This window comes from Streptomyces sp. HD, from assembly GCF_028369295.1.
GTDB lineage: Bacteria > Actinomycetota > Actinomycetes > Streptomycetales > Streptomycetaceae > Streptomyces.
Window position 1 is genome coordinate 1 of the sequence record NZ_JAQMYP010000029.1, and the last position, 55,931, is coordinate 55,931.

The 55,931-nt window shown below is 70.8% G+C and carries 53 protein-coding genes and 1 tRNA gene (1 of these 54 running past the window's edge); 34 read left to right on the top strand and 20 right to left on the bottom strand.

Annotated features, from left to right (window positions below; genetic code table 11):
- Positions 1-418: DUF3662 domain-containing protein (locus POF73_RS26405; protein ID WP_272120227.1), on the bottom strand; the 418-nt coding region annotated here is incomplete at its 3' end.
- Between the two features lie 507 nt (positions 419-925).
- Here POF73_RS26405 and POF73_RS26410 point away from each other — a divergent pair.
- Positions 926-1,009 (top strand) — tRNA-Leu (locus POF73_RS26410).
- Positions 1,010-1,179: 170 nt separating this feature from the next.
- Here the strand turns inward: POF73_RS26410 and POF73_RS26415 are convergent.
- The gene (locus POF73_RS26415; protein ID WP_272120229.1) at positions 1,180-1,542 is read right to left on the bottom strand and encodes a DUF1304 domain-containing protein; all 363 of its coding nucleotides are present in this window, start codon (positions 1,540-1,542) and stop codon (positions 1,180-1,182) included.
- A gap of 237 nt (positions 1,543-1,779) precedes the next feature.
- On the opposite strand from POF73_RS26415, the gene POF73_RS26420 reads away from it, so the two are divergent.
- A complete protein-coding gene (locus POF73_RS26420) occupies positions 1,780-2,115 on the top strand; it encodes a hypothetical protein (RefSeq protein ID WP_272120231.1) in 336 nt (111 codons plus the stop codon).
- Between the two features lie 424 nt (positions 2,116-2,539).
- Here the strand turns inward: POF73_RS26420 and POF73_RS26425 are convergent, their stop codons facing one another.
- Positions 2,540-3,190 (bottom strand): FMN-dependent NADH-azoreductase, encoded by a 651-nt coding sequence (locus POF73_RS26425; protein WP_272120233.1) that lies wholly within the window; start codon positions 3,188-3,190, stop codon positions 2,540-2,542.
- Positions 3,191-3,308: 118 nt separating this feature from the next.
- Between POF73_RS26425 and POF73_RS26430 the strand changes: the two genes are divergently transcribed.
- From POF73_RS26430 to POF73_RS26445, 4 genes are all read left to right on the top strand, one after another.
- Entirely contained in the window at positions 3,309-3,674 is a 366-nt protein-coding gene (locus tag POF73_RS26430) for a winged helix-turn-helix transcriptional regulator (protein WP_272120235.1), read from the top strand.
- Between the two features lie 201 nt (positions 3,675-3,875).
- The gene (locus POF73_RS26435; protein WP_272120237.1) at positions 3,876-5,348 is read left to right on the top strand and encodes a DUF2252 domain-containing protein; all 1,473 of its coding nucleotides are present in this window, start codon (positions 3,876-3,878) and stop codon (positions 5,346-5,348) included.
- A gap of 300 nt (positions 5,349-5,648) precedes the next feature.
- Entirely contained in the window at positions 5,649-6,548 is a 900-nt protein-coding gene (locus tag POF73_RS26440; RefSeq protein ID WP_272120240.1) for a hypothetical protein, read from the top strand.
- Positions 6,549-6,728: 180 nt separating this feature from the next.
- Positions 6,729-7,058, top strand: coding sequence for a rhodanese-like domain-containing protein (locus POF73_RS26445; protein WP_272120450.1), 330 nt, complete (start codon positions 6,729-6,731; stop codon positions 7,056-7,058).
- A 199-nt stretch (positions 7,059-7,257) separates the two neighbouring features.
- Here the strand turns inward: POF73_RS26445 and POF73_RS26450 are convergent, their stop codons facing one another.
- Complete coding sequence (locus POF73_RS26450) at positions 7,258-8,391, bottom strand: acyl-CoA dehydrogenase family protein (protein ID WP_272120242.1); 1,134 nt, start codon at positions 8,389-8,391, stop codon at positions 7,258-7,260.
- Positions 8,392-8,628: 237 nt separating this feature from the next.
- Here POF73_RS26450 and POF73_RS26455 point away from each other — a divergent pair, with 237 nt between their 5' ends.
- The 3 genes from POF73_RS26455 to POF73_RS26465 are packed head-to-tail and all read left to right on the top strand — an operon-like array spanning position 8,629 to position 11,425.
- Entirely contained in the window at positions 8,629-9,462 is an 834-nt protein-coding gene (locus tag POF73_RS26455; protein WP_272120244.1) for a DUF5819 family protein, read from the top strand.
- Positions 9,459-10,685 (top strand): HTTM domain-containing protein, encoded by a 1,227-nt coding sequence (locus POF73_RS26460; protein WP_272120245.1) that lies wholly within the window; start codon positions 9,459-9,461, stop codon positions 10,683-10,685. The genes POF73_RS26455 and POF73_RS26460 overlap by 4 nt, the downstream gene beginning before the upstream one ends.
- Positions 10,682-11,425: a TrmH family RNA methyltransferase gene (locus POF73_RS26465; RefSeq protein ID WP_272120247.1), complete on the top strand. Its 744-nt coding sequence runs from the start codon at positions 10,682-10,684 to the stop codon at positions 11,423-11,425. The genes POF73_RS26460 and POF73_RS26465 overlap by 4 nt, the downstream gene beginning before the upstream one ends.
- Before the next feature lie 84 nt (positions 11,426-11,509).
- Here the strand turns inward: POF73_RS26465 and paaN are convergent, their stop codons facing one another.
- Positions 11,510-13,201, bottom strand: a complete 1,692-nt coding sequence (gene paaN, locus POF73_RS26470; RefSeq protein WP_272120249.1) for a phenylacetic acid degradation protein PaaN — start codon at positions 13,199-13,201, stop codon at positions 11,510-11,512.
- A 160-nt stretch (positions 13,202-13,361) separates the two neighbouring features.
- On the opposite strand from paaN, the gene POF73_RS26475 reads away from it, so the two are divergent.
- From POF73_RS26475 to POF73_RS26485, 3 genes are all read left to right on the top strand, one after another.
- Entirely contained in the window at positions 13,362-14,888 is a 1,527-nt protein-coding gene (locus POF73_RS26475; protein WP_272120251.1) for a 3-hydroxyacyl-CoA dehydrogenase, read from the top strand.
- A 16-nt stretch (positions 14,889-14,904) separates the two neighbouring features.
- A complete protein-coding gene (locus POF73_RS26480; RefSeq protein WP_272120253.1) occupies positions 14,905-15,495 on the top strand; it encodes a TetR/AcrR family transcriptional regulator in 591 nt (196 codons plus the stop codon).
- Between the two features lie 97 nt (positions 15,496-15,592).
- Positions 15,593-15,895 (top strand): hypothetical protein, encoded by a 303-nt coding sequence (locus tag POF73_RS26485; RefSeq protein WP_272120255.1) that lies wholly within the window; start codon positions 15,593-15,595, stop codon positions 15,893-15,895.
- Between the two features lie 15 nt (positions 15,896-15,910).
- Here POF73_RS26485 and POF73_RS26490 read toward each other — a convergent pair whose 3' ends face one another.
- Positions 15,911-16,396, bottom strand: a complete 486-nt coding sequence (locus tag POF73_RS26490) for an Lrp/AsnC family transcriptional regulator (protein WP_272120452.1) — start codon at positions 16,394-16,396, stop codon at positions 15,911-15,913.
- Between the two features lie 190 nt (positions 16,397-16,586).
- Between POF73_RS26490 and pdhA (POF73_RS26495) the strand changes: the two genes are divergently transcribed.
- From pdhA (POF73_RS26495) to POF73_RS26520, 6 genes are all read left to right on the top strand, one after another.
- Positions 16,587-17,723, top strand: coding sequence for a pyruvate dehydrogenase (acetyl-transferring) E1 component subunit alpha (pdhA, locus tag POF73_RS26495; protein WP_272120257.1), 1,137 nt, complete (start codon positions 16,587-16,589; stop codon positions 17,721-17,723).
- On the top strand, positions 17,720-18,724 hold the full coding sequence (locus POF73_RS26500; protein WP_272120259.1) for an alpha-ketoacid dehydrogenase subunit beta: 1,005 nt from the start codon (positions 17,720-17,722) through the stop codon (positions 18,722-18,724). The genes pdhA (POF73_RS26495) and POF73_RS26500 overlap by 4 nt, the downstream gene beginning before the upstream one ends.
- Positions 18,724-20,169, top strand: a complete 1,446-nt coding sequence (locus POF73_RS26505) for a dihydrolipoamide acetyltransferase family protein (protein WP_272120261.1) — start codon at positions 18,724-18,726, stop codon at positions 20,167-20,169. The genes POF73_RS26500 and POF73_RS26505 overlap by 1 nt, the downstream gene beginning before the upstream one ends.
- 64 nt (positions 20,170-20,233) lie before the next feature.
- A complete protein-coding gene (locus POF73_RS26510; protein ID WP_443049654.1) occupies positions 20,234-21,376 on the top strand; it encodes an NTP transferase domain-containing protein in 1,143 nt (380 codons plus the stop codon).
- Complete coding sequence (locus tag POF73_RS26515; RefSeq protein WP_272120263.1) at positions 21,373-22,764, top strand: molybdopterin molybdotransferase MoeA; 1,392 nt, start codon at positions 21,373-21,375, stop codon at positions 22,762-22,764. The genes POF73_RS26510 and POF73_RS26515 overlap by 4 nt, the downstream gene beginning before the upstream one ends.
- Positions 22,752-23,858, top strand: a complete 1,107-nt coding sequence (locus POF73_RS26520) for a potassium channel family protein (RefSeq protein WP_272120265.1) — start codon at positions 22,752-22,754, stop codon at positions 23,856-23,858. The genes POF73_RS26515 and POF73_RS26520 overlap by 13 nt, the downstream gene beginning before the upstream one ends.
- Positions 23,859-23,870: 12 nt before the next feature.
- Here POF73_RS26520 and POF73_RS26525 read toward each other — a convergent pair whose 3' ends face one another.
- Together POF73_RS26525 and POF73_RS26530 are read right to left on the bottom strand one after the other, a co-directional pair.
- Positions 23,871-24,719 (bottom strand): ABC transporter permease, encoded by an 849-nt coding sequence (locus tag POF73_RS26525; protein WP_272120267.1) that lies wholly within the window; start codon positions 24,717-24,719, stop codon positions 23,871-23,873.
- The gene (locus POF73_RS26530; protein WP_272120270.1) at positions 24,716-25,714 is read right to left on the bottom strand and encodes an ATP-binding cassette domain-containing protein; all 999 of its coding nucleotides are present in this window, start codon (positions 25,712-25,714) and stop codon (positions 24,716-24,718) included. Before POF73_RS26530 ends, POF73_RS26525 begins: the two co-directional genes overlap by 4 nt.
- A 274-nt stretch (positions 25,715-25,988) precedes the next feature.
- Between POF73_RS26530 and POF73_RS26535 the strand changes: the two genes are divergently transcribed.
- Entirely contained in the window at positions 25,989-26,969 is a 981-nt protein-coding gene (locus POF73_RS26535; protein ID WP_272120272.1) for an NAD(P)H-quinone oxidoreductase, read from the top strand.
- Between the two features lie 43 nt (positions 26,970-27,012).
- Here POF73_RS26535 and POF73_RS26540 read toward each other — a convergent pair whose 3' ends face one another.
- On the bottom strand, positions 27,013-28,038 hold the full coding sequence (locus POF73_RS26540) for a hypothetical protein (protein WP_272120274.1): 1,026 nt from the start codon (positions 28,036-28,038) through the stop codon (positions 27,013-27,015).
- Positions 28,039-28,117: 79 nt separating this feature from the next.
- On the opposite strand from POF73_RS26540, the gene POF73_RS26545 reads away from it, so the two are divergent.
- Positions 28,118-28,678 carry a PadR family transcriptional regulator gene (locus POF73_RS26545; RefSeq protein ID WP_272120276.1) on the top strand — a complete coding sequence of 187 codons (561 nt, stop codon included), beginning with the start codon at positions 28,118-28,120 and terminating at the stop codon, positions 28,676-28,678.
- 86 nt (positions 28,679-28,764) lie between these two features.
- Positions 28,765-29,307 (top strand): bacterial proteasome activator family protein, encoded by a 543-nt coding sequence (locus tag POF73_RS26550; RefSeq protein WP_272120279.1) that lies wholly within the window; start codon positions 28,765-28,767, stop codon positions 29,305-29,307.
- Between the two features lie 133 nt (positions 29,308-29,440).
- Here POF73_RS26550 and POF73_RS26555 read toward each other — a convergent pair whose 3' ends face one another.
- Positions 29,441-31,108: a Stk1 family PASTA domain-containing Ser/Thr kinase gene (locus POF73_RS26555; RefSeq protein WP_272120281.1), complete on the bottom strand. Its 1,668-nt coding sequence runs from the start codon at positions 31,106-31,108 to the stop codon at positions 29,441-29,443.
- A 352-nt stretch (positions 31,109-31,460) separates the two neighbouring features.
- Here POF73_RS26555 and POF73_RS26560 point away from each other — a divergent pair, with 352 nt between their 5' ends.
- The 4 genes from POF73_RS26560 to POF73_RS26575 all read left to right on the top strand — a co-directional run bounded on the left by POF73_RS26560 (position 31,461) and on the right by POF73_RS26575 (position 37,097).
- On the top strand, positions 31,461-33,017 hold the full coding sequence (locus POF73_RS26560; protein ID WP_272120283.1) for a protein kinase domain-containing protein: 1,557 nt from the start codon (positions 31,461-31,463) through the stop codon (positions 33,015-33,017).
- Between the two features lie 469 nt (positions 33,018-33,486).
- A complete protein-coding gene (gene pdhA / locus POF73_RS26565; RefSeq protein ID WP_272120285.1) occupies positions 33,487-34,665 on the top strand; it encodes a pyruvate dehydrogenase (acetyl-transferring) E1 component subunit alpha in 1,179 nt (392 codons plus the stop codon).
- Between the two features lies 1 nt (position 34,666).
- Positions 34,667-35,647: an alpha-ketoacid dehydrogenase subunit beta gene (locus POF73_RS26570; RefSeq protein WP_272120288.1), complete on the top strand. Its 981-nt coding sequence runs from the start codon at positions 34,667-34,669 to the stop codon at positions 35,645-35,647.
- A gap of 10 nt (positions 35,648-35,657) precedes the next feature.
- Positions 35,658-37,097, top strand: coding sequence for a dihydrolipoamide acetyltransferase family protein (locus POF73_RS26575; RefSeq protein ID WP_272120290.1), 1,440 nt, complete (start codon positions 35,658-35,660; stop codon positions 37,095-37,097).
- An 84-nt stretch (positions 37,098-37,181) separates the two neighbouring features.
- Here the strand turns inward: POF73_RS26575 and POF73_RS26580 are convergent, their stop codons facing one another.
- Complete coding sequence (locus POF73_RS26580) at positions 37,182-38,120, bottom strand: D-alanyl-D-alanine carboxypeptidase family protein (RefSeq protein WP_272120292.1); 939 nt, start codon at positions 38,118-38,120, stop codon at positions 37,182-37,184.
- Between the two features lie 276 nt (positions 38,121-38,396).
- Here POF73_RS26580 and POF73_RS26585 point away from each other — a divergent pair, with 276 nt between their 5' ends.
- On the top strand, positions 38,397-38,942 hold the full coding sequence (locus POF73_RS26585; RefSeq protein ID WP_272120294.1) for a hypothetical protein: 546 nt from the start codon (positions 38,397-38,399) through the stop codon (positions 38,940-38,942).
- 104 nt (positions 38,943-39,046) lie between these two features.
- Here POF73_RS26585 and POF73_RS26590 read toward each other — a convergent pair whose 3' ends face one another.
- On the bottom strand, positions 39,047-39,955 hold the full coding sequence (locus tag POF73_RS26590) for a D-alanyl-D-alanine carboxypeptidase family protein (protein ID WP_272120296.1): 909 nt from the start codon (positions 39,953-39,955) through the stop codon (positions 39,047-39,049).
- Positions 39,956-40,167: 212 nt separating this feature from the next.
- Between POF73_RS26590 and POF73_RS26595 the strand changes: the two genes are divergently transcribed.
- Both POF73_RS26595 and POF73_RS26600 read left to right on the top strand, forming a co-directional pair.
- Positions 40,168-40,830: a GntR family transcriptional regulator gene (locus POF73_RS26595; protein ID WP_272120299.1), complete on the top strand. Its 663-nt coding sequence runs from the start codon at positions 40,168-40,170 to the stop codon at positions 40,828-40,830.
- On the top strand, positions 40,827-42,143 hold the full coding sequence (locus POF73_RS26600) for an MFS transporter (RefSeq protein ID WP_272120301.1): 1,317 nt from the start codon (positions 40,827-40,829) through the stop codon (positions 42,141-42,143). The genes POF73_RS26595 and POF73_RS26600 overlap by 4 nt, the downstream gene beginning before the upstream one ends.
- A gap of 52 nt (positions 42,144-42,195) precedes the next feature.
- On the opposite strand, the gene POF73_RS26605 is transcribed toward POF73_RS26600, so the two are convergent.
- Entirely contained in the window at positions 42,196-42,966 is a 771-nt protein-coding gene (locus tag POF73_RS26605) for an SAM-dependent methyltransferase (RefSeq protein ID WP_272120303.1), read from the bottom strand.
- Positions 42,967-43,161: 195 nt separating this feature from the next.
- Entirely contained in the window at positions 43,162-43,986 is an 825-nt protein-coding gene (locus POF73_RS26610; RefSeq protein ID WP_272120305.1) for a maleylpyruvate isomerase family mycothiol-dependent enzyme, read from the bottom strand.
- 202 nt (positions 43,987-44,188) lie between these two features.
- On the opposite strand from POF73_RS26610, the gene POF73_RS26615 reads away from it, so the two are divergent.
- Positions 44,189-44,986: a carbon-nitrogen family hydrolase gene (locus tag POF73_RS26615; RefSeq protein ID WP_272120307.1), complete on the top strand. Its 798-nt coding sequence runs from the start codon at positions 44,189-44,191 to the stop codon at positions 44,984-44,986.
- A gap of 47 nt (positions 44,987-45,033) precedes the next feature.
- Here POF73_RS26615 and POF73_RS26620 read toward each other — a convergent pair whose 3' ends face one another.
- Complete coding sequence (locus POF73_RS26620) at positions 45,034-45,531, bottom strand: LURP-one-related/scramblase family protein (RefSeq protein WP_272120310.1); 498 nt, start codon at positions 45,529-45,531, stop codon at positions 45,034-45,036.
- Positions 45,532-45,690: 159 nt separating this feature from the next.
- Between POF73_RS26620 and POF73_RS26630 the strand changes: the two genes are divergently transcribed.
- A complete protein-coding gene (locus tag POF73_RS26630) occupies positions 45,691-45,840 on the top strand; it encodes a hypothetical protein (RefSeq protein ID WP_272120467.1) in 150 nt (49 codons plus the stop codon).
- Here POF73_RS26630 and POF73_RS26635 read toward each other — a convergent pair.
- The 4 genes from POF73_RS26635 to POF73_RS26650 all read right to left on the bottom strand — a co-directional run bounded on the left by POF73_RS26635 (position 45,828) and on the right by POF73_RS26650 (position 50,380).
- Positions 45,828-46,079, bottom strand: coding sequence for a DUF6458 family protein (locus tag POF73_RS26635; protein ID WP_272120312.1), 252 nt, complete (start codon positions 46,077-46,079; stop codon positions 45,828-45,830). The two genes, POF73_RS26630 and POF73_RS26635, sit on opposite strands and share 13 nt — an antisense overlap.
- A 66-nt stretch (positions 46,080-46,145) precedes the next feature.
- On the bottom strand, positions 46,146-47,444 hold the full coding sequence (locus tag POF73_RS26640) for a M18 family aminopeptidase (protein WP_272120314.1): 1,299 nt from the start codon (positions 47,442-47,444) through the stop codon (positions 46,146-46,148).
- Between the two features lie 134 nt (positions 47,445-47,578).
- A complete protein-coding gene (locus POF73_RS26645; RefSeq protein WP_272120455.1) occupies positions 47,579-49,405 on the bottom strand; it encodes an acyl-CoA dehydrogenase in 1,827 nt (608 codons plus the stop codon).
- Positions 49,406-49,534: 129 nt separating this feature from the next.
- The gene (locus tag POF73_RS26650) at positions 49,535-50,380 is read right to left on the bottom strand and encodes an intradiol ring-cleavage dioxygenase (RefSeq protein ID WP_272120316.1); all 846 of its coding nucleotides are present in this window, start codon (positions 50,378-50,380) and stop codon (positions 49,535-49,537) included.
- Between the two features lie 190 nt (positions 50,381-50,570).
- Here POF73_RS26650 and POF73_RS26655 point away from each other — a divergent pair, with 190 nt between their 5' ends.
- Positions 50,571-51,047: an SseB family protein gene (locus POF73_RS26655; protein ID WP_272120319.1), complete on the top strand. Its 477-nt coding sequence runs from the start codon at positions 50,571-50,573 to the stop codon at positions 51,045-51,047.
- A 111-nt stretch (positions 51,048-51,158) separates the two neighbouring features.
- On the opposite strand, the gene POF73_RS26660 is transcribed toward POF73_RS26655, so the two are convergent.
- Complete coding sequence (locus POF73_RS26660; protein ID WP_272120321.1) at positions 51,159-51,905, bottom strand: TetR/AcrR family transcriptional regulator C-terminal domain-containing protein; 747 nt, start codon at positions 51,903-51,905, stop codon at positions 51,159-51,161.
- 134 nt (positions 51,906-52,039) lie between these two features.
- On the opposite strand from POF73_RS26660, the gene POF73_RS26665 reads away from it, so the two are divergent.
- The 3 genes from POF73_RS26665 to POF73_RS26675 all read left to right on the top strand — a co-directional run.
- Complete coding sequence (locus POF73_RS26665) at positions 52,040-53,635, top strand: MFS transporter (RefSeq protein ID WP_272120323.1); 1,596 nt, start codon at positions 52,040-52,042, stop codon at positions 53,633-53,635.
- Positions 53,636-53,826: 191 nt separating this feature from the next.
- The gene (locus POF73_RS26670) at positions 53,827-54,798 is read left to right on the top strand and encodes a pirin family protein (protein WP_272120325.1); all 972 of its coding nucleotides are present in this window, start codon (positions 53,827-53,829) and stop codon (positions 54,796-54,798) included.
- A 143-nt stretch (positions 54,799-54,941) separates the two neighbouring features.
- Positions 54,942-55,931, top strand: partial view of an AI-2E family transporter gene (locus POF73_RS26675; protein ID WP_272120327.1) — the 5' portion only. It continues 72 nt past the right edge of the window; the window shows 990 of its 1,062 coding nt (coding positions 1-990); the start codon lies at positions 54,942-54,944; the stop codon falls past the right edge of the window.

Consider the following 55,931-nt stretch of genomic DNA (forward strand, 5'->3'; position numbering starts at 1 on the left):
CGGCCGGGGCTGCGGGGGCCTGCGGGCCGCCCTGCTGGCTGGTGGAGCCGGCGAGCGTGCGGCTGCGCACGCGGTACAGGCCGGTGTCGAGGTCGTCCGCCTTCTCCAGGTTGACCTTGATCGGGCCCATGAAGGTGTAGCGCTGCTGCTTGGCGTAGTCGCGGACCATGCCGGCGAGCTCGTCGCCGAGCTGGCCGGAGTAGGGGCTGAGCCGCTCGAAGTCCGGCGTGCTCAGTTCCACGATGAAGTCGTTGGGTACGACGGTCCGGTCACGATTCCAGATCGTCGCGTTGTTGTCGCACTCACGCTGGAGCGCTCCGGCGATCTCCACGGGCTGGACCTCGGACTTGAACACCTTGGCGAAGGTGCCGTTGACCAGACCTTCGAGACGCTGCTCAAACTTCTTCAGGACTCCCATGGGGCACCTCCTCCGTAGCCTGCTTCGTCCTGCATCCCGCGGGGCGGGCACTGCCTTACCTGGTACTGCTTACTGATCGTATCCACGCGCCGGTCAATCGGCTGGTTCCCCCTGTCGGACCTGTCGACGGGTGTCGACGCCCTCGAAGTTCCCTTTCGAGCTCCGCTTCGAACTCGTCAGGGACACAGTCTTGCCATGGATCGTAGAGGCGGCCGCAAACCAGTGTCCCGCACCTGACTGTGGAGCCCGACCGGCTTCTGGGGAGATGCGCGGTACCGGTACGAGGTTGATACGTGAACAGGTACTGGTTGATACGGAGCGGACGGGGCCGTGGGTTGGGCCGGTGTGCGGGGGCGGATGCCGACTGCGCTGGTGGGCGGCGGCATGGCCGCTGCACGGCGGCTGCCTGGGGATAAGGGATGTGAACCCACCCTGGTCGCCGTGCTAATGTTCTGGGTGTCGGAAGGCGCCGAGCCCAAGGGGCAGATGCCGGAAGACACACCCAATGCGCGGGTGGCGGAATAGGCAGACGCGCTGGATTCAGGTTCCAGTGCCCGCAAGGGCGTGGGGGTTCAACTCCCCCCTCGCGCACGCTCGAAGAGGCGGCATCGTAATCACGATGCCGCCTCTTCTGTTGTCCCTGTTGTTGTCCCTGATGTTGCCCCCGGCGCCTCGCCCCTGTTGCGTTCGCCACGTTGTGCCGCGCCATGGCGTCCTGGGCACCGTGACCTGTGATGAAGCTCTCAGGTCACGGCGCGGACTCAGCCCGCCGCGATGACCGTGGCGAGCGTCACGGCGGCCGGCAGGGCCTGGGCGAAGAGGATGCGGCGGTTGGCGGTGGCCGCGCCGTAGACGCCGGCGACGATGATGCAGGACAGGAAGAAGATCTGGACGCGGTAGCCGGTCGGGTCGTCGGCGATCAGGCCCCAGACCAGTCCTGCGGCCAGGAAGCCGTTGTAGAGACCCTGGTTGGCGGCCAGCGGCGCGGTGGTGCGGGCCAGCTCGGCGTCGAAGCCGTGGAAGCGACGGCCCGGGCCGCGCTGCCACAGGAACATCTCCAGAACCAGGATGTAGGCGTGCAGCAGCGCCATGAGGGCGACGAGGACGACGGAGATCAGATGCATGCGGTGATTGTGCCTGTGCGGGATCCGGGGCGGTTGGCCGGTCGGCCTTTCGGCTGCCCGGTCGATCCTCGCGGCCTGGCCGGTCTTTCGGCCCCGTCTTGCGGTCCCGTCCTTCGGCTCGTCGGTCTTTTCGGCTGAGCCGCACGTCGCGAGGGCTGTGAACGGTGGCCGTTCGGCCGAGGTGGCGGGTGCCGGCTCGGCGCGAGATTGGAGCTCCCCTTCCACAGGAGCCCACCGATGCCACCCGAGTCCTTCTCCCTCGCCGCCGGAGTTCGGCCCGGCGATCCCGCTGTCGCTCCGGTACGGCCGGAGCTCCGCCGGGGCGGCCGTGCGTCCTCACGCGGCCGGGGCGGCCGTGCGTCCTCGCACCGGGTTCTCCGAGTTCTCCGGGTGCGCCGGGACGTGTTGTTCTGGCTCGGATGCGAGGGCTTCGCGCTGACGCCGGCTCTGGTGACGACTCTCACCCCGCACCGGATCTGGGGCGCCTGCGCGGCCGTCGGATTGGGAGAGCGGCCGGTGGAGGACGAGCCCCAGATGAAGGACGAGCGGTTGATCGGGGCCGGGCGTGGGTGAGGGGTCGCGCGCGCGTCTCAGGGGAGTGGCCGGGCGCCGGGGCGCGGAACTGGCTCGGGTCACCGGGCTCGCGGTGCTCGGGCTGGTCGTGGCGCTGTGTCTGCCGACGGTAGGGCAGCAGCGGGTAGGGGAGTCGCCGGGAGCCCCCACGGGGGTGGCGGTGCGGGGAGTCGACGGCTCCAGGTGACGGCTCCAGCAGTTCCGGCGCTCCAGCAGTTCCGGCGCTCCACCGGTTCCAGCGGCTCCAGCGGTGCCGAGGGGTCTGGTCCCAGCGACTCCAGTGGCTCCTGCGGCTTCGGGGAGGGCACGCGCGCGTAGTGCCCGGAACGATGGATCCGAGCCCTACGCGCGCGTGCGATTGCGGTCACCGGCCGGCCGGTCACTCGTCATCGGCCGGCCGCCGGTCACTCGTTACCGGCCTCCGCTACGCACCGAGCCGCTGGGCCAGCTGCTTCGCCTTGTCGGTGGCCTCGTCGAGGGCGCGCTCGCGGGAGGCCTCGAAGAGGGGGACCAGCTCGGCCATCTGCGGGTTCACCGGGGCCATCGTGAGCTCCGGGACGATGAAGTCGACGTCGGCGCCGAGGAAGTCGGCAAGGATCGCCGACAGGTAGTTCTGCACGTACTCGTAGCCCGCGCGCGGGGTGCCCGGCCCGTACGCGCCGCCGCGGCTGGCGACGACGGTGACCGGGGTGCCCTTGACCGACTGGGCGTCGCCCGCGGTACGGCCCATCAGGACCACGTTGTCCAGCCAGGCCTTCAGCGTCGACGGGATCGTCAGGTTGTACATCGGGGCGCCGATCAGCACGGCGTCCGCGCGCTCCAGCTCCTCGATCAGCTTCACCCGCTCCGCGAAGGCGGCGGCCTGCTCGGGGCTGTGCGTGGCCGGATCGGAGAAACCGGCCGTGTGGGAGTGGGCGCTGATGTGCGGCACCGGGTTCGTGGCGAGGTCGCGGTGGATCACCCTGCCCTCGGGGTGCTGTTCCTGCCAGGTGCGGCGGAAGGCGTCGGTGACCGCTCGGGAGGAGGAGGCGTCGGTGGGGAAGACCGAGGAGTCGATGTGCAGCAGCGTGGCCATGGGGATCTCCAGAGGCGAGGGGCGAAGCCCGCAGTAACTGAAAGTTCGTGCTTGACTATGGATAACACAGTCACTTACTTTTTTTCAGCCCCATACGACAAGGCAGTACCCTGAAGGCATGGCGGCTGGTGAGCAGAGTCACGACGTGGCGGAGTGCAAGCAGGTCGACGACGGCATCACCCGCGTCTTCCAACTGCTCGGAAAGCGCTGGACCGGCCCGATCGTGGCCGTCCTGACCGCTGGGCCCGCCTACTTCGTCTCCCTGCGCCGGGCGATTCCCGGCATCAGCGAGCGCATGCTCTCCGACCGGCTGACCGAGCTGGCCGCCGCGGGGCTCGTCGTGCGCGAGGTGTACGAGGGGCCGCCGCTGCGGGTCGAGTACCGGCTCACGGAGGCGGGCGCCGCGCTGGAGCCCGCACTGAGCGCGCTGGGTATGTGGGCGAAGAAGTATCTGTGCGATGGGGAGCAGCGCGGGGGTTGCTGAGGCGGTACCGCCCGGTGCGCCCGGTGCGTGCTGGGTGCGCCAGTCGGTCCTTCGGCCGTTCCTTCGGCCGGCGCCTCCGCCGGTGCGCCACGCGGGTTTTCCACAGCCGCGGAGTTGTCCACAGGGTCTGACGAGTTCCGGCCACCGGTTGTAACGTCGACACGAGTTGATGTTCGTGTGCGAGCGGGGGAGGCGGTCGGTATGGCCGAGGTCGGTGCGGAGGGTACGGCGCAGGCCGCTGCGGTGGTGGCGGAGGCAGCGGAGTCCGTGGCGCGGTCGCGGTCCGTGGCGCGTCGGCTGCCCCGGGTCGGCGGTTTCGCCGAGTGGCCCGGCGGCGGGTCGCCCAAGGAGGAGGGCAAGGAGCTGCGCAGGCGCATCCCGCGCGGTGAGCACGCGGTCCTCGACATCGACGGCGCCCGGCCCGACGCGGTGGCCGCCGTGGAGGAGTCCAACCTGGGCCGGCTCTCCGAGCTCACGCCGATCAGGGTCGGCCGGATGGCGGCGACGCCCTTCGCGTTCCTGCGTGGCTCGGCGGGGCTGATGGCGTACGACCTCGCCCGCACCCCCATGACCCGGATCCGCGCCCAGATCTGCGGCGACGCGCACGCGGGGAACTTCGGTCTGTACGCCGACGCACGCGGTGGCCTGGTCATCGACCTGAACGACTTCGACGAGACGTTGTACGGCCCCTGGGAGTGGGACCTCAAGCGGCTCGCCGCCTCGCTGGTGCTCGCCGGCCGGGAGTCGGGCGCGGACGAGGACGAGTGCCTCAAGGCGGCCCACGATACGGTCGGTGCCTACCGGCGCACCATGCGGCTGCTGGCCAAGCTTCCGGTGCTGGACGCGTGGAACGCGATCGCGGACGAGGAACTGGTCTCCCACACCGACGCCCATGATCTGCTCGGCACGCTGGAGCGGGTCGCGGAGAAGGCGCGGGCCAACACCAGCGGGCGCTTCGCGGCGAAGTCGACGGAGCCGACCGAGGACGGCGGCCGCCGGTTCGTCGACGCCCCGCCGGTGCTGCGCCGGGTCCCGGACGAGGAGGCGGCGGCGGTCGCGGCGTCGCTGGAGAGCTACGTCACCACGCTCTCCGAGGACCGCCATCCCCTGCTCTCGCGCCACGCGGTGCACGATGTGGCGTTCCGCGTGGTGGGCACGGGCAGTGTGGGCACCCGTTCGTACGTCGTGCTGCTCCTGGACCACCGGGGCGAGTCGCTGGTCCTCCAGGTGAAGGAGGCCCGGTCCTCGGCCCTCGTCCCGCACCTGGTGACGGCCGGCTTCGAGGCGCCCGAGGCGGACCACGAGGGGCGGCGCGTGGTCCTCGGCCAGAAGCGGATGCAGGTGGTCAGCGACATCCTGCTCGGCTGGACGACGGTCGACGGACTCCCCTTCCAGGTACGCCAGTTCCGCAACCGCAAGGGCAGCGTCGACCCGGCCGAACTGGCCGCCGACCAGATAGACGACTACGCCCGCATGACCGGCGCCCTCCTGGCCCGCGCCCACTCCCACAGCGCCGACCCGCGTCTGATCTCCGGCTACTGCGGCAAGAACGAGGAGCTGGACGAGGCGATCGCCACGTTCGCCGTCCGCTACGCCGACCGTACGGAGGCGGACCACGCGGCACTGGTGGGAGCGGTGAAGGCAGGGCGGATCGCTGCGGAGACGGGGGTGTGAGGGCCGGCGGCCGTTCGCTCTTCGCGCGGGATCGGTGAGGTACGGCGTTCTTGGGCAGGCTGGTTTCTTGGGCCGGCTGTGTCGCCGCCGCCTGGCTCTTGAGCCGGCCGGTGTCAGGGCGAGCGACCTTCGGCGACGAGAAGAAGGCCACGGCTCCGAGCGGGCAGGCGTCGTCGGTGGCGGAGCTGCCGGCTTGCCGGCGGCGGGTTGGGGTTCGTGAGTCGGCCGTGCCGTCGGCGCGAGGCTCACGGCGGTGGTGGTGTACGAAGGGCAGGTCAGGGCGTGGCCTACGCTGGGCGGGTGACGACGCCCGAAGCTGAGCAGTCCCAGACCGAGCCCGCTGGTGCGGGGACGCGGGGCGGTGCCGAGGTGCCCGCCGGTGGAGCCGAGCAGGGTGGTGAGGCACAGGTGACGGCTGAGGGCGACGGTCGGCCCGAGGAGCGGCTGGAGCGGGCCGTGCGGGCCGCCGAGCAGGCGTTGATCGAGTACGAGATCGCGGTGGAGACCTTCCGCGTCGAGGTGGAGAACTTCTCCCGGCTGCACCACCAGAAGCTCGGCCCGATGTACGCCCGCCTCGACGAGCTGGACGCCCGGATCGCCGAGGCCACGGCCGCCCGCACCGGCGACCCCGAGGACATCCGCAAGGCCGACGAGGCACGTGCCCGCGTGCTGCCGATGCCCGGCGTCGAGGAGCTGTTCCACGGCTGGATGGACGGCGGCGGGCTGTTCCCGGAGGCCGCGGCGATGCTCACGGAGCAGCCGGTACAGCCGCCCCAGCGGGTGCGCCCCAGCGACGAGGCCCGCAAGCTCTACCGCGAGCTGGCCCGCAAGGCCCACCCCGACCTCGCCCAGGAAGAGGCCGAGCGTTCTCGGCGCGAGGAGTTCATCACCCGGGTCAACGCGGCCTACGCCCGAGGCGACGAGGCGTTGCTGCGTGAGCTGGCCGCGGAGTGGGCCGCGGGGCCCGTCCCCAAGGATCAGGGCCCGACCCCCGCCGAGGAGCTCTACGCCCGCCTCGAATGGCTCGCCCAGCGCAAGGAGATGCTCGCCCTGGTCGCGAAGGAGCTGGAGGAAGGCGCGATCGGAGCGATGCTCCGCCTCGCTCCCGACGACCCGGACCGCCTTCTGGAGGAGATCGCGGAGCAGCTCCTGGCCCAGGTCGCGGAAAGGGAAGCAGAGCTGGCGGCACTGCTCGGCTAGTTGCGGGGAAGCCGACCCGGGGGCGCGGGGCTGTATCGATATGCGGCTCCGCCGCATGGGCGCGATCAGCCACGACGAGGCCCGCACCCTCCGAACGGCGGATCCACCCTCCCTCGGAGGAGGCCCTCAGCTCACGCGCACCCGTCAGGTAGCGTCGGAGTCATGAATTTCGGATCTGCCGTGCCCACGGTCGAGGTCACCGACCTCAAGGACGACGACTTCCTCCTGGACGTCCGCGAGGACGACGAATGGCAGGCGGGCCACGCCGAAGGCGCCCTGCACATCCCCATCAGCGAGTTCGTGGCCCGCTACGGCGAGCTGACCGAGGCCGCCCCGCAGGACGGCCGCGTCCATGTGATCTGCCGCTCCGGTGGCCGCTCGGCGCAGGTCACGATGTACCTGGTCCAGCAGGGCATCGACGCCGTGAACGTGGATGGCGGCATGCAGGTGTGGTCGGCGGCCGGACGCCCCGTGGTGACGGACCAGGGCCAGCAGGGATTCGTCCTCTAGCGCACCTGGCGCCGACGCGACCTCACCGTCACGACGATGGCGGCGCTGCTTCACCGGCACGGTGATGGCGGCGCTGCCTCACCCCACGACCTGGTGGCGCTGCTTCACCGGCACGACCCCGGCGCCGCTCCCCCCTGCGGCGCTACCCGGTGCCGCTACCTCACCGCCGCAACCCCAGCGGCGCTGCCTCACGGCCGCTCTACCCCAGCGGATGCGCCGCCAGCAGTTCCCCCAGCGCCTCCTCGTGCGCCGCCGCCGGGCCGAGTGCCAGTTCCAGGTGCTTGGCCCAGGCGTGGTACCGGTGCAGCGAGTAGTCGACGTCGGCGCCGAAGCCGCCGTGCAGATGCTGCGCCGTCTGCACGATCCGCCGGACGCCCTCCGAGGCCCAGATCTTGGCGACGGCCACGTCTCCCGAGGCGGGCAGTGCGCCTCGCGCCCCCGAGGTGATCCGCCAGGCGGCCTGCCACAGGGTGGCCTCCATCGCGCGCAGGTCGATGTAGCGGTCGGCGGACTGCACGGCGACCGCCTGGAACGTGGCGATGGGATGCCCGAACTGCTCCCGCTTGCTCGCGTACTCCGAGGTCATCCCCAGCACCCGCTCACCCAGCCCGAGCGCCTGCGCACACGTCCCGATGGCGAGCAGCTCCCGCAGCCACTCCCACGCCCCCTCCGCCTCGATGACGTCCCGCGCCGCCAGCCGCACCGACTCCAGCCGCAGCTCCCCCAGCCGCTCCCCGCTGGTCGAGAACTGCTCGGCCAGCGAGCCCCCCTCCACACCGCGCGCCACCAGTGCGAGGACGGTCCGGTCGGCGGCCGTACGGGCCGGCACGACGACGAGATCGGCGTCGTATGCCCAGGGCACCACGGTCTGCACCCCCTCCAGCACCCACCCGGAACCGTCCTGCCGGGCGGTCACCGCGAGCTCGGCCGGGTCGTGGCCGGTGCGGCCGTGTGCGGCGACCGTCAGCACGACCTCCCCGCGCCCGGCCCGCGCCAGCAGCCCGGCCTTCAGCTCGGGGCCGCCGTAGGCCTGGACGGCCGCGATCGCCGCGCTGTTCTCCAGCAGCGGCACCCGGGCCAGGACCTTCGCCGACTCGCGCAGCACCAGGCACAGCGCGACGGCGTCGAGGCCGGCACCGCCGTACTCCTCCGCGAGGAGCAGGCTCAGCAGGTCCGCGTCCGCGAGCCGGCCCCACAGCGGGCGGTCGAAGTCGTCGGCGACGGCGCCCGGGGTGAGCGCCGGAGAGGGCACGGCGTCCGGCGCGACCCCGGCGAACACCCCGCGCGCCGCCTCGGCCGCCGCCTGCTGCTCCTCGGTGAAGGTGAAGTCCACGGTCCCTGCCCTTCCACACGCACGGCGAACTGACGGTATCGATCTGACGGTGCGTCAAGATAGAACAGGTTCTAGAAGAAGGGAATGCTCCGGGTAAGACGCCCTGACCACTTCCTGGTACCCCCGTAAGGTGTGGGGAACGGCGGCCCGCCAGGGGCTGTGCCCGGCGGGTGTGCCTGAGTACCGTTCCCGGCGAGCGCCCAGAGCAGATGGACCGGAATCGGGGAACGAAACGGAATGGCAGACGCGCACGCCGCAGGCTCGGCCGCCCGGCGCGGACCCGACGAGGAGCCGCAGGCCGCACCGCCCGCCGTCGCGCCCTCGCCCGCACCTTCGCCTGCTCCGGCCGCTCCGTCCCCTCCCGCTCCGTCCCCTCCGGCGTCGCCGTCCGCCGAACCCCGCGTCGGTGTGGCCGCCCTCTCCCTGCGCTACCAGATCGGTGCCGCCCTCGCCCTCGCGGTCGTCGCGATCGCCGTCTGTGTCCACATCGGCATGGTCTTCCTGCACGTCGCCCCGCCGAACACGGTCACCAAGCAGCACGGCAAGGCGATCGACGACTGGATATACCCGGAGTTCGAACAGAACTGGAAGCTGTTCGCCCCCAACCCCCTGCAGCAGAACATCGCGGTGCAGGTCCGCGCCGAGGTCGCCACCGGCGACGGCGGCACCCGCACCACCGGTTGGTACGACCTGTCCGCCCAGGACGGCCGGGCCATCGACGGCAATCTGCTGCCCAGCCACACGCAGCAGAACGAGCTGCGCCGGGCCTGGGACTTCTTCCTGGCCACGCACGACACCCAGAACCGTCCCGTGGGACTGCGCGGCGCCCTGTCCGAGACGTATCTGCGGCACATAGTGGAGCTGCGCCTCGACCGTGCGAACGCGGCCGGTGCGGGCGGCGTCGTCGAACGCGTCCAGGTCCGCTCCCGCACCACCAATGTGCGGCCGCCGAAGTGGAGCGACGAGCAGGTCTCGGACAAGCCGACCTACCGCATGCTGCCCTGGTGGTGGGTCCCGAAGGACGAGGACGGGGCCGAAGCCGAGGCAGCGACCCAGGAGGGCGCCCGGTGAACCGCTTCGCCCTCGCGATCTCCTCCGCCATCGCCCGCGTCACCGAGTCCGCCCTCGGCCCGTACCAGACGGCCGTGATCCGCATCGGCTTCGCCGCGACCTGGCTGCTGTTCCTGCTGCGCGAGTTCCCCCACCGCCAGGAGATGTACGGCCCCGACGGCCCCTGGGACTTCGATCTCGCCCAGCAGCTGATCGGGACGAACGGCTCCTTCACCGCCCTGATCTGGTCGAGCGGCCGGTTCTGGTTCGAGACCGTCTACGTCTTCGCGGTCCTGACCAGCGTGCTGCTGCTGCTCGGCTGGCGCACCCGCACGATGTCCGTGCTGTTCATGGTCGGCGTGCTCTCGCTGCAGAACCGCTCCATCTTCATGGGTGACGGCGGTGACAACGTCCTGCACCTGATGTGCGTCTATCTCGTCTTCACGCGCTGCGGCCAGGTCTGGTCGCTGGACGAGCGCCGGGCCCGGCGCAGAAGCGCGGCACGCGCGCGTGGCGAGCGGATCGCGCCGGACCGTCTGGGTCCGGCGCTGTGGAGCGTGCTCGGGTTCGTGCTGGTCGCGGTGACCGCGGCGGGCCGTCTGGACGGCGACCTGACCGTGCCGCTGATCCTGTGGCTCCTCTGGCTGTCGCTGGGCGTGTGGTGGATCGTCGGCCGTCGTGCGCGCACGGCCGAGCCCCGGATCCTCCTCGACGTCATCGGCAACATCGTGCACAACGGCGCCCTGCTGGTGATCATGGCCGAGGCGTGCCTGATCTACGCGACCGCCGGCTGGTACAAGATCCAGGGCTCCCGCTGGCAGGACGGCACCGCCGTCTACTACCCGCTGCATCTCGACTACTTCTCCCCCTGGCCCGCCCTCGCCGACCTGCTGTCCTCCAGCGGCATGATGGTGATGCTGATCACCTACGGCACGGTCCTTGTGCAGGTCGCCTTCCCGTTCACGCTGTTCAACCGGCGGGTCAAGAACGTCCTCCTCGCCGCGATGATCACCGAGCACGCCGTGATCGCGGTCGTCCTGGGCCTGCCGTTCTTCTCACTCGCCATGATCGCGGCGGACTCGGTCTTCCTGCCGACGACGTTCCTGCGCCGCCTGGGCGGCTGGGCGGCACGCGCGCGTGAACGCCTGTCGCGCCTGGCCCGGCGCGGCGACGACCCCGCGCCGCCCCCCGAACCGCGCGCCCCGGAGAACCCCGAGCACGCGCACGTAGGCTTCCCGGCATGACCGTGACCTCCTGGAACCGGCTCGCCGGGACCTCCGTACTGCTCGACGGCTTCCACGCGCTCAAGCACGCAGTCCGCTTCGGCGCCGAGGTCCCGGTGGCGGTGGCCGTGGACCGGGAGGCGGCGCTGGCCCTCGCCGACGAACTGGCGCCGGATGTGCGGGAGCCGTTGGACGTGCTGCTGACCGAGGTCCCGGAGTCGACGTACACGTCCCTCGTGCCGCGCCCGCACCCCACGGCCGTAGCCGCTCTGGCGGTACGTCCGTCCCGCGCGGCCAACCTCGAAAAGCTGGCCCACACCCCGCGCACCGCCCCGGTGGTGGTCCTCGACAACCCCCGAAACCTCGGCAACGCGGGCGCCGTGATCCGCCTGGCCGCCGGCTTCGGCGCGACCGGCGTGGTCACCACCGGCACGCTCGACCCCTGGCATCCGACGGTCGTACGCGGCGGAGCGGGACTGCACTTCGCGACGGCCGTGGAGCGGCTGGGCGTGGACGAGCTGCCGCCGGGGCCGCTCTTCGCGCTGGACCCGGAGGGCGACGACATCCGGGGCACCAAGCTCCCGGACGACGCCGTCCTCGCCTTCGGGTCGGAGCGAAGCGGCCTGTCGGCCGAACTACGCGCGCGTGCCGACCATTTGGTGGCCCTGCCGATGCGCCCCCAGGTCTCCAGCTACAACTTGGCGACGAGCGTGGCGATGACGCTGTACCACTGGAGCACGGGCACTGGGGCGCCCCTCTAGGGGGCGCGGGGAACTGCGCGACCAGCCACAACGCAACCGGCAGCCGCGCAGTCACCGCACGTCCCGAGCTCTTGGGCGTCGCGCTCAGGCCTCCCGACGCACCTCGACGACCCGGAACCGGTTGGCCACGAACGCCCCGTCGCACAGTGCCGAGTTGGCCGCCGGGTTGCCGCCCGATCCGTGGAAGTCGCTGAAGGCGGCCGTCTGGTTGACGTACACCCCGCCCGTGAGGTTGAACGACAGCTGGGCGGCCTCCTCCAGGCAGACCTCCTGGATCGCCGCCTCGACCTCGTCGTCGGTCGTGTACGCGCCGACGGTCATCGCGCCCTTCTCCCGCACGGTCCGCCGCAGCAACTCCACCGCCTCCGCGGCCGAGTCGACCGCGACCGCGAACGACACCGGCCCGAAGCACTCGCTCATGTACGCGGCCTCGTCGTCCGGCTTGGCCCCGTCCAGCTTCACGATCACCGGCGTACGGACCACCGCGTCCGGGAATTCCGGGTTCGCGATCTCGCGGGAGGCGAGGGCGACTTCGCCGAGCCCGGCCGCTGCCTCCAGCCGTGCTTTCACGTCCGGGTTGACGATCGCGCCGAGCAGCGCGTTCGCGCGGGCGTCGTCGCCGAGGAGGCCGTCGACCGAGCGGGCGAGGTCGGCGACGACCTCGTCGAAGGTCTTGGGGCCCTCGTCGGTACGGATGCCGTCGCGGGGGATGAGCAGGTTCTGCGGGGTGGTGCACATCTGGCCGCTGTACAGGGACAGCGAGAAGGCCAGGTTGGACAGCATCCCCTTGTAGGTGTCGGTGGAGTCGACGATCACCGTGTTGACGCCGGCCTTCTCCGTGTAGACCTGCGCCTGGCGGGCGTTGGCCTCCAGCCAGTCGCCGAACACCGTCGATCCGGTGTAGTCGATGATCCGGATCTCGGGGCGGGTGGCCAGCGTCTTGGCGATGCCCTCGCCGGGCCGCTCGGCGGCCAGCGCGACCAGGTTCGGGTCGAAGCCCGCCTCGGCGAGCACCTGCCGCGCGACCTGCACCGTCAGCGCGAGCGGCAGCACCGCGCGCGGGTGGGGCTTCACGAGGACCGCGTTGCCGGTGGCCAGGGAGGCGAACAGGCCCGGGTAGCCGTTCCAGGTCGGGAAGGTGTTGCAGCCGATGACCATGGCGATGCCGCGCGGGACCGGCGTGAACTGCTTGTTGAGCGCCAGCGGGTCGCGCTTGCCCTGCGGCTTGGTCCACTCCGCCGTGTCGGGGGTGCGGACCTGCTCGACGTACGCGTACGCCACCGCCTCCAGGCCGCGGTCCTGCGCGTGCGGGCCGCCCGCCTGGAACGCCATCATGAAGGCCTGGCCGGAGGTGTGCATGACCGCGTGCGCGAACTCGTGCGTCCGGTCGCTGATCCGCTTGAGGATCTCCACACAGACCACCGCGCGCATCTCGGCGCCCGCGTCCCGCCACTGCCGCATGCCCGACTTCATGGCAGGCAGCAGGACATCGACGTCGGCGTGCGGGTACTCGACGCCCAGCTCGATGCCGTACGGGGAGACCTCGCCGGCCACCCAGCCGTCGGTGCCGGCCTGACCGAGGTCGAGGCGGGTGCCCAGGAGGGCGTCGAAGGCGGCTTTGCCCGCCGCCGCGTCCAGGCTGCCGTTCTCGCCGTAGACCTTGGGGTGCTCGGGGTGCGGTGACCAGTACGCGCGTGTGCGGATCGCTTCCAGCGCCTGGTCGAGGGTGGGCCGGTGCTTGGCGATCAGCTCGTGGGCGGTCAGTTCGGCGGCCATGCGGGACCAACTCCTCGTTTCCTGAGCTCCTCGTCGAGCTCATGACCTGGGCACAGACATGGGCAGGAACAGCCAGACAGAGTTAGAGTAACCGAACGATCGGTCGGGACAAGGGGGTCCGCCGCATCTGTGGAAAACCCCGTGCGGGAGGATCGCGCACATGACAGCACTCGACCTCAGCAGCCCCGTGGCCGTCGTCGGCACCGGCACCATGGGCCAGGGCATCGCCCAGGTCGCATTGGTCGCCGGCCATCCCGTCCGGCTCTACGACGCCGTGCCCGGGCGGGCCCAGGACGCGGCCGACGCGATCGGCGTGCGCCTCGACCGGCTCGTCGAGAAGGACCGCCTCACCGCCGCCGACCGCGACGCGGCCCGCGCGCGGCTGGCGCCCGCCGAGGCGCTCGCCGACCTCGCGGACTGCGCGCTGGTCGTCGAGGCCGTCCTGGAGCGGCTCGACGTCAAGCAGGAGCTGTTCCGCGAGCTGGAGGGCGTCGTCGGAGAGGACTGCCTGCTCGCCACCAACACCTCGTCCCTGTCGGTCACGGCGATCGGTGGCGCCCTCGCCAACCCGGGGCGCCTCGTCGGACTGCACTTCTTCAACCCCGCGCCGCTGCTGCCGCTGGTCGAGGTCGTCTCCGGGTTCGCCACCGACGTCACGTCGGCCACGCGCGCGTACGAGACGGCACGCGCCTGGGGGAAGACGCCGGTCGCCTGCGCCGACACCCCCGGCTTCATCGTCAACCGCATCGCCCGGCCGTTCTACGCCGAGGCCTTCGCGGTCTACGAGGCGCAGGGCGCCGACCCGGCCACCATCGACGCCGTCCTGCGTGAATGCGGCGGCTTCAGGATGGGCGCGTTCGAGCTCACCGACCTCATCGGGCAGGACGTCAACGAGTCCGTCACGCACTCCGTGTGGCAGTCCTTCTTCCAGGACGTGCGCTTCACGCCCTCCCTCGCCCAGCGTCGCCTGGTGGAGTCGGGCCGGCTCGGCCGCAAGAGCGGGCACGGCTGGTACGACTATTCCGGAGCGGACGGGGCCGCCGAGTCCGCCGAGCCGCACACCGCGGAGAAGGCCGCGCAGCCCGCCTACGTCGTCGCCGAGGGCGATCTGGGCCCGGCTTCCGAACTGCTCGCGCTGATCCGCGAGGCGGGCATCCCGGTGCGCGAGGAGGACGAGGACCACGGCACCCGCCTGGTGCTGCCCGGCGGAGGTCAGCTGGCGCTCGCCGATGGCCAGACGTCGGTGGAGTTCCGGGACGTCGTCTACTTCGACCTCGCCCTCGACTACCGCCGGGCCACCCGTATCGCCCTGTCCGCCTCCCAGGACACCTCGCCGCAGACCCTCACCGAGGCCATCGGCCTCTTCCAGGCGCTCGGCAAGGACGTCAGCGTCATCGGCGACGTCCCCGGCATGATCGTCGCCCGCACGGTCGCCCGGGTCGTCGACCTCGCGCACGACGCCGTGGCCAAGGGCGTGGCCACCGAGGAGGACATCGACACCGCGATGCGCCTGGGCGTCAACTACCCGCTCGGCCCCTTCGAGTGGAGCCGCAGGCTCGGCCGCAACTGGGCGTACGCCCTCCTCGACGACCTGCACCTGCGCGACCCCTCCGGGCGGTACGCGCCGTCCCTCGCGCTGTACCGCCACGCGTACGCCTCCGACAAGCGCGAGGGCAGCACCTCATGACCCGGAAGGGCACCCCATGACCACCGCCAAGCGCGACACGTACACGCCGGAGACGCTGCTCTCCGTCGCCGTGCAGGTCTTCAACGAGCGCGGCTACGACGGCACCTCCATGGAGCACCTCTCCAAGGCGGCCGGCATCTCCAAGTCGTCGATCTACCACCACGTCGCGGGCAAGGAGGAGCTGCTGCGCCGGGCCGTCAGCCGGGCGCTCGACGGGCTCTTCGGGATCCTCGGCGAGGAACACGCATGCGTGGGGCACGCCGCCGACCGCCTGGAGTACGTCGTACGGCGCATGGTCGAGGTGCTCATATCCGAGCTGCCCTACGTGACGCTGCTGCTGCGGGTGCGCGGCAACACCGACACCGAGCGATGGGCGCTGGAGCGGCGCCGCGACTTCGACCACCGGGTCGCCGAGCTGCTCAAGGCGGCCGCGGCCGACGGGGAGGTGCGCGCCGACGTGGAGGTGCGGCTGGCGACCCGGCTCGTCTTCGGGATGATCAACTCGATCGTGGAGTGGTACCGGCCGGACGGCCACGGCATGAACGAACGCGAGGTCGCCGACACCGTGGTGCGACTGGTCTTCGGGGGACTGCGGCAGGAAGGCTGACCACGTCTTCCGCGGCGGCCGGCTGAGTATGCGCGCGTGGACGGCTGAGTACGCCGACGGATGTCCCCGAGCGGTCCCGGCTGGTGGGATGCGGGGCATGACCCAGAACGACGTTCTGCCCTCCGACGCCGACCCGGCGTGGTGGAAGGCGCCTCTCGGGGCCACCGTACCGGCGCTGCCGCTCCTGGTCTGGGAGTTCGTCATCGGGGCCGAGGAAGCCCTCGGCCTCCTCGGGGGCGCGGTCTACTGGGCGGTCGGCCTGCTCGCGCTCGCCTGGGCGTTGCCGCACCGCCGGTCCGCGCGAATGCTGCGCGTGACGGCGGCCTGCGCCGGGCTTTTCTGCGCGATTCTTCCGTTGCTGTTCCTGGTGTGGATGGCCATGGTGTGGTCCTCGGCCTGACGGCCGGGCCGACGCTCACCCTTGCGGCTCCAGGTCCTCCTCCTCGAACACCAGCAGCGTGCGCGTGCTGAGCACCTCCGGGATCGCCTGGAGCCGGGTGAGGACCAGCTCGCGCAGCGCCCGGTTGTCGGGCGTGTGCACCAGGAGCAGGACGTCGAAGTCGCCGCCCACCAGGGCGATGTGGGAGGCGCCGGGCAGCTGGCGGAGCTGCTCGCGGACCGTGCGCCAGGAGTTCTGGACGATCTTCAGGGTGATGTACGCCGAGGTGCCGTGGCCCGCCCGCTCGTGGTTGACCCGGGCGCCGAAGCCGCGGATGACGCCGTCCTCGATGAGGCGGTTGATACGCGCGTAGGCATTGGCGCGCGAGACATGGACCCGCTCGGCGACCGACCGTATCGAAGCACGGCCGTCGGCCTGGAGCATCTGGAGGATGTCCTGATCGATGGCGTCGAGCGGACGGGGCGGCGCGAGGGGGGCTCCGCCGTCCGGGCTCTCGGCCATTTGTTCAGGAGCCATGTCCCCCCACCTTCCTCCCGTGGACGTACTGCGTTCATTGGAGGCTGTGGAGAACCGTTTGTCCACAGCCTGAGGGGGCCTGTAGCCAAAATGTGCCGACGACCGAACAATCGGTAGGTGAGGCGCCTCACAGTCGACGCGTCTCCCGTAGCCACTCCCACGAGGAGGTGCCGTCATGACGGTCATGGAGCAGCGGGGCGCGTATCGGCCATCGCCGCCGCCCGCCTGGCAGCCCCGTATGGACCCCGCGCCGCTGCTGCCCGACGCCGAGCCGTACCGCGTCCTCGGCACGGAGGCGGCCGCGAAGGCCGACCCCGGCCTGCTGCGCCGGCTGTACGCCGAGCTGGTGCGGGGCCGTCGGTACAACGCGCAGGCGACCGCGCTCACGAAGCAGGGCCGCCTCGCGGTGTATCCGTCCAGTACCGGCCAGGAGGCCTGCGAGGTCGCCGCCGCGCTCGCCCTTGAGGAGCGCGACTGGCTCTTCCCGAGCTACCGCGACACCCTCGCCGCCGTCGCACGCGGCGTGGACCCCGTCGAGGCGCTGACCCTGCTGCGCGGCGACTGGCACACCGGCTACGACCCGCACGAGCACCGCGTGGCCCCCCTGTGCACGCCGCTCGCCACCCAGCTTCCGCACGCCGTCGGCCTCGCGCACGCCGCCCGTCTCAAGGGCGACGACGTGGTCGCGCTCGCCCTGGTCGGCGACGGCGGCACCAGCGAGGGCGACTTCCACGAGGCGCTGAACTTCGCCGCCGTATGGCAGGCGCCGGTCGTCTTCCTGGTGCAGAACAACGGCTTCGCGATCTCCGTCCCGCTCGCCAAGCAGACCGCGGCCCCGTCGCTGGCCCACAAGGCCGTCGGGTACGGCATGCCCGGCCGCCTCGTGGACGGCAACGACGCGGCCGCCGTGCACGAGGTGCTCAGCGACGCCGTACGGCACGCGCGCGCGGGCGGCGGTCCGACGCTGATCGAGGCGATCACCTACCGCATCGACGCCCACACCAACGCCGACGACGCGACCCGCTACCGCGGTGACACCGAGGTGGAGACCTGGCGCGGGCACGACCCGATCGCCCTCCTGGAGCATGAGCTGACCGAGCGCGGTCTGCTCGACGAGGACGCCAAGCAGGCCGAGCGGGACGCTGCCGAGGCCATGGCCGCCGACCTGCGTGAACGCATGAACCAGGACCCGGTGCTCGACCCGATGGACCTGTTCACGCACGTGTACGCCGAGCCCACCCCGCAACTGCGCGAACAGCAGGCCCAGTTGCAGGCGGAGCTCCACGCCGAGTCGGAAGGCCCGCACCGATGACCACCGTCGCCGTCAAGCCGGCCACCATGGCGCAGGCCCTCACGCGCGCGATGCGCGACGCCATGGCCGCCGACCCCACCGTGCATGTCATGGGGGAGGACGTCGGCACCCTCGGCGGTGTCTTCCGCGTCACCGACGGGCTCGCCAAGGAGTTCGGCGAGGAGCGCTGCACGGACACGCCGCTGGCCGAAGCGGGCATCCTCGGCACGGCCGTCGGCATGGCCATGTACGGCCTGCGCCCGGTCGTGGAGATGCAGTTCGACGCGTTCGCCTACCCGGCGTTCGAGCAGCTCATCTCGCACGTCTCCCGCATGCGCAACCGCACCCGCGGCAGGATGCCGCTGCCCATCACCGTGCGCGTGCCCTACGGCGGCGGCATCGGCGGCGTCGAGCACCACAGCGACTCCTCCGAGGCCTACTACATGGCGACTCCGGGCCTCCATGTCGTCACGCCCGCGACCGTCGCCGACGCCTACGGGCTGCTGCGCGCCGCCATCGCCTCCGACGACCCGGTCGTCTTCCTGGAGCCCAAGCGGCTGTACTGGTCGAAGGACTCCTGGAACCCGGAGGACCCGCAGACCGTTGAACCGATTGGCCGCGCGGTGGTGCGGCGCTCGGGGAGGAGCGCCACGCTCATCACGTACGGACCGTCCGTGCCCGTCTGCCTCGAAGCCGCCGAGGCGGCCCGGGAGGAGGGGTGGGACCTGGAAGTCGTCGACCTGCGCTCGCTGGTGCCGTTCGACGACGAGACGGTCGCCGCCTCGGTACGGCGGACCGGACGGGCGGTCGTCGTACACGAGTCGGGCGGGTTCGGCGGACCGGGAGGGGAGATCGCGGCCCGGGTCACGGAGCGCTGCTTCCACCATCTGGAGGCGCCGGTGCTGCGCGTGGCCGGGTTCGACATCCCCTATCCGCCGCCGATGCTGGAGCGTCACCACCTGCCCGGCGTGGACCGGATCCTGGACGCCGTGGGGCGTCTGCAGTGGGAGGCGGAGAGCTGATGGCCCAGGTGCTGGAGTTCAGGCTGCCGGATCTCGGCGAGGGCCTGACCGAGGCGGAGATAGTCCGCTGGCTGGTGGAGGTCGGTGACGTCGTCGCCGTCGACCAGCCGGTCGTCGAGGTCGAGACGGCCAAGGCGATGGTCGACATCCCCTGCCCCTACGCCGGTGTGGTCACGGCCCGCTTCGGCGAGGAGGGCACCGAACTGCCCGTCGGGGCGCCGCTGGTCACCGTGGCGGTGGGCGCGTCGTCCACCGACGGCGAGACCGAGGGCTCCGGGAACGTGCTGGTGGGATACGGCACCTCGGAGGCACCGGCACGGCGCCGCAGGGTGCGACCCGCCGCTCCGACGCCGCCCGCGGCGTCGGCGAACGGTGGCGCCGCGCGTGAGGTCACACCGCCCGCCGAGAGCGTGGCGCGGCCTGTCGGTACCGGAGCGGGGCACGGCGCCACCGGTCATGGTCCCGCCGTCCACGGACGGGACACGGCCCCGGTCGACGAGGAGACCCGTAGCGACGGTCCCGTGCCCGTGATCTCCCCGCTCGTGCGCCGCCTCGCCCGCGAGAACGGCCTCGATCTGCGGGAGCTGCACGGTTCCGGGCCGGACGGGCTGATCCTGCGGGCCGACGTCGAGTACGCCCTGCGGGCCGCCGAGGTACACGGCCGCAGCGCGCAGCCGACGGCCGAGCCGCACATCCGGGTGACGCCGACGACCCCGGCACCCGCGCAGGCCCCCGCCCGCTCCTCCGCGCCCCCCGCCGGCATTCGGGTCCCCCTCAAGGGCATCCGCGGCGCCGTCGCCGACAAGCTCTCCCGCAGCCGACGGGAGATCCCGGACGCGACCTGCTGGGTGGACGCCGACGCCACGGAGCTCATGCGGGCGCGCACCGCGATGAACGCCGCCGGGGGACCGAAGATCTCCCTCCTCGCCCTGCTGGCCCGTATCTGCACCGCCGCCCTGGCCCGGTTCCCCGAGCTCAACTCCACGGTCGACATGGAGGCCAGGGAGATCGTCCAGCTCGACCAAGTGCACCTCGGATTCGCCGCGCAGACCGAGCGAGGGCTCGTGGTGCCGGTCGTCCGGGACGCGCACGCGCGGGACGCGGAGTCGCTGACCGCGGAGTTCGCCCGGCTCACCGAGGCGGCCCGCACGGGCACCCTCACACCCGCGGAACTCACCGGCGGCACCTTCACGTTGAACAACTACGGCGTGTTCGGAGTCGACGGCTCCACACCGATCCTCAACCACCCCGAGGCCGCGATGCTCGGCGTCGGCCGCATCATCCCCAAGCCGTGGGTGCACGAGGGCGAGCTGGCGGTGCGCCAGGTCGTCGAGCTCTCGCTCACCTTCGACCACCGGGTCTGTGACGGCGGCACGGCGGGCGGCTTCCTGCGATACGTGGCGGACTGTGTGGAACATCCGGCGGTGCTGCTGCGCACGCTGTGACGGTGGCACGACCCGTCCCCTCCCCTGCGTTCCCTGTGATCGCGAAGGCACGCATACTCGGGGGGTGACCGCGTACGAGCCGACGGGCGCGCAGGGCGCCGCCGACACCGGGAACGACGTCGCGTACGACGCCGTCGTGCTGGCCGGCGGCGGTGCCCGGCGGCTCGGCGGCGTGGACAAGCCCGCCCTGCGCGTCGGCGGGCGTGCCCTGCTCGACCGGGTGCTCGCCGCCTGCGCCGACGCGCACACCACCGTCGTCGTCGCCGACCCCCGACCCACCGCACGGCCGGTGGTCTGGGCCCGCGAGGACCCGCCCGGCGGTGGCCCGCTCGCCGCCCTCGACGCCGGGCTGCGGCACACCACGGCCGAGCACGTCGTCGTCCTCTCGGCCGACCTGCCGTTCCTCGACGAGGACACGGTCCGTCGGCTGCTGACCGCCCTGCGCACCAGCGGTGCCGACGGCGCGCTGCTCACCGACGCCGACGGCCGCGACCAGCCACTCGTCGCGGCGTACCGCGCGTCCGCGGTACGCCGCGAACTGGCTGAGCTCACTCACGGGCAGGACGGCATCGCAGGAGCTCGGAGCGCTGGCCGCACGGGTTCTTCGGGCGGTGCCCGCGCGGTTTCTTCGGGCGGTGCCCGCGCCGGTTATTCGGGCGGTGACCGCACGGGTTCCTCGGGGCCTGGCCGCACGGGTTCTTCGAGTGGTGCCCAGACCGGTCCCCCGGGCGACGGCCGCACCCGTCCTCAAGCCAGCGGTCTCACCGGTCTCCCCCTGCGCCGGCTGACCGGCGCGCTGGACCTCACCCGCGTCCCCGACCCCGTCGCGTCGTTCGACTGCGACACCTGGGACGACATCGCCACCGCCAGGGCACGCATCAGGGAGCATGGTCACGTGTTGGATGAATGGATTTCCGCAGTCAAGGACGAACTGGGCCTCGATCTCGACGTCGACACCAAGGTGCTGCTGGACCTCGCCCGCGACGCCGCCCACGGCGTGGCCCGGCCCGCCGCCCCGCTGACCACCTTCCTCGTCGGATACGCGGCGGCACAGGCCAAGGGCGGCGAGGGCGGCCCCGAAGCCGTCGCCGAGGCGTCCCGCAAGGCCACCGCCCTCGCCCTGCGCTGGGCGGAGGAGGCGGCCGCTGCCAAGCCCGACGCCGCCAAGCCCGACGCCACCCCCGACACCCGCCCGGACGCCGGATGACCGCCCGCGGCATTCAGGCGGACGAGGGCGCCGAGGACCTCGACGTCGAGGAGGTGCTCGCCCTCGTGAACGACCACAACGGCCACCACAGCCCCGGCGACCACAACAGCGCCCACCACAACAGCGGTCACCACGCCTCCGGCGACCACGTGCCCGCCCCCACCCCGGACCGCCACCACAACGCCACCCCCTGGCCCGAGGCCCGCGACATCGCCGCCCGGGCCGCCCGCAGCGCCACCCGGGCCGCCGGCCGCGCCCCCGTCTCGGTCCCCCTGGACGCCGCTCTCGGCCTCACCCTGGCCGCCTCCCTCACCGCCCTCACCGACCTGCCCTCTTTCGACACCTCGGCGATGGACGGCTGGGCGGTCGCGGGCCCCGGCCCCTGGGACGTACGGGACGAGGGCGTCCTGGCCGGCCACGGCGAGCCCGAGCCGCTCACCGACGGCGAGGCAGTCCGTATCGCGACCGGCGCCCGCATCCCCCCGGACACCAACGCCGTCCTGCGCAGCGAGCACGGCCGCTCGGACAGCCAGGGCCGCCTGTACGCCACCCGGGAGGTCCAGCCCGGTCAGGACATCCGCCCGCGCGGCCAGGAGTGCCGTAACGGCGACCAACTGCTCGCCGTGGGCACCGTCGTGACCCCGGCCGTGCTCGGCCTCGCCGCGGCCGCCGGATACGACACCCTGACCGCCGTACCCCGCCCCCGCGTCGAAGTCCTCGTCCTGGGCGACGAGTTGCTGACCGCGGGGCTCCCGCACGACGGTCTGATCCGGGACGCGCTCGGCCCGATGCTGCCGCCCTGGCTGCGTGCCCTGGGTGCCGAGGTCATCGGCGTGCGCCGGCTCGGTGACGACGCCAAGGCCCTGCGCAAGGCCCTCACCGGCTCCGACGCCGACCTCATCGTCACCACCGGCGGCACCGCGGCCGGCCCCGTCGACCATGTCCACCCCACCCTGGAGCGCATCGGCGCCGAACTCCTGGTGAACGGCGTGAAGGTGCGGCCCGGCCACCCCATGCTGCTGGCCCGCACCAAGGAGGACCAGCACCTCGTCGGCCTGCCCGGTAACCCCCTCGCCGCCGTCTCCGGCCTGCTCACGCTCGCCGAACCCCTGCTGCGAACGCTCGCCGCACGCCCGGCCCCGGAGCCTTACACGCTGCCCCTGAAGGAAGCGGCGCACGGGCATCCGTATGACACCCGGCTGATCCCCGTCGTGCTGCGCGGCGATCACGCGGTGCCGTTGCACTACCACGGTCCGGCCATGCTGCGGGGCATGGCGGCGGCCGACGCCATCGCCGTCGTACCACCGGGCGGGGCCCGGGCCGGTCAGGAGACCGAGCTGCTCGATCTGCCCTGGGCGACCGCCGGCATCGAGGTGTGTTTCACGTGAAACTTCCCGGCCAGGACGCGATAGCCCGTCAGGCTGATGAGCGGGTCGCGACCTATCGGGTCAAGCTCCCGAAGAAGATCGTGGAACATCCGTTCCGCCAGGTCGCCAAGCGGGTGCTGATCGCCCTGGGGCTGCTGGTCGCGACCGCCTTGATCGTTTACGCCGACCACGACGGCTACAACGACAACTCCGACGGAGCCGTCGACGTCCTCGACGCCTTCTACTACGCGACCGTCAGCCTCTCGACCACCGGATACGGCGACATCACCCCGGTCAGTGACGGCGCCCGGCTCACCAACATCTTCGTCATCACGCCCCTGCGTGTGCTGTTCCTGATCATCCTGGTCGGCACCACGCTGGAGGTCCTCACCGAACGGACCCGCGAGGAATGGCGCCTGAACCGCTGGAGGTCCACCTTGCGTGACCACACCGTCGTCGTCGGCTTCGGCACGAAGGGCCGTTCGGCGATCCAGACCGTCTGCGCCACGGGCCTGCGGAAGGACCAGGTCGTCGTGGTCGATCCGAGTTCCAAGGTGATCGAGGCGGCCGTGGCCGACGGATACGCCGGGGTCACGGGGGACGCCACGCGCAGCGAGGTCCTGAAGCGGGCCGAGGTGCACAAGGCGCGGAAGATCATCATCGCGACCCAGCGCGACGACACCGCCGTCCTGGTCACGCTGACGGCCCGGCAGCTCAACCGCGGGGCGAAGATCGTGGCCGCGGTGCGTGAGGAGGAGAACGCCCCGCTGCTGAAGCAGTCCGGCGCCGACGCGGTCATCACCAGCGCCAGCGCGGCCGGCCGGCTGCTCGGCCTCTCCGTGCTCAGCCCCGCCGCGGGCATGGTGCTGGAGGACCTGATCCAGCAGGGCAGCGGGCTCGACATCGTCGAACGGCCGGTCGTGAAGGCCGAGGTGGGCAGGAAACCGCGGCAGACGGACGACCTGGTGGTGAGCGTCCTGCGCGGGCACCGGGTGCTCGGGTACGACGATCCGGCCGTCGGGACACTGGAGTTGACGGACCGGCTGATCACGATCGTACGGGCGACACCGAGCGCCCAGGTCGCCCCGGACACCCGGCGACTGCCGGAGGGCTGACGCCCCGGTCGGCTACTTGCGGTTGTACAGCCGCATCGTGATCGGCCCGAAGACCAGCACGAACAGGCCCGCCCAGCCCAGCGACCAGGCGACCTCGCCCGTCGGCCAGTCGCCCGCCATCAACCCGCGTACGGCCGAGGACAGATGGGTGATCGGGCTGTTGTTGACGAAGGCCTGGAGCCAGCCCGGCATGGTCTTCGGGTCGACGAAGACGTTGGACAGGAAGGTCAGCGGGAAGATCACCATCATGCTGACGCCCATCACCGACTTCTCGGAGCGCAGCATCAGCCCGAACATCGTCCAGATCCACGAGAACGCGAAGGAAAAGGCCACCAGCAGCGCGATCCCGGCGAGCACTCCGGCCACGCCGCCGTCCGGGCGGTAGCCCAGGATGATGCCGACGGTGAGCATCACGACGGAGGCGATGGTGTAGCGCAGGGCGTCGCCGAGCAGATAGCCGACCATCGTCGACGGCCGCCAGATGGGCAGCGAACGGAAGCGGTCGAAGACACCCTTCTCGATGTCGGTGTTCACCGAGACGCCGGTGTACATCGTGATCATCACGACCGACATCACGAGGATGCCCGGCAGCAGGAACTGGATGTACTCCTTCGGCGACCCGGCCAGGGCGCCCCCGAACAGGTACGTGTACATCAGCACCATCATGATCGGGAACGCGGTGACGTCGAAGAGCTGCTCCGGGACGTGCTTGATCTTGAGGATCGCCCGCCAGCCGAAGGTCAGCGAGGCCGACCAGGCACTCGGACGCGGCGGCCGCTGACCGCCGACGAGCAGCGCGGCCAGCGACTCGGCGCTGACGGGGGCCAGATCCTGGGTGTCGGTGCTCGTCGCGGTGCTCATGCCGCCACCTCGTCCTTCGGGCTGTGGGTGTCGTGTCCGGTGAGGGCGAGGAACACCTCGTCCAGGCTGGGCTGCCCCAGCGAGAAGTTGTCCACGGTGACACCGCCGCGGGCCAGTTCGCCGAGCGCCCGGGCGGCCTGCTCGGCGGCGATGCCACTGGTCGCGGTGGAGACCCGGGCGGTCAGGGCGACCGGGTCGGGCTCCAGCTGCACCTGCGCGTCCAGGGTGCGGCGCAGCACCTCGGCCGCCTCGGGCCGCTGCTCCGCGTCCCGCAGCCGTACATGCACGGAACCGGCGCCGACCGAGGCCTTCAGCTCGCCCTTCGTCCCCTCGGCGATGACCTTGCCGTGGTCGATGACGGCGATACGGGACGCCAGTTGGTCGGCCTCGTCCAGATACTGCGTGGTCAGCAGCACGGTGGTGCCCTGCGCGACGACCGCGCGGACGATGTCCCACACCTGGTTGCGGCTGCGTGGGTCGAGACCGGTCGTCGGCTCGTCGAGGAAGAGCAGGTCGGGAGTGTTGAGGATGGACGCGGCGATGTCGATACGGCGCCGCATGCCGCCGGAGTAGTTCTTGACCTGCTTTCCGGCCGCCTCCGTCAGTCCGAAGGCCTCCAGGAGCTGCGCGGAACGCTCCCGCGCGGCCTGCTTGCCGTGCCCGAGTAGCCGGCCCAGCAGGACCAGGTTCTCGGTGCCGGTGAGGTCCTCGTCCACGGAGGCGTACTGGCCGGTGAGGCTGACCCGGCCGCGCACCTCGTCGGCCTCGCGGACGACGTCGTGCCCGAAGACATGGGCCTCGCCGCCGTCGGGTCGCAGGAGGGTGGCGAGCATCTTCACCGTGGTGGTCTTGCCGGCGCCGTTCGGGCCGAGGACGCCGTAGACCGCGCCGGCCGGAACCGCGAGGTCCACGCCGTCGACGGCCCGTGTCTCACCGAACGTCTTCACCAGGCCGGCGGTCTCGATGGCGAGACCGGACGTCGTCTGCGTGCTCATGCTTCGGGTCCTTCCGAGTGGTCCTTCCGCGTTCCTGGGCTACGCATGGAGAGACCTTCACGGTCACGCAAACTCATCGGTCACGCACAGGGATTTCTCGCGGGATCCGCTCAAGGACGGGAGAGGGATCCGCTCAAGCACGGGAGAGGGATCCGCTCAAGCACGGGAGGGGACCCGCCCAAGGACGGAAGGGAATGGGGCCGGAGACCGAGGAGTCCGGGGACCGAGGAGGGAGGAGTCCGGGGACCGAGGGGTGAGGAGTAGCGTCCTGGCCATGCATGCGATCACGATTCCCGAACCTGGTGGGCCCGAGGCGCTGGTGTGGGACGAGGTCCCCGATCCCGTGCCCGGCGAGGGCGAGGTACTGGTCGAGGTGGCGGCCGGGGCCGTCAACCGCGCCGACATCCTGCAACGGCAGGGCTTCTACAACCCGCCGCCCGGCGCCTCCCCCTACCCCGGCCTGGAGTGCTCCGGCCGCATCGCCGAGCTCGGCCCCGGTGTCTCCGGCTGGGCCGTCGGCGAGGAGGTGTGCGCGCTGCTCGCGGGCGGCGGCTACGCCGAGAAGGTCGTCGTACCGGCCGGTCAGCTACTGCCCGTGCCCAAGGGCGTGAGCCTGACGCAGGCCGCCGCGCTGCCCGAGGTGGTCTGCACGGTCTGGTCCAACGTGTTCATGGTCGCCCACCTGCGCCCCGGCGAGACGCTGCTCACGCACGGCGGCTCCAGCGGCATCGGCACCATGGCCATCCAGCTCGCCAAGGCCGTCGGCGCCAAGGTCGCCGTCACCGCGGGCTCCAAGGAGAAGCTGGACCGGTGTGCAGAGCTGGGCGCCGACATCCTGGTCAACTACCGGGAACAGGACTTCGTCGCCGAGGTCAAGAAGGCCACCGACGGGGCCGGCGCCGACGTCATCCTCGACAACATGGGCGCCAAGTACCTCGACCGCAACATCCAGACCCTCGCCGTCAACGGGCGCCTCGCGATCATCGGTATGCAGGGCGGCGTCAAGGGTGAGCTCAACATCGGCGCGCTGCTGGCCAAGCGCGGCGCCGTCAGCGCGACCTCGCTGCGGGCCCGTCCGCTCGCCGAGAAGGCGGCGATCGTCGCAGCCGTACGCGAGCATGTGTGGCCCCTGCTGGATGCCGGCCACGTCCGTCCGGTCGTCGACCGCGAGCTCCCGATGAACGAGGCGGCCGAGGCGCACCGGGTCGTGGAGGAGAGCGGCCATGTCGGGAAGGTGCTGCTCGTCGTGCCGTAGGTGTGCGGGTCGGCGGTCTGTCCGATCCTCCTGAAGGCACCCGCTAGCCGCGTCGCAGCCGTAGACCGACGAAGGCCAGGCCCAGACCGAGTCCGATCAGCACCAGTCCCGCGCCGAGGGGCAGGATCTGCAGTACGGGCTCGGTGGGGTCCGCGGCATGTGGCACGGGATGCCGTACGGGTTGGCCGGGCGGGGCGGACGGGCCGGTGGCGGCGTCCCGGGCGGGGTCGTCGGAGGCACCCGCGCTCTCGGGCGCGCTCCCGCCGTCGTCCTCGCCCTCCGCCTCGCGCGACGTCGAGCCGTCCCGCTCCTCGTCCCTCTCACGGCGGTCCCGCCCGCCCCGCTTCGCCTCGTCGTCCTCCAGCGGCCCCTTCTCGCGCCCCGGCCGCTTGCGCCCCTCACCCGCCCGGCTGCCGGCCCGGGACGGGTCGTCGGAGGGGTCGGGGCGGGAGCTCACGGGCCCGTGAGCGGGAGAGAGCGACGTCTGCGGCTCGCCGGACTCGCCGGACTCGCCGGAACCAGCGGATTCCCGGGGCTCCCCGGCCCCCTCCGGCTTCCCGGACCCCTCGTCCGACTCCTCGGGTGCCTCGGAGGGGACGGAGGCACCCTCGGACGCGTCACCGGAGTCGGAGGAAGGCCGGGAGGCCATGGAGGACCCGGAGGAATCGGAGGCGTCGGAGGACTTCCCGGAAGAGCCCTCGGAAGAACTCCCGGCCGAGTCCCCCGATGAACCCTTGGCGGAGTCCCCCGAAGAACCCTTGGCGGAATCCCCGGCTTCCCCGCCTTCCCCGGCGGCCTCCGTGGGATCCCCCGTAGGCCCGGACGGCCGACCCCAGGACGCGGAGGCGGACGCGGCCGTGGCGCCGACGGAAGCCCCGGGCCCTGCCGCGCCGTGCAGCCCCTCGACGCCGTACGACACCCCAGCCCCGCACAGCCCCACGATCACCCCCATCCCCACCCCGACCAGCACTCTCCCCGCACACGGCGAGGGGACGAGGGCCCGCGGACCACCGAAGGCGGCGCGCGGCCGCACCCGTCGCTTGCGCACCACGGTCGGCCATGGAGTCATGGCACCCACCCTCACAGCACCCCGCACACCCGGCATTCCGGACTCCGCCACCCGACCGAATTCGGCGCACAATCCGGTTATGTCGATACGACACGGGCTGCTGGCGCTCCTGGAACCCGGCGCCCGCTACGGCTCGCGGCTGCGCACCGAGTTCCAGGCACGCACGGGCGGGACCTGGCCGCTGAACATCGGGCAGGTCTACACGACCCTCGGCCGGCTGGAGCGGGACGGCCTGGTCGTCCAGGACGGCGTCGACGAGGCGGGGCGGGTGCTCTACGCACTGACGGAGGCGGGCCGCGTCGAGCTGCGGGCCTGGTACACACGGCCCGTGCAGCGGTCGAGTCCGCCCCGCGACGAGCTGGCGATCAAGCTGGTGATGGCGGTCGGGGCGCCCGGCGTCGACGTACGCGAGGTCGTGGGAGCGCAGCGCAGGCACGTGGCCGAGGCCCTGCACGGCTACGTGCGGCAACGGGCCGAGGCGCTGGCCCGGGCGCACGAGCACCCGCAGGAGATGGCCCGGCTGCTCGTCCTGGAGCAGCTCGTCTTCCACGCCGAGGCGGAGAGCCGCTGGCTCGACGTCTGTGAGGTGCGGCTGCTGCGGCTGAGCGGGGACGGAGGGGTCGCGGGGGCGTCGGACTGACGGAAAGTCCCGCATCGTAAACGGTGGATCTCACCCCACCGGGGGCACCACGATGATGAGCTGTACGGGTGCGAGAGAATGGCGGCATGGAGATGCCGAGGAACGACAGGCAGCCCGAGCACCCCCAGATCCTGGTCGTGGGCCAGGACGGGATGGCACTCAGCGGCGGCAACGGAGACGAGGACTCCCGCGAGATCCCGGTGACGGAGCAGGTCGAGCAGCCTGCGAAGGTCATGCGGATCGGCAGCATGATCAAGCAGCTGCTCGAAGAGGTGCGCGTGGCTCCCCTGGACGAGGCGAGCCGGGTCCGGCTGAAGGAGATCCACGCCAGCTCGGTGAAGGAGCTGGAGGACGGCCTGGCCCCGGAACTCGTCGAGGAGCTGGAGCGGCTCTCCCTGCCGTTCACGGACGAGGCGACCCCGAGCGACGCGGAACTGCGGATCGCGCAGGCCCAGTTGGTCGGCTGGCTGGAGGGCCTCTTCCACGGCATCCAGACCACGCTCTTCGCCCAGCAGATGGCGGCGCGGGCCCAGCTGGAGCAGATGCGCCGCGCCCTGCCGCCGGGAGTCGGCGGCCACGAGGACGGCGAACCCATCCAGGGCGGCCGCGCGGGAGGACCGTACCTGTAACCACCGCCCCCCCGATACGCCAAGGGCCCGGCAGCCGAAGCTGCCGGGCCCTTTCACATCACGGGTCACATCACGGGTCACATCACGGCTCACATGACGGCTCGGATCACGGCCGCCAAAGATGTGACAGGTGTCACTCCGGGTTGCCCGTCGAGACCTCGAACGTGATCGTCGGCGGGTTGTCGGGGTCGAAGTCCTCGCGTGCCTTGGGCGTCTGCCGCATGACGGTGCCCTGGCCGAACGTGTTCTCGTTCACGTCCTTCTTCACGAACTTCCACTTCGCGGCGTTGAGGCACTCGACGACCGACGGCCAGTACTTGAACGTGAAGTCCGGCAGCTGCACCTGGTCGGGGTTGAGATACGACTCCTGCGGTTCGGTGCACTCGGTCGTCTCGATCGTCTTCGAGCTGTCGCCCTCGCGGTACCCCGCGGCCTTCGTGATCGAGGGCGTCGCGCTGGTGCCACCGCTGCCGCCCCCGTCGTCCTCGGTGCCGCCGCCGTTCAGCGTCAGCGCCGCGATCAGGCCGCCCACCGCGACGATGGACACGATGATCGAGCCGATGATCACCGGCCGGTTGTTCTTCCCGCCGCCCGAAGTGCCGGGCCGCTGGGGCGAGATGGTGTACGGCGGCGGGGTCGCGTGGGCCTGCTGCGGGGCGTACCCGGCCGGCGGCGTCTGGTACCCGGCCGGCGCCGGCGTCTGGTACCCGGGCTGCTGGGGCTGCTGCGGGTAGCCGTACGCCGGCGAGGGCATCGACGGCGGCGGGGTGCCGTACGGCGCCGGGGGCGGGGTCTGCTGGTACGGCGTCTGGACGGGGCCCGCGGGCGGGGGCGTCTGGCCGACCGGCGGGAACACCGCGGCGCCGACGCCCTGGCCGCTCTGCGTGTGCGCGCCGGGCACGATGCTCGGCGGGGCCGCCTGGAAGGACGCGGCCACCCGCTGGCACTCCTCGCGCATGGCGTCGGCGCTCGGGAAGCGTTCGTTCGGATTCTTCTTCAGCGCACGGGCGACCAGCGCGTCCACGGCCGGCGGCAGGGCGCGGTTGATCGAGGACGGAGCCACCGGCTCCTCCTGCACATGCGCGTACGCGATCGCCAGCGGCGAGTCCGCGTCGAACGGCAGCCGTCCGGTGACGAGTTGGAACAGCATGATGCCGACCGAGTACAGGTCGGAGCGGGCGTCGACCGCCTTGCCGAGGGCCTGTTCCGGCGAGAGGTACTGCGGGGTGCCGACCACCATGCCGGTCTGTGTCATCGACGTCACACCGGACTGCATGGCCCGCGCGATGCCGAAGTCCATCACCTTGACCACGCCACGCTTGTTCAGCATCACGTTGCCCGGCTTGATGTCCCGGTGGACCAGCCCCATCTCGTGGCTGATCTCCAGCGCCGCGAGCACGTCCGCGGTGATCTTCAGCGCCTTGTCGACGGGCACCGCGCCGAACTGCCGCACGTCCTCGTCGAAGACCGAGCTCAGCGGCCGGCCCTCGATGTACTCCATGACGATGTACGGCGTCGTCATCCCGTCGAGGCTGTCCTCGCCGGTGTCGAAGACGGAGACGATATTGGTGTGCGTGAGCTTCGCCACGGCCTGGGCCTCGCGCCGGAAGCGCTCGCGGAACGCCTGCTCACGGCCGAGCTCGGTGTGCAGCGTCTTGATCGCGACCTGCCGGTCGAGCACGCTGTCGTACGCGAGGTGCACCGAGGCCATGCCGCCCTCGCCGAGCAAGTCGCGCAGCTGATAGCGGTTGCCGGCGAGTGACCGACCCGCGTACCGGTCCTGCGCGCCGTCCTGGCTCATGTTCTGCGTCCCCCGTAGCCTCTTGGGCACCTGCGGTTGCCGTGGATCGGGTGATCCGCGTGATCCAATGTGCTATTCCCGGCCAAGTCTGCCCCACGGCACTGACAGGTCAAGCACGGTGCCCGATCCGTGACCGTACGCGAAAGAAGCGCCGCGGAAGCGTTACAGGGGCAGTACCGCCGGCACACAGAATTTGCACGAGGAGCCGGGGTACCGGTTTGATGGCCGGTCCGGCTCCTTCCGGTTTGGGGCGACCGTCTCGGACCGACGGCTTGCGCGGAGGCTGTAGCGTGGCCGACGGAGACCGTAACAACACCGCGCGCACCGCGGGCAGAAACGACGGCGAGGACTGATGGCACAGCAGCAGCGCGCTCAGGGCCCGTCCGACCCCGAGGCGGCTGGCGGCGGTATGTCAGACGCGCCGGAAATGTGGGGTAACGGCGGACTTGTCGGGGACGGCCGTTATCGGCTGACCCGCAGACTCGGCCGGGGCGGCATGGCCGAGGTGTTCGCGGCCGAGGACGTGCGTCTCGGGCGCACCGTGGCGGTCAAGCTGCTGCGTTCCGACCTCGCCGAGGACCCGGTGTCCAAGGCCCGCTTCACGCGCGAGGCCCAGTCGGTGGCCGGCCTCAACCACCATGCGATCGTGGCCGTTTACGACTCCGGCGAGGACGTCGTGGGCGCGCACAGCGTGCCGTACATCGTCATGGAGATCGTCGAGGGCCGCACCATCCGCGACCTCCTCCTCAACGCCGAGGCGCCCGGCCCCGAGCAGGCCCTGATCATCGTCTCCGGTGTTCTGGAGGCCCTCGCCTACTCGCACCAGCACGGCATCGTGCACCGTGACATCAAGCCCGCCAACGTCATCATCACCAACAACGGCGCCGTGAAGGTGATGGACTTCGGCATCGCGCGTGCCCTGCACGGCGCGCAGTCGACGATGACGCAGACCGGCATGGTCATGGGCACCCCGCAGTACCTCTCCCCGGAGCAGGCGCTCGGCAAGGCGGTCGACCACCGCTCCGACCTGTACGCGACGGGCTGCCTCCTCTACGAACTCCTCGCGCTGCGCCCGCCGTTCACCGGTGAGACCCCGCTGTCGGTGGTCTACCAGCACGTCCAGGACATCCCGACCCCGCCGTCCGAGGTCTCCGACGCGGTGCCGCCGGAGCTCGACGGCCTGGTCATGCGCTCGCTCGCCAAGGAGCCGGACGACCGCTTCCAGACCGCCGAGGAGATGCGCGGCCTCGTCCAGTACGGCCTGCAGATGCTGTACGACCAGGGCGGCCACACCGGCACCTGGAACACCGGCCCGGTCGCCATGCACGACGGCCGGCACACCCCGGCCGCGGGCTTCGCGAACACGACCGTCATGGGGCACCCCCATGACTCCGGTTCCGGTACGACGCAGATCCCGCAGCCGATCCTGCCGAACAGGTACGGCGGCGGGGACGACGACGGCTTCGAGGGGCACGGCAACCGGGGCAGCGGCCGCGGCAGGCTGTGGATCCTCGCCGTCCTCGCGGTGATCGCCATCGCGGCGGGTGTCGCGTGGGCGGTGAACAACGCCGGCGGTGAGGGCGGAGGCAAGGGCACCAAGCAGACGCCGACCACCTCGCAGACCACCGACGAGAACAAGGCCTCCGAGACGCCGAGCGACGAGCCGACCGAGGAGCCCACCGAGGAGGTCACCGACGACGGCACGGGCACGGGCACCGACCCGACCTACGAGCCGACCGAGGACCCCACGTACGAGCCGACCCAGGATCCGACGTACGAGCCGACCGAGGACCCGACGACGGCCGAGCCGACCGAGGAGCCCACGGAGGAGCCCACCGAGGAGCCGACGGAGGAGCCCACCGACCCGGCGACGCTGCCCACGGCGCCGACGGACGGCGCCGCGGGCTGACGGCCCCCGCCGCCGAGCGGCAAGAACCCCCACGCGCGCGTGCGGCCCGGAAACGGGCTCCACGCGCGCGTGCCGTTTACCGGCGGAGTCGAACGTCCGGCGGAGCCCGAACCCGGCCCTGTGTGAGACCGGCGTCACACGACTTCGGTGATCCCGCTCTCGGTGACTCTTCCCGTGACCTGGGTCACCGATATAACGTGCCGTTGTTCCGGCCCCCTGCAAGGCTGTGACCAGGACTTGTTCCGGACTTTCGCGATTTACTTGGAAATCCAAGCAAAATCGCAGGTCAGGAGGGGTTTCACAGAAATGTGGAGCACTGGGTAACGTGCCTTTTGCAGGGCGCTCGCCGGGGCACCTGTCACGCCTGTCCCCCAATGAGCCGCACCCCACCCCGTGCGTCCGTAGGGCTTCAGGTGAGCCGCACTGGCACCCGGCGAACCCGGGTAGCCGGACCGACGGAGGAGCACACGTGACCGTGGAGAGCACTGCCGCGCGGAAACCGCGACGCAGCGCCGGTACCAAGAGCACGGCCGGCAAGCGCACGACCGCAACGAAAACCGCGAGCAAGGACCCCGAGCTCGTACAACTGCTGACGCCCGAGGGCAAGCGCGTCAAGAACGCCGAGTACGACAAGTACGTCGCCGGCATCACCCCCGAAGAGCTCCGCGGCCTCTACCGCGACATGGTGCTCACCCGCCGCTTCGACGCCGAGGCCACCTCCCTGCAGCGCCAGGGCGAGCTGGGCCTGTGGGCGTCGCTGCTCGGCCAGGAGGCCGCCCAGATCGGCTCCGGCCGGGCCACCCGCGAGGACGACTACGTCTTCCCGACCTATCGCGAGCACGGCGTCGCCTGGTGCCGCGGGGTCGACCCCACCAACCTGCTGGGCATGTTCCGCGGCGTGAACAACGGCGGCTGGGACCCCAACAGCAACAACTTCCAGCTCTACACGATCGTCATCGGCTCCCAGACGCTGCACGCCACCGGCTACGCGATGGGCATCACCAAGGACGGCGCCGACAGCGCGGTCATCGCCTACTTCGGCGACGGCGCCTCCAGCCAGGGCGACGTGGCCGAGTCCTTCACCTTCTCCGCGGTCTACAACGCCCCCGTGGTGTTCTTCTGCCAGAACAACCAGTGGGCGATCTCCGAGCCGACCGAGAAGCAGACCCGGGTGCCGCTCTACCAGCGCGCGCAGGGCTTCGGCTTCCCCGGCGTCCGTGTCGACGGCAACGACGTCCTGGCCTGCCTGGCCGTGACGAAGTGGGCGCTGGAGCGTGCCCGCGGCGGCGAGGGCCCGACGCTGGTCGAGGCGTACACGTACCGCATGGGCGCCCACACCACCTCCGACGACCCCACCAAGTACCGGGCCGACGAGGAGCGCCAGGCCTGGGAGGCGAAGGACCCGATCCTGCGCCTTCGCCGCTATCTGGAGGCCTCAAACCACGCGGACGAGGGATTCTTCGCGGAACTGGAGGCCGAGAGCGAGGCGTTGGGCAAACGAGTGCGCGAAGCGGTCCGCGCCATGCCGGACCCGGACCACTTCGCCATCTTCGAGAACGTGTACGCGGACGGGCATGCGCTCGTCGACGAGGAGCGCGCCCAGTTCGCCGCCTACCAGGCGTCGTTCTCGGACGTGGAGGGGGTCTGACATGGCAGCGGACAAGATGGCCCTGGCCAAGGCGATCAACGAGTCGTTGCGCCGCGCCCTGGACACGGACCCCAAGGTCGTCATCATGGGCGAGGACGTCGGCAAGCTCGGCGGCGTCTTCCGTGTGACGGATGGCCTCCAGAAGGACTTCGGCGAGAGCCGTGTCATCGACACCCCGCTCGCCGAGTCGGGCATCGTCGGCACCGCGATCGGCCTGGCCCTGCGCGGCTACCGCCCGGTCGTGGAGATCCAGTTCGACGGTTTCGTCTTCCCGGCGTACGACCAGATCGTCACGCAGCTCGCGAAGATGCACGCCCGCTCGCTGGGCAAGGTCAAGCTGCCGGTCGTCGTCCGGATCCCCTACGGCGGCGGCATCGGCGCGGTCGAGCACCACTCGGAGTCCCCGGAGGCGCTCTTCGCGCACGTGGCGGGCCTGAAGATCGTGTCGCCGTCCAACGCCTCCGACGCGTACTGGATGATGCAGCAGGCCATCCAGAGTGACGACCCGGTGATCTTCTTCGAGCCCAAGCGGCGCTACTGGGACAAGGGCGAGGTCAACACCGAGGCCATCCCGGGCCCGCTGCACAAGGCGCGGGTCGTCCGCGAGGGCGCCGACCTCACGCTGGCCGCCTACGGCCCGATGGTGAAGCTCTGCCAGGAGGTCGCCGACGCGGCCGCCGAGGAGGGCCGGAACCTGGAGGTTGTGGACCTGCGCTCGGTCTCCCCGATCGACTTCGACTCCATCCAGGCCTCCGTCGAGAAGACCCGCCGACTGGTCGTGGTCCACGAGGCCCCGGTGTTCTTCGGCTCGGGCGCGGAGATCGCCGCCCGGATCACGGAGCGCTGCTTCTACCACCTGGAGGCCCCGGTGCTGCGGGTGGGCGGCTATCACGCCCCGTATCCGCCGGCGCGTCTGGAGGAGGAGTACCTGCCGGGCCTGGACCGGGTGCTCGACGCCGTCGACCGTGCCCTGGCGTACTGAGGAGAGGGTCGTGACGACGATGACTGAAGCGTCCGTGCGCGAGTTCAAGATGCCCGACGTGGGCGAGGGACTCACCGAGGCGGAGATCCTCAAGTGGTACGTCCAGCCGGGCGACACGGTCACCGACGGCCAGGTGGTGTGCGAGGTCGAGACGGCCAAGGCGGCCGTGGAACTGCCCATCCCGTACGACGGGGTGGTCCGTGAGCTGCACTTCCCCGAGGGCACGACGGTGGACGTCGGTATGGCGATCATCGCGGTGGACGTGGCGGGCGGGACGGCGCCTGCCGCCGAGGCACCCGCCGCGCAGCCGGAGGTCCCCGCGCAGCCGGAGGCCCCCGCGGAGGAGCCCAAGCCGGAGGGCTCGGGCCGCCAGCCGGTGCTGGTCGGCTACGGCGTCGCCCAGACCTCCACGAAGCGCCGCCCGCGCAAGGGGGCCGAGGGTGCGCGGCAGGAGCCGGCGGCTCAGGCCCTGCAGTCCGAGCTGAACGGGCACGGTCCCGCGGTGGCGGCGGGGCACGGTCCCGCGGCGGAGGTGGCGCCGCCCCGCCCGCTGGCGAAGCCCCCGGTGCGCAAGCTGGCGAAGGACCTGGGCGTCGACCTGGCCACGGTGACGCCGACCGGCCCCGACGGCATCATCACGCGCGAGGACGTACACGCGGCGGCGGCCCCGGTCGCCGAGCCGGTGCCGCAGGCCGCTCCGGTCACCGCACCGGCCACCGCTCCGGCGCCGCCGGCCACGTACGACACGGCGCGTGAGACCCGTATCCCGGTCAAGGGCGTCCGCAAGGCGACGGCGGCGGCGATGGTCGGCTCGGCGTTCACGGCGCCGCATGTCACGGAGTTCGTGACGGTGGACGTGACGCGCACGATGAAGCTGGTCGAGGAGCTCAAGGAGGACAAGGAGTTCGCGGGCCTGCGCGTGAACCCCCTGCTGCTCATCTCCAAGGCCCTGCTGGTCGCGATCAAGCGCAACCCCGACGTCAACGCGTCCTGGGACGAGGCGAACCAGGAGATCGTGCAGAAGCACTACGTCAACCTGGGCATCGCGGCGGCGACCCCGCGCGGCCTGATCGTCCCGAACATCAAGGACGCCCACGCCAAGACACTTCCGCAACTGGCCGAGTCGCTCGGCGAGTTGGTGTCGACGGCACGGGACGGCAAGACCACGCCGGCCGCGATGCAGGGCGGCACGGTCACCATCACCAACGTCGGCGTCTTCGGCGTCGACACCGGCACGCCGATCCTCAACCCTGGCGAGTCCGCCATCCTCGCGGTCGGCGCGATCAAGCTCCAGCCGTGGGTCCACAAGGGCAAGGTGAAGCCGCGTCAGGTCACCACCCTGGCCCTGAGCTTCGACCACCGCCTGGTGGACGGCGAGCTGGGATCCAAGGTCCTGGCGGACGTGGCGGCGATCCTGGAACAGCCGAAGAGGCTGATCACCTGGGCGTGACGCGCCGGTCAGGGACGGGCTGAGCGCTGAAGGGGCGGCCGCGAGATCGTATTGCGGCCGCCCCACCTGCATGTCCGGGTCGGGTCAGTCCCGCTGGGCCCCCGACGGCAGGGTGCGCAGCTGCATCGTGGCGGCAGAGCTGGAGCCGAAGGCGTAGTCCATCAGCTTGGCGGCGTCGGTGAAGCGGTACTGGTCGTTGAGGAGGACGCCGACGACCGACTTGCCGTCGCGGGTGCCGGCGAAGACGAGGCAGGGGCCGGCCGGGGTGTTGGTGCCGGTCTTCACTCCGGTCGCGCCGCTGTAGGAGCCCAGCAGCTTGTTCGTGTTGTACCAGGTGTAGGTGCGGGTGCCGCCGGTGCTGGTGGACGCGTACGTCACCGTCTTCGTGCGCTTCACGATGCCGGTGAACGTCGAGTACTTCATCGCGCTGCGCGTGAGCTTGGCGAGGTCGCGCGGGGTCGTGTAGTTCGTGTTCTGCGTCGAGTTGCCGTCGAACGAGTCGAAGTGGGTGTTCGTCAGGCCGAGGTCCTTGGCCTTGGTGTTCATCTTGCCGATGAAGGACTTGGTGCGCGCCGAGACCGTCGTACCCGTGCCGAAGGTGTCCGCGAGGGCCATCGCCGCGTCGCAGCCGGACGGCAGCAGCATCGCGTGCAGCAGCTGGCGGATGGTGACCTTGTCGCCGGTCTTCAGGTCCGCGCTGCTGGCACCCCTGGCGGCGACGTAGTCGCGGTAGGCCTGCTTGACGGTGATCTTGCGGTCGAGGTCCAGGCCGGTGGTGCTCAGGACGACCCGGGCCGTCATGATCTTGGTGGTGCTCGCCATCGGCCGCTTGGTGTCGCCGTACTTGCTGTAGAGGGTGGAGCCCGTCGCACTGTTGAGCATGAACGCGCCCTTGGCGCTGACCGTGGGGGCGGTCGCCGCCTGGGCGGGCGCGCTGAGGGCGCCGCCCGCCAGCAGCGCGCCGGTCGTGGCGACGACGGCTGCGGCCCTGCGGAAACGTACGCCCTTGATGCCGGTTATCACTATGAACGCTCCGAATATGCGCGATGCCCAGGGAGGGCACCACCGAATTGGAGGGGGGAGGCTCTCGGGAGACTGCTGTGGGGCGTGAAGGGTTGTATGGCGGAAGGGAAATCACCGAAAAGAATCGGCCAGCATGTGTGGATCTGGACAAGATCCCGTGGCTCATGTGCGCCCTTCTCGTGGCGACATATGATCGCTCCGTCGATCGGTCGACCAGCCGTTCGATTCGGATGGTCATCAGTCGTCCGACAAACACGGGGAATTTGGGGGAAACTCATGAAGGTCGCAAAGTCTCTCAGCGCACTCGCGCTCGCCGGCGGCATTCTCGCCGGAGGCATCGCGTTCGCCTCTCCGGCGGCCGCCGTCAGCTCGTGCTCGGACTCCTTCGCGCACCAGTTCAACATCATCTTCCCGGGCCAGAAGCCCGCGACGACCTACTACATCGAGAACTGCGCCGACGTCACCTCGGGGAAGGTGACCGCGTCGAGCTCGGTGAGCTGGAACATCGTCGACGACCAGGTGATCGACAACAGCAAGAGATTCACCTCGTTCAAGATCACGACGAGGGTCGAGTCGCGCGACGACTCGGGCGCCACCGACAAGATCGTGGCGTCGAAGACGTGCGACTGGACGTCGCTGTTCAACGCCAACTACTCCGGTCCCGGGGAGGTCACCCCCGCGAGCGTCTGCACCGTGCCGTCGGTGACGTACGACAAGAACCTGTACTGGTCCTCGGACTCGACGGTCGTCTACGACATCGAGGGTGACGGCAAGGGTGCCATCACCAAGCAGCTGGTCGGCTCGCCGCTGATGCACGGCTGAGTCCGGCAGTCGGGTCGTAGGCGGGTCGCAGACAGACCGCCGAACAGGCCGAGGGGCCTGCCGCGTGCGTGCGGCAGGCCCCTCGGTGTGTCTCCTCGCCGGTGTCAGCCGAGCTTTGCGAAGCCGTAGTTCATCATCTTCTTCGCGTCCGTCTCGCGCTGGGCGACCGAGGTCGAGGCGAGCACGGTGCCGATGACGGTCTTGCCGTTCCGGGTGGCGGCGAAGACCAGGCAGAACTTGGCCTCCGGGCCGGAGCCGGTCTTCACGCCGATCGTGCCGCTGTAGCCGTTGAGCAGCCCCTTGTTGGTGTTCTCCCACGGCGCCATGGTGCGGACGCTGCCGGACTTGGTGATCGTCTTGGCGGTGTACTTCTTCGTCTTGACGATCGTGCGGAACATCGAGTTCTTCATCGCGCTGCTGGCGATCTTCGTCAGGTCGCGCGGCGTCGAGTAGTTCGAGCCCTTGCCGATGCCGTCGAAGGAATCGAAGTGCGTGTTCGTCAGGCCGAGGTTCTTCGCGGCCGTGTTCATCTTGCCGATGAACGACTTCACGCGCGCGGCCCGCGTCGAGCCCGTGCCGAACTTGTCGGCGAGGGCGTACGCGGCGTCGCAGCCGGACGGCAGCATCAGGCCGTACAGCAGCTGGCGCACGGTGACCTTGTCGCCGACGATCAGCTTGGCGTTGGAGGCCCAGTCGTTCGCGACGATGTAGTCGCTGTACGCCTTCTGGATCGTCACCTTGGCGTCAAGGTTGAGGTTCGGCTGCGACAGCACGACCTTGGCGGTCATGATCTTGGTCGTGGAACCGGTGGAGCGCTTGGTGTCCGCGGCCTTGGTGTACAGCGACTTGCCGTTCGCGTTGTTCATCACGTAGCCGCCCTTGGCGGCGATCGAGGGCGCGGTGGCGGCCTGCGCGGGCATGGCGGAGAGGACCGCGCCCGCGAGCATGGCGCCGGTGGTCACGGCGACAGCGCTTGCCCTGCGGAGACGGCTGCCCTGGATGTCGGTTATCAACGGAAGTACCCCGATTGCTTCGAATGCCCCTGATGTGCGGTCCAGTTGAAGTGTGGCGGCCCGGGAGGTGAGCGGGGCTGAGAGGTGAGCGGGACCGCACATGCGTGACACGTAATTAGCACAGAAGGCTGTGTGGCGTTTGAGGCGGGGGTGCCCGTCCGGATCGTGGAACGGATGCATCCATGCGTACGTGTTGTATCTAAGATGTGCACATGCCCTCAGCGCCGCCCGCCCCGACCAAGCAGCCCCCCGCCGCCGACCGCGTCTACACCCACGTCAAACAGGGCGTACTGGAACGCCGTTACGAGGGTGGCACGCTGCTCACCGAGGGCGAACTCGCCGAGGCCGTAGGGGTGTCCCGCACCCCGGTGCGCGAGGCGCTGCTGCGGCTGGAGGTCGAGGGGCTGATCAAGCTCTACCCGAAGAAGGGAGCCCTGGTCCTGCCGGTCTCCGCACAGGAGATCAAGGACGTGGTGGAGACGCGGATGCTCGTCGAGGAGCACTCGGCGCGCAAGGCAGTCCCCGCGCCCCCCGGGCTCATCGCGCGCCTGGAGGAACTGCTCGCGCAGCAGAAGGCCCAGGCCGCCGCCGGCGACCTCGCCGGCGCAGCCGTCACCGACCGCTGCTTCCACGCGGAGATCGTCCGCAGCGGCGGCAACGAGATCCTGTCGCGGCTCTACGACCAACTGCGCGACCGGCAACTGCGGATGGGCGTCGCCGTCATGCACTCCCACCCCGACCGGATCGCCAAGACCCTCGCCGAGCACGAGGAGATCCTCGAAGCGCTGCGCTCCGGGGACACCGAGGCGGCCGTGGGCACCGTCCACCGGCACATCGGCTGGTTCTCGCACCTCGCGCGAGGTGAGGAGCGATGAGGCCCGCAACCGCACAGCCCGGCGGTCCTTCCCCGGAGGGGGCACCCCCAGGCGGCCGCCGAGCCGCCGCGGTCTGGGGCATTGGCGTCTCGGTCTACTTCGTCGCCGTCATCTTCCGGACGTCCCTCGGTGTCGCCGGCCTCGACGCGGCCGACCGCTTCGACGTGGGCGCCTCGGCCCTGTCGACGTTCTCGATCCTCCAACTGCTCGTGTACGCGGGCATGCAGATACCCGTCGGCCTCCTCGTCGACCGGCTCGGCACCAAGAAGGTGCTGGCCATCGGCACGGTGCTGTTCACCGCGGGCCAACTGGGCTTCGCCTTCTCGCCGTCGTACGGCACCGCCCTCGCCTCGCGCGCGCTGCTGGGCTGCGGTGACGCGATGACGTTCATCAGTGTGCTGCGGCTCGGCACCCGCTGGTTCCCGGCCCGGCGCGGCCCGCTGATCGCGCAGCTCGCGGGTCTGGCCGGCATGGCCGGCAACCTCGTCTCCACGCTGGTGCTGGCGCGGCTGCTGCACGGGGTGGGCTGGACGGCCGCGTTCGCGGGCAGCGCGGGCGCGGGCGCCGTCGTACTCGTGCTGCTGCTTCTGTTCCTGAAGGACCACCCCGAGGGCCACGAGCCGGCGCCGCTGCCGCACCAGGGCGCGGCGTACGTACGACGCCAGATCGCCACGTCCTGGCGGGAGCCCGGCACCCGGCTCGGGCTGTGGGTGCACTTCACGACGCAGTTCCCGGCGATGGTGTTCCTGCTGCTGTGGGGGATGCCGTTCCTGGTCGAGGCACAGGGGCTGTCCCGGGCGACGGCCGGTGAACTGCTCACCCTCGTCGTCCTGTCGAACATGGTCGTGGGCCTGGTCTACGGCCAGGTCGTCGCCCGGCACCACGAGGCACGGCTGCCGCTGGCGCTCGGCACCGTCGGTGCGACGGCGGTGGTGTGGGCGACGACGCTGGTCTGGCCCGGTGCGACGGCACCGATGTGGCTGCTGGTCGTGCTGTGCGCCGTGCTCGGGGCATGCGGGCCGGCCTCGATGCTCGGCTTCGACTTCGCGCGGCCGGCGAATCCGCCGGAGCGGCAGGGGACGGCGTCCGGCATCACCAACATGGGCGGGTTCGTCGCCTCGATGACGACGCTGTTCGCGGTCGGGGTGCTGCTGGACGCGAGCGGGGACGACTACTCGATCGCCTTCTCCGTGGTGTTCGTTCTCCAGGCGCTGGGAGTCAGCCAGATTCTGCGGCTGCGGAAGCGGGCGGCTCGCCGGGAGCGGGAGCGGTTGGTCGCGAGCAGGGTGGAGACGGTGCACGTTCCGGCGTGAGCCGGGAGCCCGCGACCCGACGGGCCGGAACGGGCGCCCGGCTCACGGGTGTTCAGAGGGCCGGGACGAGCGTGAGGTACGCGAGGCCCAGTACGCCGCGGTAGCTCATCCACTGGGCGCGGTGGCGGTCGAGGCGCTCGCGGGTCTCGGCGGCCAGGGGGTGGTCGGGGTGCCGGGCCAGCCATACCTCGGTGTCCGCCTGGTACGCCGACTCGAACTCCTCCCACTCGTCCGGGTTCGCCGTCTCGGTCCACTCGGGGCGGAAGCCGGCGGCGACCGCGAGGTCGAGGAGGGTGGCGAGGTCGTGGTGGTCGGCCGCGGCGGCCTGCGGCCACATGCCGGCGAGTTCGGTGGGGGTCGGAGGGCGCTGCCAGAAGCCCTCGCCGAGCAGTACGCGGCCGTTGTCGGTGACCAGGCGGCGTAGTTCGCGGAGCGCCTCGGCGGTGTGATGGGGCGGCTCGGTCGTGGTCAGGGCCTGGCTCGATCCGATACACAGGACGAGGTCGGCCGGGCCGCGGGAGGTTCCGGTGGCGGACTCCTCGATGAATTCGGCCCGTTGGGTCAGCCCTCTGGTCTCGGCGTTGTCGCGGGCACGGGCGAGGTCCTCGGTGTTGAGGTCCATGCCGAGTCCGGTCGCCTTCGGGGCGGCCGTCAGGACGCGGAGCATCAACTCGCCCCAGCCGCAGCCGATGTCCAGGACTGTGGTGGGATCCGTGCGTATGAGCCGCTGCACCATGCGGTCCGCCCGGGCTTCCGACAGGGGGCCGTGGAAGGTCAGGCGGGTGAGGCGTGGGGGGTGGCTGTGCGTGTCGGTGTTGGTCACGGCGGGACGTTAGCCATAGGTGGTGCGTGGGCGACAGCGGTTTTCGCCCCCGCCGCCCCTACCCGTCCCATCCCCAGGGGCGCTGCACCTTCGACCCCGCTGGGGCTGCCGCCCCAGGCCCCGCTTCGGCCCTGAAGGGGCCTTGTCCTCAAACGCCGGACGGGCTGAAAGGAGCGGACCGCCGTTGTCGTGGAACTACGGCGTCACCGTGAAGTTGCGCAGGATCGCGGTGGTCAGGCCCGTGTCTCCCTCCGCCTTCACGCGGTCCGTCACCGCCTCCGGTGTGACGCGGCCGCAGGCCAGGCGGACGTAGGTTTCCCAGTCGAGGGTGAGGGTGGCGGCGGGGCCGAGGGCGGGGGCCGTTTCGAGGGTGCCGCGGCCCTGGATGTCGATGCGGATGGTGCGCAGGAACTCGATCGGGCCGTGGACGTCGAAGACGATCGCCGAGCTGCGGGGTGCGTTGGCCTTGGTGGCGACGATGTCGGGCAGCTTGGCGAGGAGGGCGTCGCGGGCCACGTGGGCGCCGGGGGAGTCGAGGTTGCCGGGGCGGCCGAGGGCGGTGCGCAGGTCCTGTTCGTGCACCCAGACGTCGAAGGCGTGGCCCCGCATGGACTCTTCGAGAGTGAGCTCCGCGCCGAGCGGGCCGCGCACCTTCGTGCCGGGGTCGCGGGACTCGTTCCGCAGCTGGCGGTTGCGGCGGATGATCGTGTACTCCAGCTCGGACGTCATCTCCGGCGCCGTGTGATGGCGGCGGACGTCGACCTGCATCTCCATGTACCGCTGGTTGTCGTTGGTGACGTGGAAGAGGTCGCGCGGGAGCGTGTGGATGGGGCGCGGGTCGCCGAGCATCTCGCAGTCCAGGCCGATGACATGCGACACGACGTCGCGGACGGACCAGCCCGGGCACGGTGTCCGCCGGTTCCACTCACCCTCGACAAGCGGCGTCACCAGCTCGGATATCGCTTCGATGGAGTGGGTCCAGGCGTCGGCGTAGGGCTGGAGGGTGGGATGCAGACTCACGGAACGGGACCCCTCGGCGGTTGGTACGTCGGTACGCGGGCAGGTTGTGGCGTCGTTGCCAGTGGGCGGCGGCTGCTGTCGGCGGGTGTCTTGAAACGCTAAGTTACGCTGCTGTGAGGCACCCCGGCAGTGCTTTCGTGTGACGATCGTAGGCCCGTAGGGAAGCCCGTGTGGACCGCTCGAATGCCAGGACGGTGGTAGTGTGCGCGCCTCTTTGATCCAGATCGATGTCAATGAGGGCGAAACGGTCGAATCGCGCCGGGTGAGGACTGCCTCTCTCGTGCGGGAACAGGCCGGGGCGGCCGACCTCGTCGTCCTGCCCGAGCTGTGGACCACCGGGGCGTTCGCCTACGAGGAGTTCGCCGGTGAGGCCGAGCCGCTCGAAGGGCCGACGTACGAGGCGATGGCGAAGGCCGCGAGCGACGCGGGTGTGTGGCTGCACGCCGGGTCGATCCCGGAGAGGGACCCGGAGGGGCCGCTCTACAACACCTCTCTTGTCTTCTCCCCATCGGGTGATCTGGCCGCCGCGTACCGCAAGATCCATCGGTTCGGCTTCGACAAGGGTGAGGCCGTGCTGATGGGCGCGGGCGAGGACCTGGTGACGGTCCGGCTGCCCGAGACGACTCTTGGCGTGGCCACTTGCTACGACCTCCGTTTCCCCGAACTCTTCCGCGGCCTCGTCGACGCCGGCGCCGAGACCCTGGTCATTCCGGCGGGCTGGCCGGAGCGCCGCCGGGCGCACTGGACGCTGCTGGCTCAGGCGCGGGCGGTGGAGAACCAGGCGTTCGTGCTCGCCTGTGGAACGGCCGGGACGCATGCGGGAGTTCCGCAGGCCGGTCACTCGATCGTGGTCGATCCATGGGGCGAGGTGCTGGCGCAGGCCGACGCGGGGGAGCAGGTCCTCACGGTGGAGTTCGACCCGGCGAAGGTGGCGGCGACCCGGGAGCAGTTCCCGGCGCTGAAGGACAGGATGCTGGGGCTGGCGGCACCGCGCCGCTGACGCTCCCTCTCGTCAGTCACCCCTCTCACGTCAGTTGTCGTGTCACCTCAGTCGTCCCCGTGCTCCTTCTCCGCGAGGTGGATCACGCACACCGCCACCGCGATCAGCAGCGCCGGATCCGCGTCGTCGCGTACGACGTCCACGCCGTAGGTCTCCCGGATGTGCAGCCAGCGCCGGGAGACGACGGCCAGCAGTTCGCCGTCGTACTCGATGGCGAACTCCCGGTCGAGGATCTTGCCGCTGACGTCGAGTTCCGTGCTGCCGTCGGCCAGGGACACTCGGTAGTGGTTGCGCAGCAGGGACATCCGTTTGCGGCGGATCTTCGCGAGGGGCTGTCCGTCCCGCTCGATCACCATGGTGTCGCGCAGGGCGAGCATCTTCTGGTGGATGTCGATGAGGACGTGTCCCTGGGTGTCCTTCAGCTCGAAGGTGTCCCGCAGCCGCATCGCCTTGCCGTCGACGAGGAACACCTTGTTGCCCCGGTCGTCCTCGATCCAGTAGTCGTCACCGATGCCGAGGATCCGGTCGCGTACGAGGAATCTCATGAGACGAGGGGTTCCCCGCTGCCGGGTCCGAAACGCCGCCTGTAGGCCGACGGACTGAGCTCCGTCTCGCGCCGCACGCGCGCGTAGGTTCGCCGCCGTGCCGAGCCCGCTCCTGGCCACCACCACGTCCAGCCGCTCCTCCCCGCGCTCGCCCACCCGTTGCTGCGCCCACGCCAGGAGCGGCCCCAGCGAGAGCAGGACTGGGGCGGCCCGGTCCGTCTCACCGAGGGCGGCGCGGGCCGCCTGCCCCTGGTGCTCGCCGGAATGGACGGCGCGACGGACGAAGAGGCGGAGGGTCAGGCGCCGTAACCGTCGCTGTACCCGTCCCGCCGATGGTGGTGCCCCTCCTCGTCGACGACCGGCGTCGCGGGTGGCACCACTACGCGCCTGCGCCGGGCGATGCTGCTGAAGGTCGTGGTGCCGATCAGCCCCACGATCATCAGGATGATCCCGACCAGGTCGAGGTTGACCCCCTCCATCTCCCAGTCGGTCGCGAACGTGAGGATGGCTCCTGCGGCGATGAGGATGATGCATCCGCCGAGGCCCATGAGCGTCGCCTCCCTGTCCGGTGTCCGGTGCTTCCGGTCGGAGGCGAGTACCCCACCCTTGTCGAACTACCCTTCCAGGAACGCCACCAGAGAGTTCGCCAGCAGCCACGGGTCGTCCGCGCCGCACAACTCGCGCGCACTGTGCATCGACAGGATCGCCACGCCGATGTCGACGGTCTTGATGCCGTGCCGGGCCGCGGTGATCGGGCCGATGGTGGTGCCGCACGGCATGGAGTTGTTGGAGACGAAGGACTGGAAGGGGACGTCCGCCTTCTCGCAGGCCGCCGCCCACACCGCGCGGCCCGAACCGTCGGTCGCGTAGCGGTTGTTGACGTTGACCTTGAGGATCGGCCCGCCGTTGACGCGCGGGTGGTGCGTCGGGTCGTGGCGCTCGGCGTAGTTGGGGTGTACGGCGTGGCCCGTGTCCGACGACAGGCAGACCGTAGCCGCGAAGGCGCGCGCCCGGTCCTCGTACGATCCTCCGCGCGCGAACACCGAGCGCTCCAGGACGCTGCCCAGCAGCGGCCCGTCCGCACCCGTGTCGCTCTGCGAGCCGTTCTCCTCGTGGTCGAAGGCGGCCAGCACCGGGATGCACGGCAGCCCGGCGCCCGAGCCGGCCACCCCGGCCAGCGCCGCCGCACCCGCGTGCACCGAGAGCAGGTTGTCCATGCGCGGGCCCGCGACCAGCTCCTTGTCACGGCCCAGGTAGGCCGGTGCCTCCACGGAGTGGACCATCAGGTCCCAGCCGGTGACCTCGCCCGACGCCAGCCCGGCCGTCTCCTCCAGGAACGCGATCAGGTCGCCGTCGCGCACATCGTTGCCGAGACCCCAGATCGGCTGGAGGTGCCGCTGCTTGTCGAGCTTGAGCCCCTCCGCCGACACCGAGCGGTCCAGATGGATGGCGAGCTGGGGGACGCGCAGCAGCGGACGGTCCACGTTCACCAGCCGTGACGACCCGTCCCGCAGCGTCAGCCGGCCCGCGAGGCCGAGGTCGCGGTCGAGCCAGGAGTTGAGCAGCGGTCCGCCGTAGATCTCCACGGCGACCTGCCGCCAGCCGTGCGCCCCGCTGTCGGGCAGCGGTTTCACCCGCAGGTTGGGGGAGTCCGTGTGCGCCCCGACGATCCGGAACGGCGTGTGCGGCGCCGCGCCCTCGGGGACGTACCAGGCCACGATCGCGCCACCGCGCAGCACGTACTTTCCGCCGCTCGACCCGTCCCAGGCGTCCGTCTCCGCGACCTGCCTGAAGCCGGCCTTTTCCAGCCGCTCGGCGGTGTTCGCCACGGCGTGGTACGGCGACGGGCTCGCCGCCAGGAAGGACATGAGGTCGTCGGTGTGGCCGCGGTCGAAGCGGGGGGGTTCGCTCATGGGGTTCACCTTAACGACGTACGAGGGCCCGCTCCCGGTGAAGGAGAGCGGGCCGTCGTGAGGGCGATGTGGATTGTCCGTGAGTGACCGGAACGAGTGGCCGGAACTCAGCGGTACCGAGCGGTGCCGAGCGGTTAGAAGGCCGCCTCGTCCAGCTCCATCAGGTCCAGCTCGACACCCTCGGCGAGCTTGCGCGCACCGGTGACGCCCGGCAGGACGTTGGCCGCGAAGAACTTCGCCGCCGCGATCTTGCCCTGGTAGAAGGCCTTGTCCTTGGCGGAGGCCGAGCCCAGCTTCTCGGCGGCGACCGCGGCACCCTTGAGCAGCAGGTAGCCGACGACGACGTCACCGGAGGCCAGCAGCAGGCGGGTGGTGTTCAGACCGACCTTGTAGATGTTCTTGACGTCCTGCTCGGTGGCCGCGAGGTCGGTCAGCATCAGACCGACGATCGCCTCCAGCTCCACGGCCGCCTTGGCGAGCTGCTCGCGGGCGGTGCCGAGCTCCTCGCCGCCCTCACCGAGCGCCAGGAACTTCTTGATGTCCTCGGCGAGAGAGTTCAGCGCGGCGCCCTGGTTGCGGACGATCTTCCGGAAGAAGAAGTCCTGGCCCTGGATCGCCGTGGTGCCCTCGTACAGGGTGTCGATCTTGGAGTCACGGATGTACTGCTCGATCGGGTACTCCTGCAGGAAGCCGGAGCCGCCGAAGGTCTGCAGCGACTGGGCGAGCTGCTCGTAGCCCTTCTCGGAGCCGTAGCCCTTGACGATCGGCAGGAGCAGGTCGTTGAGCGCGTGCTCGGCCTTGGCGTCCTCGCCCGCCGCCTCCTTCACCGCGATCGCGTCCTGGATCGAGGCCGTGTAGAGGACGAGGGCGCGCATGCCCTCGGCGTACGCCTTCTGCGTCATCAGCGAGCGGCGGACGTCCGGGTGGTGCGTGATGGTGACCTTGGGCGCGGCCTTGTCCATGAAGTTCGCGAGGTCCGTGCCCTGGACGCGCTCCTTGGCGTACTCCAGCGCGTTCAGGTAGCCCGTCGAGAGCGTGGAGATCGCCTTCGTGCCGACCATCATGCGGGCGAACTCGATGATGCGGAACATCTGGCGGATGCCGTCGTGCTTGTCGCCGATCAGCCAGCCCTTGGCGGGGTGGCGGTCGCCGAAGGTCATCTCGCAGGTGTTGGAGGCCTTCAGGCCCATCTTGTGCTCGACGTTCGTGGCGTAGGCGCCGTTGCGCTCGCCCAGCTCGCCGGTCTCGAAGTCGAAGAGGTACTTCGGGACCATGAAGAGGGACAGGCCCTTGGTGCCGGGACCGGCACCCTCGGGACGCGCGAGGACGTAGTGGAGGATGTTCTCCTCCATGTCGTGCTCACCGGACGTGATGAAGCGCTTCACGCCCTCGATGTGCCAGGAGCCGTCCTCCTGCTGGATCGCCTTGGTGCGGCCGGCGCCCACGTCCGAACCGGCGTCCGGCTCGGTCAGCACCATGGTCGAACCCCAGGTCCGCTCCACGGCGATCTGCGCGATCTTCTTCTGGACGTCGTTGCCCTCGTCGTAGAGGATCCCGGCGAACGCCGGGCCGGAGGAGTACATCCACACGGCCGGGTTCGCGCCGAGGATCAGTTCCGCGTACGACCAGATCAGGGACGGCGGCGCGGTCGTGCCGCCGATCGCCTCGGGGACACCGAGACGCCAGTACTCGGAGTCCATGAAGGCCTTGTAGCTCTTCTTGAAGGACGCCGGGACCGGCGCGGTGTTGGTCTCCGGGTCGAAGACCGGGGGGTTGCGGTCGGCGTCCGCGAAGGACTCGGCCAGCTCGTTCTCGGCGAGCCGGGTCAGCTCCTCAAGGATGCTCTTCGCGGTGTCGACGTCCATCTCCTCGAACGGACCCGTGCCGTACAGCTTGTCGCGGCCGAGTACTTCGAAGAGGTTGAACTCGATGTCGCGAAGATTCGACTTGTAGTGCCCCATGGTGACGACTCCGTAGAGGGATCGGCGAGGCACTTGGATCCTCGCGCTAGTTCACGTACCAACAAGTAGCTACGATGATGCTACCCGTCAGTAATAAGACGCAACCCCGATCCCGTCATCTGTGACAGGTCACACCGGAACGGTCAGGGTCGCGGTGTAGCCCTGCCCGGCGCTGCCGGACATCGTGGCGAGCTGCTGGTCGTAACCGTCGCTGAAGATGCTGTCCGCCTCCAGGGAGATACGGCGGAGATTCGTCACACTTTGGCCGTAGCCGTCCGTGGCGTACACGGTGTCGCAGGTGTCCTTGGGGAAGGCGAGCTGCGAGGTGCTGGTGATGGACGTGGCCGCCGTGGCGTCGGCCAGGCTGGCGTAGACCTCGAAGTGGATGTGCGGCCAGCGGCCGTCGTAGCAGCCGGGGAAGACGCTCCTGAAGGTGACCTGGCCCTTGTCGTCCGTCTCCTGGACTCCCCGCAGGTAGTTCTCCTCCGTGACGCCCTCGGAGTACAGGGAGTACCTGCCGTCCTGGTCGGCGTGCCACAGGTAGACGGCGGCGCCCTTCTTCGGCGTCCCGCAGCCGGAGGCGGCGTCCACGACCGTGAGCGTGACGGTCAGGGGCACGCCCTCGGCGGTGCCGCCCGCGGAGTCGCCGAAGCTCTTGGTGATGTCGCTGCGTACGACGCCGCTCTCCTTGAGGACGTTCACGCCGTTCGAGCCGTCGCCGGGGAAGGGCCCGGCGGTCTCGTCCGGGATGGTCGCGCACTTTGCGGTGGAGGAGCCCGCGGAGGAGGTGCTCCCGGCGGAGGAGCCGGCCGTGGAGGACGACGCCGGGCTGTCGTCCTCGGCGCTGCAGCCCACCAGCGGGACCAGGCCGGCACCCGCCACCAGCCGGATCATGCGGCGGCGGGCGAGGACGGGGAGGTCATGGGCAAGCCCTCTGTCGTGCTCGTGGTCCTCGCCGTGGTGGTGTCGGTGCATGGCTGTCCCCTTGCTGGCACGGGCCGTTTCAGGCGCTCCCATCGCTCCCCCAGACGCTAGGAGCGGTGGCTGTGCGAAACCAGCGCGGGGACTGTCGACACGCTGTCAAGTCGCTGTCGGTTCGCCAGGGCCTTTCGCCCGGGCGCCGGTACCCGCCCGCGGCCCGGCCGGTCTCGGTACGCTTGCGCCCATGTACGGATACGGCCAGCCCATGGACGGAGGGGCTGCACAGCAGCAGTACGCCCCGCCGCAGCAGCCCGGCGGTGTCGGCGGGTACGGCCAGCAGCCGCCGCTCTACCCGGAGCCGTCTCCGCCCTCCCTCGCTGACGCGGTGCGGGCCTTCACCACCGGGCAGATGGCCGCGGAGGACTTCCAGCAGGTCTTCGCGACGTCGAAGGTCTACTGCCCGCGGGGTGACAACCCGGGTTTCCTCGCCCTGCACAACACCCAGCAGCCGGTGATCCCGATGTTCACCTCGCTCAAGGAGCTGCGGCGGTACGCGGGCAAGGAGTCCAAGTACTTCGTCATCACCGGTGCCGAGGTGATCGACCTGCTCCCGACCGGGTACGGCTTCGTCCTCGACATGGAGGGCGAGCACCGCATGGTCTTCGACGCGAAGGCCGTGGAGCAGATGGTCGAGTTCGCGATGCGGCGGATGTACGGGTAGCGCTTCGCGGGGGCCGGGTGGGGTTGTGTGGCGTCTGCGGGGCCGTTGTGGCTGGTCGCGCCCACGCGGCGGAGCCGCATATCGATACAGCCCCGCGCCCCTGTAGGACGTTCAGGAAGTCTGTGTTTTGAGGCGCAGGGCCAGGCCGTCGAGGACGATCTCAAGGGCTGCCGCGAACTTCGCGTCCCGCATCGCTGCCGGATCCGTGGTGGCCGCCTCCTCCGTCTCGGCGTAGCCCTTCGCCAGGTGCTCGTGGTCCGCCACCGCCTGCTGGGCCGCGGGCATCAGGTGGGCGATGAAGTCGGCCTCGGTCTTGCCGGAGCGGGCGACCGTGATGAGCCAGGCGGCCTCGGTGGTGCTCATGCCGATGACGTACGACAGCACGGCGTCGATCGCGATCGTGGGATCGGGGAATCCGGCGGCCGTGAACAGGGCCGCCAGGCGCTCCGAGTACGACATCAGGTTCGGGCCCAGATAGGCGAGCCCCGCTTGGCCCAGCACCGCGCCCAGCCACGGGTGCCGTAGCGCCGTCGTACGGAAGGAATGCGCGGCCTCGCCGACGGCCGCCCGCCAGTCGGGGCCGTGCGCCGGTGGTACGTGGATCTCGGCGGCGACCTCGTCGACGGCCAGCTCCATCAGCTCGTCCTTGGTCGCCACGTGCCGGTAGAGGGAGGCGGCGCCGGCGTTCAGGCGGGTGGCGAGCTTGCGCATGCTCAGCGCCTCCACGCCCTCGGCGTCCAGCATGACGATCGCCTCGCGCACGATCGTGGCGCGGCTGAGCGTGGGCTGGTCGGGCTCGCGCTGAGGGCGGGCCCAGACGGACGGGATGGGGCTCTGCTTCGTCGATTTGGCGGCCATCGGCACTCCTTCACATCCCTGCGTACGTCGTTCGCATCGAGCGTACAGGAATCGATGGTTGCGAACACTGTTCCGCTGTGCGTACAGTGTTCGCAACGAAGGAACGGTGTTCACGAACCGGAGGGGAAGCCGTCATGGATGTCAAGGGAACCCGTGATCCACGCCGCTGGTGGATCCTGATCGTGCTCTGCCTGAGCACGCTGGTGCTGGTCGTCGACAGCATGGCGCTGACCGTCGCGGTGCCGGTGATGACCGGGGAGATCGGGGCGAGCGCCCAGGAGACCCAGTGGATCCTGGACTCCTACATCCTGGTGTTCGCGGGTCTGCTGCTCACCTCCGGCAGCCTCGGCGACCGGTTCGGACGCCGGAAGGTCATGCTGATCGGGCTCCTGCTCTTCGGGGCGGCCTCGCTGGCCGCGACCTGGTGCACCAACCCCGGCGAGGTGATCGCCGTACGCGTCGCGATGGGCGTCGGCGGGGCGCTGATCATGCCGTCCACGCTGTCGATCCTCATCACCGTCTTCGACGAGGACGAGCGCGGCAGGGCGATGGCGGCCTGGAGCTCGGTGTCGATGCTCGGCCTGGTCGGCAGTCCGGTGCTGGGCGGCGTCCTGATCGAGCACTTCTCCTGGCAGTCGATCTTCTTCATCAACGTGCCGATCGTGGTGCTGGCCATCGTCGCCGGTCTGACGCTGATGCCGGAGTCCCGGGCGCCCTGGCAGAAGCCGGACCCGCTGGGCGCGGTGCTGTCGGCGGTCGGGATGACGGCCCTGGTCTGGTGGATCATCGAGCTCCCGCAGCACGGCGCGCTGGGCGGTCGCTCCACGTTCACCCTGGTGGTGGCGCTCGCCTCCCTGGCCGGGTTCGTGATCTGGGAGAACGTCACCAAGTCGCCCATGGTCCCGCTGGTCCTGTTCAAGCACCGCAACTTCAGCGGCGGTTCGCTCTCCCTGGCGCTCGTCCAGATCGGCAACGGCGGTCTGCTGCTGGTCCTCACGCAGTACCTGCAGTTCGTGCTCGGATACTCGCCGATCAAGGCGGGCCTCGCCTTCCTGCCGCTGGCGATCACGGCCCTGCTCGGCAACGGCGTCGGCGTCAAGCTCGCCGCCAAGTACGGCAACCGGTGGGTGATCTTCGCGGGGATGCTGGTGATGGTGGCCTGCTTCGCCCTGCTGAGCACGGTCTCGGCGGACTCCGGCTTCACGGTCCCGGCGGTTTCGCTCGGTCTGCTCGGGCTCGGCGCGGGCCTGGCGATGCCGGCCGCGGTGGGCGCGCTGATGGGCACCATCCCCGAGGACAAGGCGGGCGTCGGCTCGGCCCTGAACGACACCATCCAGCAGGCCGGTACCGCGCTGGGCATCGCGATCCTGGGCTCGCTGCTGTCGAGCGGCTTCGCGGACCGGATGCCCGAGCAGACGCCTGAGGAGGCCAGGCACTCGATCGCCGGTGCGGTCGCCGGTGGCGACGCCGGTCTGATCGCCACCGCCCGCGAGGCCTTCACCGCCTCGATGTCCACCACCTTCACGGTCAGCGCGATCGGCGTCGCGGCGGCGGCCCTGCTGGCGACGCTGGTCATGCGGGACGACCGCCGGAAGCCGGACGCCGCGGGCCGTACGCCGGACGCTGAGAGTCGTACGCCGGACGCTGAGGGCCGTACGCCGAACGCCGAGGACCGTACGCCGGGCGCAGCGGACCGTACGGCGGAGAACCAGCCCGAACCGGTCGTCTGACCCCACCGCTCCGGCTCTTCCTGACACACTGAGCCGCCGCTGAACCACCGGGTCCTCGTGACGAAGGCCGACGCCCACAGCGGGTGTCGGCCTTCGGCCGTGCCCGGCGGGAATGGCCGACGTGCTTGTCTCGTTAGGAGTGGCAGGAAGTTCAATGCTCAACTAAACTGGACGCACAAGGAGGTACCGACATGCCTGCAGTGACCGTCGAGAACCCGCTGACGCTGCCCCGTGTCGCCGCGCCCGCGGAGGCCGTGGCCCGTCCCGTGCTCGCCGTCACGACCGCGCCGAGCGGTTTCGAGGGTGAGGGCTTCCCGGTGCGCCGTGCGTTCGCCGGGATCAACTACCGCCATCTGGACCCGTTCATCATGATGGACCAGATGGGCGAGGTGGACTACGCGCCGGGTGAGCCGAAGGGCACCCCCTGGCACCCGCACCGCGGCTTCGAGACCGTCACCTACATCATCGACGGGATCTTCGACCACCAGGACTCCAACGGCGGTGGCGGCACCATCACCAACGGCGACACCCAGTGGATGACGGCCGGCTCGGGCCTGCTCCACATCGAGGCGCCGCCGGAGTCCCTGGTCATGTCCGGAGGCCTCTTCCACGGCCTGCAGCTGTGGGTGAACCTCCCGGCCCGCGACAAGATGATGCAGCCGCGCTACCAGGACATCCGCGGCGGCAACGTCCAGCTGCTCACCACCCCCGACGGCGGCGCGCTGCTGCGGGTCATCGCGGGCGAGCTGGACGGCCACCAGGGTCCCGGCATCACCCACACCCCGATCACGATGATCCACGCGACGCTCGCACCGGGCGCGGAGATCACCCTGCCGTGGCGCGAGGACTTCAACGGTCTTGCGTACGTCCTCGCCGGCCGGGGCGCGGTGGGTGCGGACCGCCGTCCGATCCACCTCGGCCAGACCGCGGTCTTCGGCGACGGCGGCTCGCTGACGGTCCGCGCGGACGAGAAGCAGGACGCCCACACGCCGGACCTTGAGGTCGTCCTGCTGGGCGGCCGGCCGATCCGTGAGCCGATGGCCCACTACGGCCCCTTCGTGATGAACACACGGGAAGAGCTCCAGCAGGCCTTCGACGACTTCCAGAAGGGCCGGCTCGGGACGATCCCGGCGGTGCACGGCATGTCCGAGGGCGGCCTCTGACACTCCGTGACGAGGGCCCGGAGACTCACTCTCCGGGCCTGCGCCCTATCCGATCGGGTCCCGCCTGACGGAGTCTCACGCGGCGTCACCCGCCCGGTCCGCCCGCGCACGACAACCCCGTCCGGCCATGATCCGCTGGAGGGGTGCAGGACCCCACCGCGCTGCTCCCCGCCCCCGTTCGGCGGCTCGCCGCCTGGTGTGTCGTCGTGCTGCTGGTCGCCGGGGTCGTCTACGTCGGGATCCGGCTGGCCGACGAGTTCCGTACGGCCGTCGTGCCCGTGCTGCTCGCGCTGCTCGGGACGGCGTTGCTCGGGCCGCTGCACCGGCGGCTGGTGAAGGCCAAGGTCAATCGGTCCGTGGCCGCCGGGCTCACCTGTGTCGCCGTCGTGGCCGTCGTCGGCGGGGCCGTCTACATCGTCGTCGCCGCGATCGTCGAGACCGGCGACCAGATCGTCGCCGCGCTCAAGCAGGCGGCCGAGGATCTCGCCGACCACTTCGGGGCCGCCGGGACCTCGCTCGACGACCTCGCCTCCAACTCCAAGGAACTGCTCACCAAGTTCGGCGGGACGGCCGCCTCCGGTGTCATCAGCGGGGTCAGCGTCGTGGGCGAGAGCATCGCCATGGCTGTACTCGCGCTGCTGCTGGTGTTCTTCTTCCTGCGGGACTCCGACCGGGCCGCCGACGCCCTGCGATCCGTCGTCCCGGGCGCGAGCGGGGACGTCGTGGAGGCCATGGCCCGGCGGGCGTTCCAGGCTGTTGAGGGGTTCATGCGGGGGACTACCCTCGTCGCCTTGATCGACGCCCTCTGCATCACCGTCGGACTGCTCGTCCTCGACGTCCCGGGCGCGGTCGGGCTCGGTGCGCTGGTCTTCGTCGGGGCCTACATCCCCTACCTCGGCGCCTTCATCTCGGGGGCCGTCGCCGTGCTGGTCGCGCTTGCCGACCGCGGGTTCGTCATCGCGCTGTGGGTGCTGGCCATCGTGCTCGCCGTGCAGCTACTGGAAGGGCATGTGCTCACGCCCGCGATCCAGAGCCGGACCGTGCAGATGCACCCGGCCGTCGTGATGGTGGCGATCACCGCCGGAGCCTCGGTGGCCGGAGTCCTCGGCATGCTGCTGGCCGTACCGCTCACC

Bases quoted from the DNA above. Each gene is read 5' to 3' on its own strand.
- POF73_RS26415 (WP_272120229.1), bottom strand. From the start codon at position 1,542: ATGCATCTGATCTCCGTCGTCCTCGTCGCCCTCATGGCGCTGCTGCAC.
- POF73_RS26420 (WP_272120231.1), top strand. From the start codon at position 1,780: ATGCCACCCGAGTCCTTCTCCCTCGCCGCCGGAGTTCGGCCCGGCGAT.
- POF73_RS26425 (WP_272120233.1), bottom strand. From the start codon at position 3,190: ATGGCCACGCTGCTGCACATCGACTCCTCGGTCTTCCCCACCGACGCC.
- POF73_RS26430 (WP_272120235.1), top strand. From the start codon at position 3,309: ATGGCGGCTGGTGAGCAGAGTCACGACGTGGCGGAGTGCAAGCAGGTC.
- POF73_RS26435 (WP_272120237.1), top strand. From the start codon at position 3,876: ATGGCCGAGGTCGGTGCGGAGGGTACGGCGCAGGCCGCTGCGGTGGTG.
- POF73_RS26455 (WP_272120244.1), top strand. From the start codon at position 8,629: ATGGCAGACGCGCACGCCGCAGGCTCGGCCGCCCGGCGCGGACCCGAC.
- POF73_RS26465 (WP_272120247.1), top strand. From the start codon at position 10,682: ATGACCGTGACCTCCTGGAACCGGCTCGCCGGGACCTCCGTACTGCTC.
- paaN (WP_272120249.1), bottom strand. From the start codon at position 13,201: ATGGCCGCCGAACTGACCGCCCACGAGCTGATCGCCAAGCACCGGCCC.
- POF73_RS26475 (WP_272120251.1), top strand. From the start codon at position 13,362: ATGACAGCACTCGACCTCAGCAGCCCCGTGGCCGTCGTCGGCACCGGC.
- POF73_RS26480 (WP_272120253.1), top strand. From the start codon at position 14,905: ATGACCACCGCCAAGCGCGACACGTACACGCCGGAGACGCTGCTCTCC.
- POF73_RS26485 (WP_272120255.1), top strand. From the start codon at position 15,593: ATGACCCAGAACGACGTTCTGCCCTCCGACGCCGACCCGGCGTGGTGG.
- POF73_RS26490 (WP_272120452.1), bottom strand. From the start codon at position 16,396: ATGGCCGAGAGCCCGGACGGCGGAGCCCCCCTCGCGCCGCCCCGTCCG.
- pdhA (WP_272120257.1), top strand. From the start codon at position 16,587: ATGACGGTCATGGAGCAGCGGGGCGCGTATCGGCCATCGCCGCCGCCC.
- POF73_RS26500 (WP_272120259.1), top strand. From the start codon at position 17,720: ATGACCACCGTCGCCGTCAAGCCGGCCACCATGGCGCAGGCCCTCACG.
- POF73_RS26505 (WP_272120261.1), top strand. From the start codon at position 18,724: ATGGCCCAGGTGCTGGAGTTCAGGCTGCCGGATCTCGGCGAGGGCCTG.
- POF73_RS26515 (WP_272120263.1), top strand. From the start codon at position 21,373: ATGACCGCCCGCGGCATTCAGGCGGACGAGGGCGCCGAGGACCTCGAC.
- POF73_RS26525 (WP_272120267.1), bottom strand. From the start codon at position 24,719: ATGAGCACCGCGACGAGCACCGACACCCAGGATCTGGCCCCCGTCAGC.
- POF73_RS26530 (WP_272120270.1), bottom strand. From the start codon at position 25,714: ATGAGCACGCAGACGACGTCCGGTCTCGCCATCGAGACCGCCGGCCTG.
- POF73_RS26535 (WP_272120272.1), top strand. From the start codon at position 25,989: ATGCATGCGATCACGATTCCCGAACCTGGTGGGCCCGAGGCGCTGGTG.
- POF73_RS26540 (WP_272120274.1), bottom strand. From the start codon at position 28,038: ATGACTCCATGGCCGACCGTGGTGCGCAAGCGACGGGTGCGGCCGCGC.
- POF73_RS26545 (WP_272120276.1), top strand. From the start codon at position 28,118: ATGTCGATACGACACGGGCTGCTGGCGCTCCTGGAACCCGGCGCCCGC.
- POF73_RS26550 (WP_272120279.1), top strand. From the start codon at position 28,765: ATGGAGATGCCGAGGAACGACAGGCAGCCCGAGCACCCCCAGATCCTG.
- POF73_RS26555 (WP_272120281.1), bottom strand. From the start codon at position 31,108: ATGAGCCAGGACGGCGCGCAGGACCGGTACGCGGGTCGGTCACTCGCC.
- POF73_RS26560 (WP_272120283.1), top strand. From the start codon at position 31,461: ATGGCACAGCAGCAGCGCGCTCAGGGCCCGTCCGACCCCGAGGCGGCT.
- POF73_RS26570 (WP_272120288.1), top strand. From the start codon at position 34,667: ATGGCAGCGGACAAGATGGCCCTGGCCAAGGCGATCAACGAGTCGTTG.
- POF73_RS26585 (WP_272120294.1), top strand. From the start codon at position 38,397: ATGAAGGTCGCAAAGTCTCTCAGCGCACTCGCGCTCGCCGGCGGCATT.
- POF73_RS26595 (WP_272120299.1), top strand. From the start codon at position 40,168: ATGCCCTCAGCGCCGCCCGCCCCGACCAAGCAGCCCCCCGCCGCCGAC.
- POF73_RS26600 (WP_272120301.1), top strand. From the start codon at position 40,827: ATGAGGCCCGCAACCGCACAGCCCGGCGGTCCTTCCCCGGAGGGGGCA.
- POF73_RS26620 (WP_272120310.1), bottom strand. From the start codon at position 45,531: ATGAGATTCCTCGTACGCGACCGGATCCTCGGCATCGGTGACGACTAC.
- POF73_RS26635 (WP_272120312.1), bottom strand. From the start codon at position 46,079: ATGGGCCTCGGCGGATGCATCATCCTCATCGCCGCAGGAGCCATCCTC.
- POF73_RS26640 (WP_272120314.1), bottom strand. From the start codon at position 47,444: ATGAGCGAACCCCCCCGCTTCGACCGCGGCCACACCGACGACCTCATG.
- POF73_RS26645 (WP_272120455.1), bottom strand. From the start codon at position 49,405: ATGGGGCACTACAAGTCGAATCTTCGCGACATCGAGTTCAACCTCTTC.
- POF73_RS26650 (WP_272120316.1), bottom strand. From the start codon at position 50,380: ATGCACCGACACCACCACGGCGAGGACCACGAGCACGACAGAGGGCTT.
- POF73_RS26655 (WP_272120319.1), top strand. From the start codon at position 50,571: ATGTACGGATACGGCCAGCCCATGGACGGAGGGGCTGCACAGCAGCAG.
- POF73_RS26660 (WP_272120321.1), bottom strand. From the start codon at position 51,905: ATGGCCGCCAAATCGACGAAGCAGAGCCCCATCCCGTCCGTCTGGGCC.
- POF73_RS26665 (WP_272120323.1), top strand. From the start codon at position 52,040: ATGGATGTCAAGGGAACCCGTGATCCACGCCGCTGGTGGATCCTGATC.
- POF73_RS26670 (WP_272120325.1), top strand. From the start codon at position 53,827: ATGCCTGCAGTGACCGTCGAGAACCCGCTGACGCTGCCCCGTGTCGCC.